Source organism: Erwinia sp. S38 (assembly GCF_016624545.1).
In the GTDB taxonomy this organism is placed as follows: Bacteria; Pseudomonadota; Gammaproteobacteria; order Enterobacterales; family Enterobacteriaceae; genus Erwinia; species Erwinia coffeiphila.
Genome location: NZ_JACVTS010000001.1, coordinates 288358 through 346028, shown reverse-complemented (window position 1 = coordinate 346028; position 57671 = coordinate 288358). Strand labels below are relative to the sequence as shown.

Below are 57671 nucleotides of genomic sequence, written 5' to 3'. Positions count from 1 at the left end.
AGCCTGATCTATGCCAGACACTGCTTCCAAATAGAGTTTGGGCATCAGGCGATAACGCAGAGTTAACGTCGCCAGTGAATCAAATATGCCAACACCGTATTTTACCTGTAGACCCGGCAGCACATAGCCGCTGACCTGCACCTGCTGGCTGTCGCCAACCCCTGCAGTATCCAGCGCCAGGTTGCTGACACCGAAGGTCTCGCCGATTTTACCCACAACTTGACCACTTTGTGCAACCCCCAATCCAACCAGAGCGGAAGTTAATGCGTCACTGTCGCTGCCGGTGGTCTGCAAACCCTGGCCGCGAAGCAGGTAGGACAGCGCTTCCTGCTGCGACATCGCCGGGTCGGAGAACACTTCCGCCTTCGGTTCATCGGCCAGTCCGGTGACGCGCACGCCTGCGGTCACGTCATCTTCGGTCGCTTCCGGGTTACGAATCGCTTCGATGTTGAGATACGGCTGATCCGGCGGACCGGCAAACTGCAGCTCGCCCTTACGCACAATCAGATCCTGGCCGTAGGCGTGGAAGCGCCCGGACGGAATGTTAATCTGGCCGTTCAGCCCCAGCCCGCGTTTATCCTGCACCAGCTTCAGATCGCCGTTCAGCTTCGCCTTAAGACCGAAGGCGCTGAGGCGTACATCATCACCAACGTGGATAATCAGGTTGCTGTTGATCGGAATTGAGGTGGATTTTGGCGCAATCGGCTGCAGGTTTTTATCCAGCAGCACTTCATCCGACGAGACGCCCACCGCGCTTTCCGGCACTTCCTGCACCGTAATACGCGCCCACGGGATATCCACCCGCCCATCAAGATTGAACAGCTCCGGCGTGGCTTCAAATACCAGATCCGGTGAAACATCCATCCGCACCATCGGCGGCACGGTCACCCGCACCCGATCGCCTTTGGCCGCGACGCGTGCCCGCCAGGCGTTGAGCTGGCTCCAGTCGGCGTTACCGTTAAGCGCAATCTGCCCCTGCGAGGTCTGAATCACCCCTTCCAGCGTTGAACTCATGCCGTTAAACAGCATGGAAAGGTTGGCGGTGGTGAGATCCACCGGCATAAAGCTGCCTTCCACATCCACATTCCGCAGGCCAAGCTGACCGAAGACCTGCGGTTTTTGCAGGTTGCCGCCGAGGCGCAGGTTGCTGTTCAGCACGCCGGCGACTTTTTCGCCCTGCATCAGCGCCGGATTAAGCATCGCCAGCGACAGATTGGTGATATTGACGTTGCCAGAAAGCGTACGCCGCCCCTGCGGATCGGCAATCTGCACGTTGCCGTCCAGCTGGCCGTTGTTAGCAATGCGGATCAGCCAGTCGACCTGCGCACGGCCATTTTTCAGCCCCGCGTTCAGGTTCAGCGTATCGAAAGCGATCGGCAGCGTATTGCCCTGCACGTCCTGCGCCACTTTCACGCCGTTGCCTTTCAGCGAGATGCGTCCGGTCGGCAGCGCGCCGTCGGCGGTCCAGCTGACGTCGGCATCCCCGCTGAATGAACCGTTAAGCTGCGTTTCTTCCGGCATAAACGGTTTGATCATCGCCAGATCAAAGCGGTTTAACACCACCCGCGCGCGGCCGGACGGACCGGCCTCCACCGTCTGCGGAACGCACAGCTCGGCGTTCGGGTTCTGCCAGCAGTGTGGCCCGATGCTGATGGTCTGCTTAGTATTGAGGTAGTCGAGGGCAATCGCACGGGTTAAGCGCCATTCACCGACCGGCGTGTCAAAGCGGGTATTGTTGAGCGTGCCCTGCCAGCGCTGCGTGGCGCGGTCAAAGCTACCGTTCAGCGCCAGCTGGCCGGACACCGGTTCGCCCTGCATGTTCAGCTTCAGCTGGTGCTGCTTCTCGCTGCCGCTGGCATCCAGCGTAAGCTTCGAGATCGACAGCGCATCCTGCTTCACCTGATCGACACGCAGATTCAGCTTGCCCTGGATCTGCTCGCCGGAGCTGACGTCGCCTTTCAGCAGCACCCGACCAATGCTGAGCGCCTGCCAGCGCAGTCCGCTGGCGGTCAGATCGGCCAGCAGCTGCGGCGTTTTCAGATCGCCGCGCGCGCGGATGGTGCCTTTCGCCACCCCGCCGAGGCCCGGCAACGCATTATCCAGATGCTGGGCGTCGATATCCGCATCCAGATTCAACTTCTCGCCCAGCGAGCCTTTCAGATTGACGTTGTTCCGCCCCAGAATCAGCTTGATGCCGGGAATATCCCACTGGTTGTAGCTGTTGCCGTACAGCGTGCCGTCGGCGCTGACCACGTTATTACGCACGTTGCCGCGCAGCTTCAGCTCCGGCACGCGCATCTGCCAGCTGCCGCCGTACAGGCTGCCGCGGGTGGTGATTTTACCGTCCAGCTTCGCCGGCCAGTCCGGGTACTGCTTCGCGGTGTTAATACCGGTCAGAGTCAGCTCGCTGTTCCAGCTGATCGCCTTGCTCCAGTCCACCAGCGCTTTCAGATCGGCGGTACCCTGCAACGCGGCCAGCCGCAGCTTTTCAATGACGAACTGCTCTACGTTGCCTTTACCGTCCAGTGTGACCGTGGCGGGCGGTACGCCCTGCCCCTGTAGCGCCGCCTTCAGCGACATGACGTAGTCGGTCGCTTTTCCTTTGAAGCTGAAGTTAAAGTTATCCGCTTCATACTGCGTTTCCCCCTCCAGCGGCCAGCGCAGCTGCGGGCTTTGCAGCGTCATATTTAGCGGCAGACCCGCTTCGGCCAGCCGGGTGTCGGCATCCAGCTGTGCCCGCACCGGACCGGACAGATTCAGCGCCAGGGTCAGCGTTTCACGCAGATCGCCACCGAGGGTCATTTTGATCTTTTCACCCTTCAGCGGATCGATATTCATGTCACCGTTCAGGGTAAAGTTCATCGGCCAGCTGCCGCTCAGGGTGGCTTCGCCCTGCGCGTTGAGCTGCCCCTGAACTGCGTCGACATCCAGCGTTTGCAGCGCCAGATGATTATTCTCAGTTTTGGCTTTCACCAGCAGGCGATTGACGGTGATATCGGTATCGCCGGTCAGGCGCAGCTGTTCACCCAGGATCTGCTGCACATTGACATCCAGCGGCAGCGTAAACTCCGGCAGATTCGGCAGCAGCGGCTGCTCGAACATCGCTTTCAGCGTTTCACCCAGCGGTTTTTCTTCCGGCTGCGGGTCCTGAATCTTCGGCTGAACCACTTCTTCGTTGGCGACTTTAGCCGCCTTAGGTAGCGCGATCAGTAACCCCTGAATATGGGTTGGCGTCAGCGTCATACCGCGCCCTTCCCAGTGCATGCCGCTGGTAAAGTCCGCCAGTGAAACCGCCGTGTCGTCAATCTTCACATTGATGTTATGCAGCGCCAGGCGGCTTAGCGTCAGCGGGTACGGCGTGCTGATTTCGCCGGTTGTGGACTCGTCCTCGACCGGTGGATTCTCAGCAGAGGCCAGCTGTTTGCTGTCCACCGCTACATAGACGTCCTTCAGTGACAGATCGTTGACGCAGAACGCACTCTGCTTCAGGCAGCCCAGACGCAGCGCCAGATGAAACTCTCCGGCGTTAACCGATACGCCGGGCATCTCGTATTTGACGCCCTTCAGCGTCAGATCGCGCCAGCCGCCGTTGACCTGCTGGATTTCCAGCCCCGGCACCCAGCGGGCAGCGGAGTTCAGCACCAGGTGCAATCCGCTGGTGGTGCCCAGCAGGAACGCAATGCCGCCCAGCAGCAGCACAATAAAAATAAGGATGCCAATCAGGCCTTTTTTCCACCACTTCATAGTTCAGGCCCCAGTCCAATGTAAAACTGAATATCGCGATCGTCCTGGTCACCGATTGGGCGGGCTATATCAACCTTGATTGGCCCCACCGGTGACTGCCAGCGCACGCCGAAGCCCGCACCGGTCTTAAAGTTGCTCTGTTTGATATCGTTAACGGCTTCACCGGAGTCGACAAACACCGCGCCCCACCATTTACCCGTTACGTTGTACTGGTATTCCAGCGAGCCGGTGGCCAGTTTGGAGGCACCGGTCAGCTTGCCGTCGTCATCGCGCGGCGAAATACCTTTGTACTTATAGCCGCGAATGCTGCGATCGCCCCCGGCGAAGAAGCGCAGATCGGGCGGTACTTTTTCAAAATCGTTGGTTTCAATCCAGCCGAGATTGCCGCGCACCACAAAGCGATGTTTATCCTCCAGCGTACGAATCCAGACGTTTTGCGCCTGAATAACCGCGAAGTCGACGTCCGATCCCCAGGTGGTATCGGAAACATCCAGCGAGTAGCGCTGTGAATCGCCCCAGGTCGGCATTAACCCACCGCGTGAGCGGGTGCGGTTAACGCTGACGCCCGGATAGAGCAGCATGGTGGTGTTGGTGACGCTACCCTGGGTAAAGTGATCGAGGCTCCAGCGCAGGTTAATCGCCCGCTGCCAGCCGCTGGAACTGTCCCAGTAGCGCGAGGCGGCCAGGGTGGTGGAATCGGCTTTAGTATCGTTAAGATCGGTACGTTTCAGACCGCCCTGCAGCAGGTAATACTGCTCCAGCGGGCTTTTCAGTAAAGGCACCTTGTAGCTGAAATCCAGCTGCTGCTCGGGTGCAGAAACATTGGCACTGGTAGAGAAGCTGTGGCCTCGGGAGTTAACCCACGGTTTTTTCCAGGTTGCTTTAACGCGCGGCCCCACGTCGGTCGAGTAGCCCACGCCGGTTTCGATGGTATTTTCCGTGCGCGGCGTTACAACGCCGTGCAGCGGTAAGATTTTATTTTCGCGGCTTTTATCAAACTCGGGTGCCACGACCACCGAGTTAAACCAGCCTGTCGCGGACAGGCGGCGATTCAGCTCGGCCAGATCGCGCGAGGTATAGTAATCACCCTGCTTAAAGGGCAGCAGGTTTTGCAGATACTCTTCACGAATCTGCGAGCCTTCAAAGGTCACCGGCCCGAAACGATAGCGCTGGCCGCTGTCGTAGTCGATGTCCCAGAAGGCTTCGCGCCGCTCAACCGATACGCCAAGCTGGCTTTTGCGGTATTCACCATCAAAGTAGCCTTTGCGCAGCGCCAGGCCGGAAAGAGAACTTTTAAATTTGTCGTACTGGCCGTGATTCAGCACGCTGCCAATCTTTGGCTTTCCATCACGTACCAGCTGCTGCACGTCGCTATCGGTGCGCGCACCGCCGCGTAAGATAATGGCTTCACCGGCGATTTTAACCGGCTCGCCAGGAGTCACCTTGGCCAGCAGTACCGGTCGGCCGCCCTTCGCCGGAGCGGGGCGCAGTTCGAAGTCGATCTGCGGCTCATAATATCCCAGCGCCTTCAGACCCTCTTTTACCGCCACGCTCACGCGCGAGCGAAAGCGCCCGTCGGAGGTCACTTCATCGTTAGTAATCGTGGATAAACGCGCCCTGACGTTCTTCTGTAATTCCCCGGATAATCCTGTCACCTGTAAACGCACGTTAGCCGCCTCTGCGGCAGGTGCGGCGATCAGCAAACAAGACATGCAATAGACATGAATTCGTGGCACGCGTACTCCCGTTTTTTTGCCAGCCCACCATCCACCGGGCTTAATCTGTAATTATTCAATAGACTTAATGGAGTTTAACGTGCTCTGTGTATCAAACAAGTTTCAACGCTGTATTTACGGAATGATTCCAGTTCGAATGGCTTTTTGCCGTGCATTTGTTAAAACGCTGCCCGCAAAGTTGCGCTCGCCACACCGCCGGAATTGTAAGCGCTCGTCAGCGCGGCTATAATCGCTGCACAGGCTTTTTCACAACCTGATAACCCTTCTGCCCCGGCGTGTTTTGCCGAACTGGCGCAGACATTTTTGGCACGGATAGCCCTGTACGCTCAATACGTAGAATGATGCAGAACCCCGCGCGCTGCCCAGGCCAAAAATGACAAGTGATTAACCCGGCCGCTCTTATTTGCGCAGTGACAAAACTGAATGCCATAAGAGATGAGCCATTGTATGGATAGTGTATGTTAGACAGCTTGCTTGTCATTTTACTGCTGATTGCCATCAGCTCATTCTTCTCCCTTTCAGAAATCTCTCTGGCAGCCGCCCGTAAAATCAAACTGAAAATCATGGCGGATGAAGGCAACATCAACGCCCAGCGCGTGCTGAAAATGCAGGAAACGCCGGGGATGTTCTTTACCGTGGTGCAGATTGGCCTGAACGCCGTGGCGATCCTCGGTGGTATTGTTGGCGATGCGGCCTTCTCTCCGGCTTTCCGCTCGTTGTTTGAACGGATGGTAGAGCCTGAACTGGCGGAGCGCCTCAGCTTTATTTGCTCCTTCACGCTGGTCACCAGCCTGTTTATTCTGTTTGCTGACCTGTTCCCGAAACGTCTGGGGATGATTGCGCCGGAAAGCGTGGCGCTGAGAATCATCAATCCGATGCGTTTCTGCCTGTTCCTGTTCCGCCCGCTGGTGTGGTTCTTTAACGGCGGTGCCAACATTATCTTCCGCCTGTTTAAGATCCCGCTGGTGCGTAAAGACGATATCACTTCGGATGATATTTACGCGGTGGTGGAAGCCGGTGCGCTGGCCGGTGTGCTGCGCAAGCAGGAGCACGAGCTGATTGAGAACGTGTTTGAGCTGGAATCCCGCACCGTGCCGTCGTCGATGACCTCGCGTGAAAACGTAGTCTGGTTCGATCTGCATGAGGATGAGGCCAGCCTCAAGGGGAAAATCGCACAGCATCCACACTCCAAATTCCTGGTGTGTAATGAGGATATCGACCATATCGTTGGCTATGTCGACTCCAAAGAGCTGCTGCTGCGCGTGCTGGGCAATCAGAGTATGACGCTGAACAGCGGCGTGCAGATCCGTTCGGCGCTGATTGTGCCGGATACGCTGACGCTGTCTGAGGCGCTGGAGAGCTTTAAAGCCGCGGGTGAAGACTTTGCGGTGATCATGAACGAATATGCGCTGGTGGTGGGGATCATTACGCTGAATGACGTGATGACCACGCTGATGGGCGATCTGGTCGGCCAGGGTATGGAAGAGCAGATTGTGGCCCGCGATGAGAATTCGTGGCTGGTTGAAGGCGGTACGCCGATTGATGACGTGATGCGCGTGTTGGATATCGATGAGTTCCCGCAGTCCGGTAACTACGAGACGATTGGCGGCTTTATGATGTTTATGCTGCGTAAGATCCCGAAGCGTACCGATTTTGTGAAGTTCCACGGCTATAAGTTTGAGGTGGTGGATATCGATAGCTACCGTATCGATCAGCTGCTGGTGACCCGTGTTGATGCCCGCCCGGCGGCACCGGTATTGCCGCGTGCACCGGAAGCGGGTGCCGAAGAGTAATCTTGTGGTTTAGCTGGGCGCTGCCAGTGCTGACTGGTGGGTGTCAGCCGGGTCTTCTGACTGAACGGTGCCCGCGCCGACTGGTTGGGGGCGGCTACGGGCGGTCCTCGCGCCGCTTCGCGGTTACCTTCACTTCGTTCGTCAGCCTGTCGGATCGGCTCAGACGGTCCATCCATGGCCCGACCGAGCCTTTCGCCAGCGTCCTGCTGGCGAATCCTGGCCTCCTCTCTGCGTTCAGCGCTGCGGATTGTCCGTAGCCGCCCCCAACCAGTCCGCTTTTAAGGGTTAGTGATGCCTGTTAGAGGCTACTGTTAGAAAAAACTGCTCTCTCAAATTTCTCAACAAAGAGACCTGCCAGGCGCGTCAAGAAAGCAACGATGATGCTGCAAGGGGGTCAGCCTCTGCGGCTACCGGGCAATCCGCAGCGCTGAGGTGCAGGCTGCGGGACCGGAGAGACACGCATGGACGCGTGGCTCAGGCGTGGCGCGGGCAGGACGCCCGCTCCACGCCGATCCGCAAGGCCCACAGCCGGAAACGAAGGCACCACGCAAAGCGTGGCGCGAGGACCGCCCGGTAGCCGCAGAGGCTGAACCCCGATCCCCGAAACCACCAGCCACCAGGCAACAAAAAAGCCGCTTTCTCAACAAGATAGCGGCTTCAAACTCTCGACAGACAAACATCACACCACAGGGCGCCTTCTCTTACATCAGTTAAACTCTGACTGGAGGCGCAAAACCTGGCGGTTCACTTCTGACATCACACTAAAATGCTGCTTATCCTTCACGCGCGGCAGCAAAATCTTACCTTTATCGAACTCAAACGCGCCAACATCCTTAATATACAACCGGCCACGAAACAGGGTCTTAACGTACTTAGCAACCTGAAGTGGGTTATAGCGTTGGAATATTTTCATTGTTGATTGTACTCCTGAATATTTAACGTACGCTCCGTCCGTAACCAAATCAGAGACGAATCCGTGAAGCGCAAAGTGATTAGACTATAGAACACTGATTGCTTTCTATGTCCTTAATTCCCAATTTTTTTACTACGTTTACACATCATTACAGAGCACTATCTCTCCCTGTCGACGAGATACAGTATAAACCTTCGATCTACGGGGTTTTGTGCAGTGTGTTGCAAAGATGTTATTTCTATGCGACAGCAGCATCATCCACACTTATTATTACATCTGAGTGAACAACTGGTCCGATCACATTACGCTGGAGCGATTATGAGAAAAGTTCGACATTTCCTTGCGCTGACCTGCCTGCTGCTGCCGTTTATGGCTGGGGCGCATAATCTGGCTGAGAACCAGCGCGTTCCTCCTGTCGGTATCGACGACAAAGGGGAGCTGGTGTATCAACAAGATAAGTTTAGCTATAAAAACTGGAATAGCGCGCAGCTAGTGGGAAAAGTGCGGGTGCTTCAACATATTGCCGGTCGTTCGTCCGCTAAAGAGCAAAATGCTGCGCTGGTTGAAGCGATCAAAGCTGCGAAATTACCGCACGATCGTTATCAGACCACCACCATTGTGAATACCGATGATGCGATTCCTGGCACCGGCATGTTTGTGCGCAGCAGCATCGAGAGCAATAAGAAGCAGTTCCCATGGTCGCAGTTTATTATCGACAGCAATGGCAGCGTGCTGAAGGCATGGCAGCTGCAGAGCGGTGGATCGGCGATTGCCGTGTTGGATAAAGAGGGTAAGGTCCGCTTCGTGAAGGACGGTGCACTGACGCAGGATGAGGTTAAACAGGTCATGGCGCTGCTGCAGGCGCTTTTAAAATAAAGAATACATCCCGGCCTGAAAGGGCAATGCCTCCTCAGGCCGGGCTAAAACCGTCAGACATTTATCGCTGCGCTGTAGCTGCTGTCAATATCCGGTAGCACCAGGAACGATTAGAAGATTGAGACGCGGAACCCCGGATTGAGGAAGGATTCACGCGGCGTGTAGTCCAGCGTTCTCCCCTGCCAGTCGTTGACGTGCGCGCCCGCCGCCAGGGCTACAGCATGCCCTGCACCGGTATCCCAGATGTTGGTCGGCCCGAAGCGCGGATAAAGCTGCGCTTTACCTTCCGCAACCAGGCAAAACTTCAATGATGAACCGATCGCCGTAGTCTGATGCTCGCCCATCTGATCGAGGTATTCTTTCAGCTCCAGATCGGATGCCGCGTGTGAACGGCTGATCACCACCAGCGGAGGATGGGCTTCACGAACCTGAATCTGAGCTTTCTGTCCGCCCTCTTCTTTCCACGCCTTACCGTTCGCTGCGGAGTACATCACGTCCAGCACCGGTGCATACACCACGCCCAGGACCGGTTTTCCCCCCTCAATCAGCGCAATATTGACGGTAAACTCACCGTTGCGCTTGATAAACTCTTTCGTTCCGTCCAGCGGGTCCACCAGCCAGTAGCTCTGCCAGCTCTGACGGGTCGGCCAGTCGGCCGGATCTTCTTCTGACAGCACCGGGATCTGCGGGGAAAGCGCCTGCAACCCGGCAACAATAATTTTATGCGCCGCAATGTCCGCCGCCGTTACCGGGGAATCATCAGATTTGCGTGTTACGTCTACTGGCGTGGGTGCATCATACACCTGCATAATTGCATCACCTGCTTCACGTGCCAGCTGGCAAATTTGTTCTAACACTTTCCACCTCCCGATCGGATTCATACAGGCCTGCTATCAACGCGCAAACGCTAAAGCACTCTACTGAGAATAGCAGTTCACTTCAGACAGGGTTAACAGCAGGTTAGCCATTTATTTCAAAAGCATAGCGTAGAACACCCCCACGATGACACCGTTTTGATTATTTTCTGCCATCGTGCCATTCGATCCTCACAGTTCGGGTTTTTGCGGAAAATCACGGCGAATTATCGGCTCTCGATCACATTTTTTTGCAGCATAACGACAAATTTTCATATTTTTCTGCGAAGGTTATCGAAATTCAGTCAGGCATCAGAAAGGGAGACAACATGTTTAAACCTGGCATTACGCTGCTCACACTGCTGGTCAGCGGCACACTACAGGCCGCCACGGTCGATTTTCGCATCCTGGAAACCACCGATCTGCACAGTAATATGATGGACTTCGATTACTACAAAGATCAGCCCACCGATAAATACGGCCTTGTGCGCACCGCCTCGCTGATCGCCGCAGCGCGCCAGCAGGTCACGAATAGCGTACTGGTCGATAACGGTGACGTGATCCAGGGCAGCCCGCTGGGGGATTATATGGCGGCGAAGGGGCTGAATAAGGGAGAGACTCATCCGGTTTATAAAGCGATGAACACCCTGAACTACAGCGTCGGCAATCTGGGTAACCATGAGTTTAATTACGGCCTCGACTATCTGCAAAAGGCGATCGCCGGTGCACGTTTCCCCTACATTAACGCCAATATTATTGACGTTGCCAGCGGGAAGCCGCTATTTACGCCTTTCCTGATTGAATCGGTGAAAGTGCGCGATCGCGCAGGTAAAGAGCATACTCTGAAGGTCGGCTATATCGGCTTTGTGCCGCCGCAGATTATGGTCTGGGACAAAAAGAACCTCAGCGGTAAGGTTACGGTGGATGACATCACCGCCACCGCGAAAAAATGGGTGCCGGAGATGCGCGCTCAGGGTGCCGATATCGTTGTGGCGATCCCGCACTCCGGCCTTTCCAGCGAGCCGTATCACGCACTGGCGGAAAACTCCGTTTACTACCTCAGCCAGGTGCCGGGCATTGATGCCATTATGTTTGGCCACGCTCACGCCGTATTCCCCAGCGCCGACTTCGCCGCCATTAAAGGCGCTGACATCAAGCAGGGGACGCTCAACGGCATTCCGGCAGTAATGCCCGGGATGTGGGGCGATCACCTCGGCGTGGTCGATCTGGTGCTGAATAACGAGAGTGGCAGCTGGAAGGTGATCGGTGCCAAAGCAGAAGCGCGGCCAGTTTATGACAAGGCAGCGAAAAAGTCGCTGGCGGCGGAAGATCCGGCGCTGGTGAAAGTGCTGGCCGACGATCATAACGGCACGCGTGAGTTTGTCAGCCAGCCAATTGGCAAATCCGCCGACGTGATGGCCAGCTACCTGTCGCTGGTGCAGGACGATCCGACCGTACAGATCGTTAATAATGCTCAGCGCGACTATACCGAGCGCTTTATCCAGGGCGATCCCGACCTGGCACGGTTGCCGGTGCTTTCCGCCGCCGCGCCCTTTAAGGCCGGAGGCCGTAAAAACGATCCGGCCAGCTATGTTGAAGTGGATAAAGGCCAGCTGACGTTCCGTAACGCCGCCGATCTCTATCTTTATCCCAACACGCTGGTGGTGATGAAGGTCAGCGGTGCTCAGGTAAAAGAGTGGCTGGAGTGTTCTGCCGGGCAGTTCAATCAGATTGATATTCATAACAGCAGCCCGCAGTCGCTGATTAACTGGGACTTCCGTACCTATAATTTCGATGTGATTGACGGTGTGAACTACCAGATCGATATCACCCAACCTGCACGCTATGACAGCGAATGCCAGCTGATCAATCCGGAAAGCTCACGTATTCGTGATTTAACCTTCAACGGAAAGCCCATCGATCCAGAAGCAACTTTCCTCGTTGCTACGAATAACTATCGCGCTTACGGTGGGAAATTTGCAGGCACGGGTGAAAAGCAGATAGCGTTTGCCTCACCGGATGAGAACCGTTCAGTGCTTGCCGCCTACATCAGCGCACAAACCAAAGCCGATGGCGAGGTGAAGCCGCAGGCAGACAATAACTGGCGACTGGCACCGATAGTCAGCAATACGCCGCTGGATATTCGTTTTGAGACCGCGACGGGGGAGAAAGCCGCTGAATTTATTCGCACTCACGCCCAGTATCCGCTCAAGCAGGTGGCAACGGATGAAACGGGCTTTGCGATTTATCAGCTGAAGCTGCAATAACGGGGAACAGCAGCAGGCGCGCCCCACAGGGCGCGCCTGAGGGATTACAGAATTTCCAGCAGTTCGACTTCAAATACCAGCGTGCTGTATGGCGGGATTGATGCGCCTGCACCGCGCTCGCCGTAGGCCAGGTTGTGAGGGATAACCAGCTCCCACTTAGAGCCAACCGGCATCAGGGTAAGCGCTTCGATCCAGCCTGGGATCACGCCGCTGACCGGGAACTCAGCCGGTTCACCGCGCTGTACAGAGCTGTCAAACACGCTGCCGTCAATCAGTTTACCGGTGTAGTGAACGCGTACGCGATCCTGACGGGATGGGATGGCACCTTCACCCTGAGTCAGCACGCTAAACTGCAGGCCGGTTTCGGTGCTGCTGACGCCGTCACGCTTCGCGTTCTCTTCCAGGAATTTCTGACCTTCCACTGCCAGCGCTTTCTGACGCTCCTGGCGCACAACTTCAGCACGCTCATGAACTTCACGCAGCGCGCGGTGAACAACATCAACAGGAACAGCCGGGGCATTCCCTTCCAGCGCATCACGCAGGCCCGCCAGTAGCGCCTCTGGTTGCAGACCCTGCAGACCAGATTCCTGCAGCTGCTGGCCAACCTGTAAACCGATACCGTAACTTGCTTGCGCTTCTACACTGTCAAAAGAAGGGGTTGTCATGGATTTTCCTTTCATCATTGATAAAACAGAAGCCGAAGCATAACAGCGCAGAGAACGTGCGTAAAATCCCATCTTCTACTGGTGACTTTTGATCGCGAAAGAGAAACAATAATGTCTTCAATTATTCAGAATGCTCAAATGGTTACCGCACAGCGTGTCTTTCCCGTTCCCAGAATAAAAACAGACCACGTTTGTCCAGATTGCGGAATTTTTTCACCCCAGGGGTAACCGGTTCAGCTACAGTGTACTCAGAGGTATAAATGGGCCAAATTGCCCGCCGGCGCAGGAAAAGCCAGCCACGTTTCTCTTTCGCATGGAAAAGCTGGATGGCCAGAGTCTTACTGATGGCGCGCAGCGTGCGCCGAAAGGAGGAAGCTATGCCAAATGCATCGAAAGTTTCACGCTCCCCTGCGTGGCTCAGCCATATCTGGCATCTGCCGGATAAGATGCACTGGATGGACCCGCTCCCCGCACTACACCGTCGCGGTATTATCGTTGCCGTCGTGGTGATCTTACTCGCTTTCCTGTGGCCTGCCCCTTCCCCGCAGCGAGCACCGGTTACGCCGCTGCAAAGCGGTTCTGAAGGGACTGAAGTGCCGTTACAGGCGAATATCGCCGACGACTTCCCGCAAAGCAGCAGCACGCAGGGTGATTCACGCGGGCAGTGGCGCAACTATACGATTGCGTCCGGCCAGACGCTGGCACAGCTGTTCCGCGATAATAATCTGCCGGTTAACGATGTCTTTGCGATGGCGCAGGTGGAAGGCAGTGATAAACCGCTCAGTACATTGAATGCGGGCCAGAGGGTGAAAATCCGGCTCAATGCAGCAGGCGTTGTTACGGGATTAACGCTGGAGTCAGCGGGAAGGGAAATTCTGTTTACTCGTCAGGCAGACGGTTCATTTATTCGCGCTCAGTAGCACGGGCAAAGTTGGGGAGGCGCAGCGTCATCAGCTTTCTGCAAAAACAAAAACGCCGGCACGAGGCCGGCGTTTTTAATTGCTAAAAGCGATTAAGCTTCAGCAACTACATTCACGATCAGTTTCGCGAATACTTCGCTGTGAACCTGGAAGTCCACTTCGTGCTCACCGGTGGTGCGCAGAACGCCGTTCGGCAGACGAACTTCGCTCTTAGCCACTTCAACGCCAGCTGCAGTTACAGCGTCAGCGATGTCGCGGGTACCGATGGAACCGAACAGTTTACCTTCGTCGCCTGCTTTAGACGCGATGGTAACGGTGCCCAGTGCGTTGATTTTCTCAGCGCGAGCGTTAGCAGCAGACAGAACGTCAGCCAGTTTGGCTTCCAGCTCTGCACGGCGTGCTTCGAAGAACTCAACGTTTTTCTTGGTAGCAGGAACAGCTTTGCCCTGTGGTACCAGGAAGTTACGAGCGTAGCCCGCTTTAACGTTTACCTGGTCGCCCAGGGTGCCCAGGTTTGCTACTTTATCAAGCAGAATAACTTGCATTACCTTATCCTCTTAAAGTCGTTAATAGACAGTTGCCGTTACTGATGACGATCGGTGTACGGCAGCAGGGACAGGTAACGCGCGCGCTTGATAGCACGAGCCAGCTGACGCTGGTATTTTGCACGAGTACCGGTGATACGGCTTGGTACGATCTTGCCGCTTTCAGTGATGTAGTTTTTCAGCGTTGCGATATCTTTATAATCGATCTCTTGAACGCCTTCCGCGGTGAAACGGCAGAACTTGCGACGACGGAAATAACGTGCCATTTGGCTAGTCTCCAGAATCTATCAATTCAATCTGCTCGGCATGCAGTACGAGTTTGTTCAGGCCGTTGCGCCCTTGATGGCTGCAAATAAATCCCTGAACCGTGACCTGCGTGCCGACCGTTATACTTTGAGTAATGGCCTGATGGGCTTTGCCGCTGATAATCACCGGCATACGGCACCAGGCTTGCCGGGTAAAACCGGCTTCCACCTGCTGTGAACGATGCTCAAGCACGAACTGGCAGTGTGGAATTCCTGACGGGCTGACTTTTCGCATCGGCGTCTTGCACACGGTGCCAGACAGCGTCAGACGGTTAGCCGTCATAGAAATTACTCTTCAGAATCCCCAGCATCTGCATCATCAGAGGTTTCGTTAGCAAAATCTTCACGACGCTCACGGCGCTCGTCTTTCGCTTTAACCATCGGAGATGCTTCAGTTACCGCGTGCTTAACGCGCATAACCATGCTGCGGATAACGGCGTCGTTGAAGCGGAAGTTAGTTTCCAGCTCATCGATCGCTTCCTGCGGAGCTTCAACGTTCAGCAGAACGTAGTGAGCTTTGTGCAGTTTGTTGATCGGGTAAGCCAGCTGACGACGGCCCCAGTCTTCCAGGCGGTGGATCGTACCTTCTGCACCAGTGATGGTGGCAGAGTAGCGCTCGATCATGCCAGGAACCTGTTCGCTCTGGTCAGGGTGAACCATAAATACGATTTCGTAATGACGCATCGAATTTGCTCCTTACGGATTATTCAGCCTCCTGTCGGGGTCAGCCGCGGCCCATGGAAGCAAGGAACGTTATAAGCCGTAACCAACGATTAGCAGGCTACAACTTGAGAATGCGGCTGAAAAATTGACGCGTAATCATACTGGCGAGGGGTGGGAAACACAAGGTAAAGATCGAGCGAGCGGAGAAAAAAGATGCGGCCGCAGCGTCGATGATAAATTCATGCTGAAAGGCACTGCGACAGCCGCCGCCGGGGCAGGATTCTGCTCATCTGCCGCAGGCATTTCAGGTGAAATCGTCTCCCTCTTGCGTGGAATGACGTAAACTCATGCCACTGCCATCAAAGAGAGCTGAAGATGCGTCCGATCATTGCGTTATCCGTCATCCTGCTGCTGAGCGCCTGCAGCGCGCTGAAAACCACACCCCAGCCACCGCCGCCGCCAGCGGACCACGCGCAGGAGATCGTCCGTGCCCAAAGCACCAATCTGATCCGACTGGGAACGGCCAGCGTCACGGTGCGCGGCTCCCCGGACGATGCCGAGCGGGCGCTGGCGGCAAAAGCTAACGCCAGCGGGGCCAGCTACTACCTGATCCAACTGGTGAGCGAAACGGTGGCTCCGGGCATGTGGTACGCTTCGGCGATCTTCTACGGGCCATCAACTCACGCCGCTGGCGCGCAGTAGCAGCCGCTGGCAAACCTCATCGGGGATTGCCGCGCCTCCACGTGAGTCCAGCTGCTGGCGGCACCACGCGTCCGCCAGCGGCGGCTCAAGATAGCGTAGTACCTGCTCCGCCGTCGCCAGTGAGAACAGCCGTTCAACCAGACCTCGCGCTCGCGCTTCATCCGGCTGGCGAAGTAATAATCTGAGCTGCCGCCACTGCTGGTCAAAATGTCGGTTAATGCCTTTCACTTCGGCAAACTGCGCATCCAGTCGCTCACCGATCGCTGGCTGCTTAAGTAAGACTCGCAGCACGTCCAGGCACATCACGTTACCTGAACCCTCCCAAATGCTGTTAACCGGCATCTCGCGGTACAGTCGGGGCAGTTCGCTGTCCTCGCAGTAGCCGATACCGCCAAGTACCTCCATCGATTCGGCCACAAACGGGATTCCGCGTTTACAGATAACGTATTTGGCAGCGGGGGTGAGCAGGCGGCTGTAGCCACGTTCGGCTTCATCTTTGGCATCAGACCAGGCACGAGCAAGACGCATCAGCAGCGCCGTTTGCCCTTCCAGTACCAGCGCCTGAGAGGCCAACACCTGGCGCATCAGCGGCTGGTCTACCAGCGTTTTCCCCTGCACCTGCCGCTGATGGGCATGGTACAGCGCCACTGAAAATGCACGACGCATCTGACCATGGCTACCCAGCGCGCAGTCAAAGCGCGTGTAACCGCCCATTTTCAGGATTTGCCGTACCCCTTCACCCTCGTCGCCAATCAGCCAGCCAAGCGCATCCCTGAACTCCACTTCACTACTGGCGTTGGAGCGGTTACCGAGCTTGTCTTTCAGGCGCTCGATCTGCACGCTGTTACGCGTACCGTCCGGCAGCAATCGCGGCAGGAAAAAGCAGGACAGGCCACCGGAGGTCCGCGCCAGCACCAGATGCGCATCGCTTTGCGGCACCGAGAAAAACCATTTATGCCCGACCAGCCGGTAGCATTCACCGGGGCCACGATGGCTGACGGGTTCAGCACGCGTGGTATTACTCAACACGTCGGTTCCGCCCTGCTTTTCAGTCATGCCCATGCCAATCAACAGGCCGCGCTTTTGTTCACCAGGCTGAAGATGGGAGTCGTAACGATCGGAGAGCAGCCCCGGCAGCCAGGCGTGAAAGTCGGCGGGCAAATGGCGCTGTAGCAGCGGAATGGCACCGAAGGTCATGGTAACCGGGCACAACGTTCCGGCCTCAACCTGGGCATGCAGGATGAAACGAGCGGCGCGTGCCACGAAGGCATTCTCTGGCGCATCGGGCTGCCACGGCAGATTGTGTACCCGGTTCGCACACAGCCCCTGCATCAGCAGATGCCATGCAGGATGGAAACGCACATCATCCAGCCTTTCCCCCGTGGCATCGTAGCGCAGCAGCTCCGGTGGATTACGGTTTGCCAGCCTTCCAAGCTCAAGCGATTCCGCGCTGCCCAGCTGTTGTCCGACGGAGGCCAGACGTTCAGCATCCCAGCCAGCGCCGTGGCGCAGCACGGCGTCGCGCAGCGGAATATCGGAAAGAAACAGATTGCTATTGCTGAGGGGGGCGGGTTGATTGAAAACAGTATGGGTTTTCCAGTCCATCACGGCATCCTGTTTAAAACGGGCCAGATGACAGGATAAAACGAGGGGCGAAGAATGCTGGGGCGCAGGTCACGCCCCGAACAATTTACTTAACGCTGCGCTGACGTACCGCTTCAAACAGGCAAATACCGGTCGCGACGGAAACGTTCAGTGAAGACACGCTGCCCGCCATCGGAATACTAATCAGTTCATCGCAGTGCTCGCGCGTCAGGCGGCGCATGCCCTCGCCTTCTGCACCCATCACCAGCGCCATCGGGCCGGTCATTTTGCTCTGATACAGGTCGTGGTCGGCCTCACCGGCGGTGCCGACGATCCACACGTTGGATTCCTGCAACTGGCGCATGGTGCGTGCCAGGTTGGTCACACGGATCAGCGGCACATGCTCAGCGGCACCGCTGGCCACTTTCTTCGCGGTCGCATTCAGGGCGGCGGAGCGATCTTTCGGTACGATAACCGCATGAACGCCCGCAGCGTCGGCGCTGCGCAGGCAGGCCCCCAGGTTATGCGGGTCGGTCACGCCGTCGAGGATCAGGAAGAACGGGCTTTCCAGGCTCTCCAGCAGATCGGGAAGATCGCCTTCCTGATACTGACGGCCCGGTTTAATGCGGGCAATAATGCCCTGATGCACGGCACCTTCAGACTTGCTGTCCAGCATCTGCTTGTTCGCCACCTGAATCACCACGCCCTGCGCTTCCAGCGCTTTCACCAGCGTTTGTAAGCGGCGATCGTCGCGCCCTTTTTGGATAAAGACTTCCTGGAAACGCTGGGGGTCGCTGTCCAGCAGCGCCTGTACGGCGTGGATACCAAAAACAATTTCACTCATGGTTCAGTTACTCAAAGGTCATCATTCAGTTAAAAGGGGCAAACGCGTCAACGCTCGCCCCCTGCTGCCGGTTATTCACACCGCTCAGTTAGTCGCGGTCGGATTTTTTCCCTGCGCGTTTCGCTTTGGTGGCGGCGGCGATTTTACGTGTTTTATCCGACGGCTTGCGTGGCTTTTTTTCATTTTTCGCCGGTTGGGCGTTTTTTGACTCGCCCGCTTTGCGGAAGTCGCTGTCCGGCTCGAAGTTTTTACTACCCGGACGCGGAGCACGGCGGCGGTTACCGCTGTTTTTGGCCACACCGCGTTTTTCGCGTTCACGCTCAGTTTTCCCTTCACCGCGCGGCTTACGCTGGCTGGAGATCAGTGCGAAATCAATCTTACGCTCGTCCATATGCACGGCATCGACGCGCACTTCCACCGAGTCGCCCAGGCGGTAGGTACGGCCACCGGACTCGCCGATCAGGCGCTGCCCGACGGCGTCAAAGCGGTAGTAGTCATTGTCCAGCGTCGACACGTGTACCAGGCCGTCGATAAACAGATCGTCAAGACGCACGAAGAAACCAAAGCCGGTCACGCTGGAAATCACTCCGCTGAAGGTTTCACCCACCTGATCCTGCATAAAGTCACACTTCAGCCAGTCGGCAACGTCGCGCGTCGCTTCGTCAGCACGGCGCTCGGTCATCGAACAGTGCTGGCCAAACTGTAGCATCTGCTGCAGATCGTAGTGGAAACCACCGGTTGGCGTGGTGTTCCCCTGCAGCGTGTTGTTCTCTTTCGCCAGCAGGTACTTAATGGCACGGTGCAGCAGCAGGTCCGGATAACGACGGATCGGCGAGGTAAAGTGCGCATACGAAGCCAGCGCCAGGCCGAAGTGGCCACGGTTCTCCGGATCGTACACCGCCTGCTTCATGGAACGCAGCAGCATGGTTTGCAGCATTTCGTGGTCAGGACGGCCCGCGATCTGGCTGAGCAGCTCGGCATAGTCCAGCGGCTGCGGCTTGTTGCCGCCCAGCAGCGTCAGGCCCAGCTCGTTCAGCACGGAACGGAAGCTTTTGATGCTGTCATCGCTTGGACGATCGTGATCTCGGAACAGCGCAGGCTCGTTATTCTTCTCCACGAAGCGCGCCGAAGCGATGTTGGCGAGGATCATGCACTCTTCGATCAGCTTGTGCGCGTCGTTGCGGGAGACCTGCTCAATACGATCGATACGGCGTTCAGCGTTGAAGATAAACTTCGCCTCTTCCGTTTCAAACGAGATACCGCCGCGCTGCTCACGGGATTTCTCCAGCGCCAGATACATGCGGTGCAGCTCTTCCAGGTCTTTCACCAGCGGCTGATACTGCTCGCGCAGATCCTGATCGCCCTGCAGAATGTTCCACACCTTGTTATAGGTCAGGCGGGCGAACGAGTTCATGACCGCTTCATAGTGCTTGTAGCCGGTCAGTTTACCGGTGGAGGATACGGTCATCTCACACACCATGCACAGGCGATCCACTTCCGGGTTCAGCGAGCACAGGCCGTTTGACAGCACTTCCGGCAGCATCGGTACAACCTGCGACGGGAAGTACACTGATGTACCACGGTTAATCGCTTCGGCATCCAGCGGCGTGCCGGGGCGCACGTAGTAGCTGACGTCCGCAATGGCAACCCACAGACGCCAGCCGCCACCGCGCTTACGCTCACAGAATACGGCGTCATCGAAGTCGCGGGCATCTTCACCATCAATGGTGACCAGCGGCAGATCGCGTAGATCCACACGGCCTTTTTTCGCCTCTTCCGGCACGTCTTCACTCAGGTGAGCGATCTGTTTCTCCAGTTCTGGCGGCCAGACGTGCGGAATATCATGGGTGCGCAGCGCCATTTCAACGGCCAGACTGGTGCCCATGTTATCGCCAAGCACCTCGACGATTTTACCAATGGCTTTCGTACGGCGGGTCGGGCGCTGCGTCAGCTCCACCACCACCACAAAGCCCATTTTTGCGCCCATCAGCTCTTCGGCCGGGATTAAAATATCGAAGCTCAGGCGGCTGTCGTCGGGAACGACAAAGCCGACGCCCGCATCGGTAAAGTAGCGGCCAACAATCTGTGCGCTGCGCGGTTCAACCACGCGCACCACGCGCACTTCGCGGCGGCCACGGCGATCGGCGCCCATGGCCTGAGCGAGAATGATATCGCCGTGCATGCACATCTTCATCTGCTCGGCAGAGAGATAAAGATCGTCTTTGCTGCCTTCAATACGCAGGAAGCCGAAACCATCACGATGGCCAATGACTTTGCCTTTTAACAGATCGAGGCGTTCCGGCAGTGCGTAGCACTGGCGGCGGGTGAAGACCAGCTGCCCGTCGCGCTCCATGGCGCGCAGGCGGCGGCGCAGCGCTTCGGTCTGCTCTTCACCGTTAATGGATAGCTCTACCGCCAGCTCTTCCCGGCTGGCAGGCTTTTCACGTTTGTCCAGGTGCGCGAGAATAAACTCACGGCTGGGGATCGGGTTTTCGTACTTTTCAGCTTCTCTTTCCTGAAAGGGATCTTTTGACATCGAGGTTCCTCCGTTGTCAGCTGCTGAGCGACACGCGGTCGGTCAGCAAAATTTTGTAAAGCGGATGGTTATCTTCCACCAGGTCAGCCAGGGTGTAATTGTCCAGTTCCCGCAGGAAGCTCTGGACAGCATCATGCAGCGCCTTTTTCAGGCGACAGGCAGAGGTGATATGGCAGAAATCGCTGTGGCAATTCACCAGCTGAAGCGGTTCCATATCACGGACTACCTGGCCTATCACTATCTCCTCAGCCGGTCTGCCCAGGCGAATACCGCCATTTTTACCGCGCATCGCCGCGATATAGCCGGCACGGCTAAGTTGATTGATAATTTTGACCATATGATTACGGGACACGCCGTAAGTGTCTGTCACTTCGGTGATGCTGGTCATCTGGCCCTCTGGCAGAGAGGCAAGGTAGATCAGCGCACGCAAGCCGTAATCGGTAAAACTGGTTAGCTGCACAGTAACCTCAAGGATAAAACCCGTATTGAAGCTGTAATCCGCTTAAGAATGGACTTTGTTAGCAATGATAATAAACCAGCCACCGCAAAGGGGCGATTTTATTTAAACAAGCGGCATTGGTGAAACGAACTGACGGGGACGGCAGGAAACCAGTGCAGGAAAGGATCTGGCCGGGCAATGCCCGGCCTGAAATACAATTATGCGTCAAACGGGTCGCGCAGAATCATCGTTTCACTACGGTCCGGACCGGTTGAAATAATATCAACCGGTACGCCGGTCACTTCTTCAACGCGCTTGATGTAATCAAGCGCTGCCTGCGGCAGACCATCGCGCGTTTTCACGCCAAAGGTCGTTTCGCTCCAGCCTGGCAGGGTTTCGTAGATTGGCTCGATACCTTCCCAGTTTTCTGCTGCCAGCGGAGTGGTGGTCACTTCGCTGCCGTCCGGCATACGGTATGCCACACAGATTTTCACTTCTTTCAGACCATCCAGCACGTCCAGTTTGGTCATGCAGAAGCCAGAGAGGGAGTTGATCTGCACGGCGCGACGCACGGCAACCGCATCCAGCCAGCCGGTACGACGACGACGACCGGTGGTAGCACCGAACTCGTTGCCTTTCTCGCACAGGAACTCACCGGTTTCGTCGAACAGTTCGGTTGGGAACGGACCTGCACCCACGCGAGTGGAGTAGGCTTTAACGATACCCAGAACGTAATCAACATAGCGCGGACCGATACCTGAACCCGTTGCCACGCCACCTGCAGTGGTGTTAGACGAGGTCACGTACGGATAAGTACCGTGGTCGATATCCAGCAGCGTACCCTGTGCGCCTTCGAACATGATCAGTTCGCCACGCTTACGCGCGCCGTCCAGCAGTTCAGACACGTCAACCACCATACCGGTCAGAATATCGGCAATTGCCAGGGTATCCGCCAGCACTTTATCGTAGTCAACCGCATCGGCTTTGTAGAAGTTAACCAGCTGGAAGTTATGGTATTCCATTACTTCTTTCAGCTTGGCCGCGAAGGTTTCTTTGTTGAACAGGTCACCAACGCGCAGGCCACGACGAGCCACTTTATCTTCGTAAGCCGGGCCGATACCGCGACCGGTCGTACCGATCGCTTTCGCGCCGCGTGCTTTTTCGCGCGCAACGTCCAGCGCCACGTGATACTCAAGGATCAGCGGGCAGGCTTCAGAAATGAACAGACGTTCGCGTACCGGGAAGCCGCGATCTTCCAGACCTTTCATCTCTTTCATCAGCGCAGCCGGAGACAGTACAACACCGTTGCCGATGATGCTGGTCACGTTTTCACGCAGGATGCCAGATGGAATTAAGTGGAGGACGGTTTTTTCACCGTTGATGACTAGCGTATGGCCAGCGTTATGGCCGCCCTGATAGCGCACTACGTATTTAGCACGTTCTGTCAGGAGGTCAACAATCTTACCTTTACCTTCGTCACCCCATTGGGTGCCCAGTACGACGACGTTCTTACCCATTTCTCAAAATCACCGATTGCTTAAAAATGGATTCTACCATCGTCATTTTAGTCTTTCAGCTGTTTTAGCATACGATTGCGTACTTTTTTGCCGACAATCGCCATAACTGGCTCGATATCACAAACCAGGGTGGATTTAGCCACCGTTACGTACGCTAATCATGTAGTAGATCACAGCACCTGCCACAACCAGCCCGCCGCCGACCCTGCGCAATAATGCATCCGGGAGCTGCGCCATCGACAAAATCATTCGTCGCCAGATACGTGGCCACAGCATTGGCCCTAAGCCTTCAAAAACCAACACCAGGCCCACCGCCATCCACACAATTGCATTCATCTTCGTCGATCTCGTTACTGTTTTGCCAGCCCAGCCGGACAGATTCCGGCCATAAAAAAAGGCCGGAAATTCCGGCCTTTTGCAGTTATAACAGATTATCAGCGCGTCGTGGTAGACGGATTCTTCATAAAGCGGAAGAAGTCACTGTCCGGGCTGAGTACCATCACGTCCTGATTGCTCTTGAAGCTGTTCTCATAGGCACGCAGGCTGCGCATAAACGCATAGAAGTCGGGGTCCTGACTAAACGCATCAGCAAACAGTTTCGCCGCTTCTGCATCCCCTTCACCGCGGGTGATACGCGCCTGACGTTCTGCCTGAGCACCAATGAAGGCAACTTCATAATCCGCCTGCGCGGTCACTTTTGCTGCTTCTTCATCACCCTGCGCACGCTGGCTACGGGCAACGGATTCACGTTCTGCACGCATACGGGCAAAGATCGCGTCAGACACTTCAGTTGGCAGGTTGATCTGCTTGATGCGTACATCCACCACCTGAATACCTAACGCAGCCATGCTGTTCGGGTTGATCGACGGTTCTTTGCTATTGGTCTCGCTCTCAACACGCTTGGCGACGGAAGCAATCGCATCGTCCGCTGCCGGCGTGGCCACTTCATCGTCCGTACCCGCGCTACCGGTGTTCAGCGCATCGCGAACGTCGGTAGTCAGGCGACCACGTGAATCGGTGACAATATCTTTTACATCCAGGCGACCAATCTCAGAACGCAGACGGTCACTGAACTTACGTTTCAGCAGAACTTCAGCCTGAGAGACATCACCACCGCCGGTGGCGAGGTAGTAGCGGCTAAAATCGCTGATGCGCCATTTGATATAGGAGTCAACGATCAGATCTTTCTTCTCTTTGGTCACGAAGCGGTCGGCCTGGTTATCCATGGTCTGGATACGGGCATCAAGCGGCTTCATGGATTCCAGGAATGGGATCTTAAAGTGCAGGCCTGGTTCATAGACCAGCGGCTTGTTCTCATCATCACGCAGAACTTTACCAAAGCGCATCACAATGCCGCGCTGGCCTTCCTGTACAACAAACAGTGACGCGTACAGCACCACCAGCACAACAATCAATAGTACGATTAATGGCTTACGCATCGATTACTCTCTCCCTTCGCGCTGGGTATCGTTACGCTGGGAGTTTACCCGGCGCTGATCCATGATGTCGTCCGGGCTGAACGACGTACTGCTGCTGGCGCGTTCACTACCGGTGCTGGCAGGAGGCATACGCAGCAGATTGGTGCTGTCTCCGCTGCTTGCCGCTGCGCTGCCAGTCTGGCCACGCATCAGCTGATCCAGTGGCAGAACCATCAGGCTGTTGCCTTTATCGTTCACCAGCACTTTACGGGTATGGCCCAGTACACGTTCCATGGTTTCGATATACAGACGTTCACGGGTAATCTGCGGTGCAGCTTTATACTCCGGCAGAATACGTGCGAAGCTGTCCACTTCACCCTGCGCTTCCAGCGTCACGCGCGCTTTATAAGCACGGGCTCGCTCCAGCGTTTCCTGGGCTTTACCGCGCGCTACCGGGATTTCTCCGTTGGCATAGGCTTCCGCCTCACGCACTTTTTGCTCGCGGTTTTCTCGAGCGGCAATCGCATCGTCAAATGCGGCCTTCACTTCTTCCGGCGGACGCGCGGTCTGGAAGTTAACGTCCAGCAGCGTAATTCCCATATCGTAAGGGCGAATGGTTTCTTCCAGTTCGCGCTGGGTATCGCTACGCACGACAGTACGGCCTTCGGTCAGAATGCGGTCCATCGTTGAGCGACCAATCACGCCGCGCAGGGCGCTGTCGGTTGCCTGACGCAGACTGTCATCCGCGCTGGTCACCGAGAACAGATAGCGTTCAGGGTTGGTGACGCGGTACTGCACGTTCATTTCAACGCGCACAACGTTTTCATCGGAGGTCAGCATCGTCCCGGAGGCAGAAAGCTCGCGCACCGCCTCAACGTTAACTGCGCGGACCTGATCGATAAAGGTTGGCTTCCAGTTCAGGCCAGGTTCAACCAGATGGCTGAATTTACCAAAACGAGTTACCACACCACGTTCGGCTTCTTTGATGGTATAGAAGCCGCTACCGGCCCAAATGACCACTACAGCCGCTGCCGCGATGCTGACCAGACGCCCGGTGTTACCGGAGCGACGCTGATCGTTACCATTGCCGCCATCGCCACCTTTTTTGCCACCGCCCAGACCACCAAGCTTATTGCTCAGTTTACGGAAGATATCATCCAAATCAGGAGGACCTTTATCACGTCCTCCCTTATTTCCCCCAGAGTTGCCGCCTTGATTATTGCTGCTTCCCCACGGGTCGCGGTCCTGTCCGTTATTTCCGGGCTGATTCCACGCCATGTTTATGCTCCATTAATTGTGTGTGCGGTGGTATCCCAAGCCGGGATACGCGTGTCAGGCAAAATCAGTCAAACAATGTAATTCACCAGCTCCGGCTCCAGCTTGCACAGACGTCGCCAGTCAACGATCGGCATGCGTATGTGTAAACCTACGCTCCCATCATCCTCATTCCACTCTTTTTCTATCGCCTGAAGCTGATAAAAACGACTGCGCAGCCGCCCCGCTTCCGGCGGCAAACACAAATCATACTGCGCGATTTCACCGGCCAGACGCTCAGTCAGAGCCTGGAACAGTAGCGGGATCCCCTCGCCGGTTTGTGCGGACAGCCAGACGCGGATCGGCAGGTTTTCTTCATCACGATCGATACGCGGGACGAAATCCTCCAGCATATCAATCTTGTTCATAATCAGCAGGCTGGGGATCTCATCAGACTCGATCTCTTCCAGCACGACGTTTACCGCTTCAATGTTTTCATCAAGACGGACATCGGCAGCATCAATAATATGCAGCAGCAGCGTCGCCTGACGCGTTTCCTGCAGCGTGGCTTTAAACGCCGCAACCAGGTCATGGGGAAGATGGCGGATAAAGCCTACTGTATCCGCCAGCACAACCTCGCCAACGTCAGCAACATTCACCCGGCGTAACGTCGGATCGAGCGTCGCAAACAGCTGATCGGCTGCGTAAACATCGGCAGACGTCAAACGGTTAAACAGGGTGGACTTACCGGCGTTGGTATAGCCCACCAGCGAAACGGTCGGCACATCGGCTTTGCTGCGCGACTGCCTGCCCTGTTCGCGCTGCTTCTCAACACGCTCAAGACGGGAAAGTATCAGCGTAATGCGATTTCTTAATAGCCGACGGTCAGTTTCGAGCTGGGTTTCACCCGGGCCACGCAAACCGATACCGCCTTTCTGGCGCTCAAGGTGCGTCCAGCCGCGTACAAGACGAGTCGCAAGATGACGCAGCTGCGCCAGTTCTACCTGTAATTTACCTTCGTGAGTTCGGGCTCGCTGCGCAAAGATATCCAGAATGAGTCCGGTACGATCAATCACGCGGCATTCACAGAGCGCTTCAAGGTTGCGTTCCTGCGCCGGGCTGAGCGAGTGGTCAAAAAGCACCACGGAAGCCCCGCTCTCTTTAACCGCTTCGGCAATTTCTACAGCTTTTCCTTCACCGACAAAGTATTTAGGGTGCGGTGCTTTACGGCTACCGGTAACGACACGGAGCGCTTCAACGCCAGCGGAAGAAACCAGAGTTTCAAACTCCTGTAGATCTTCCATATCTTTGTCTTGCGAAAAATAGATGTGTACCAGTACGGCCTGCTCACCGGCATCATAACGGTCAAACAAACTTAAACCTCTCAGAACCTGGTTGAACCTGCTACCCGATGGCCATACTGCATCAAAATCAGCTTAAACATGGCGCGCCAGCTCAATTAACGGCATTTTTACGCAATATCATCCCGCCTGGGCGAGATGAGAAAATCAGGATAAAACGTTATGCCAGGACGGGGAACAACTCCCCGTCATGGATAGACAGCGGCGCTATTTATTCTGCGTCATCATTGTCTTGCTGAGGCTGAGAAGATGCCCCCTGGTTACTTCCGCCATGATGATAGTTGTTGCTACCGCCACCCGCATTATTGCTGTGATGGGAAACGGGACGGGACGGAACAACGGTTGAGATCGCGTGCTTATACACCATCTGGCTAACCGTATTTTTCAAAAGAATGACAAACTGATCAAACGACTCAATCTGACCCTGAAGTTTGATGCCATTCACCAAATAAATCGAAACCGGAACACGTTCACGACGCAGTGCGTTCAAGAACGGATCTTGCAATGATTGCCCCTTAGCCATTCTATCTTTTCCTTATATGCTTGTTGTTTGTAACTTAAGAACCTTGCGATTCGAAATACGACGTAAAAAATTTGCGCACGATAACGCACCAATTGTACACAATCACCCAGGCTTCGCACTAAGAACGTGTAACACTCTGGAATACGCTTCTTCGGGCTGTTCACTGTCAAGCCAGTGGACATCTTTCCAACCGCGTAGCCAGGTTATCTGACGTTTAGCTAACTGCCGGGTTGCGCAAATTCCCCGATAAACCATTTCATCGTAATCAATTTCACCGGACAAAAATGACCACATCTGGCGATAACCAACACAACGAATGGAAGGCATATCCGTATGCAAATCACCTCGTGCAAAGAGCGCCCGAGCCTCCGCTTCAAATCCTGACGCCAGCATCTGTTGAAAACGCAGCTCTATTCTCTGATGGATCAGTTCACGACTCGCTGGCGCGATAGCAAACTGGTGAACATCATACGGCAGCGCGTCTCCAGACGTTTTTGTCAGTTCCGTTAAAGTTTTACCCGAAATAAAAAAAACTTCCAGTGCTCGCGAAAGTCTCTGGGGATCATTCGGATGAATACGACGTCCTGCAACGGGATCAACATCACATAACTGGCGATGAAGTGCTTCCCAGCCCTTCTCACTCGCCATTTGCTCTATACGCTGACGCACTTCAGGATCAGCCGCGGGCAGTGGGGATAATCCTTCCAGCAACGCCTTGTAATAAAGCATGGTGCCACCAACAAGCAACGGAATATTCCCGCGTTGGGTAATCTCCGCCATTTCAGCCAGCGCATCGCGACGAAACTCTGCCGCTGAATAACTTTCAGCGGGATCGCGAATGTCCAGCAAACGATGAGGCGCCAATGCCAGCTCTTCCGCAGAAGGCTTGGCGGTGCCGATATCCATTCCGCGATAAATCAGTGCGGAATCTACGCTAATCAGCTCTACCGGCAGCGCCTGACGCAGGGCTATTGCCAGCGCGGTCTTGCCGGAGGCCGTAGGCCCCATCAAAAATATTGCCTTAGGCAGGCCAGCCGTGGATTGTTCACTCATACTTCAGGGCGTTCATCGCCGTATTAATATCAATAATTTGCACTAATCCAGAAGGTGGCGATTTCACTAACTGCGGGCAAAGTCGTTCAACGTCGGCCAGCAGGGCAATCGCCTGCGAGTGATTCCAGTGCTGATGTTCAGAAACCGATTGACGCGCTAACCACTGCGCAATCTGACTGGCTGAAACATCCTGCTGCCGGGCCAAGTAGCCTAACAGTTCTGGAATCAAGTTTTGTAAATTTTGTTGGCGTAATGGTAAAGGCACCGCGCGCAGCATCACATGCTGGCCTTCCGCAAGCAGTTCAATACCCAGCTGATTTAGCAATGTGGCCGAATGGCCCATCGCCTCTCGCTCGGCTTTATCGAGCTTGAGTCGTACCGGGATCAACAGCGGCTGCGGTTTAAGTCCTTCCGTACCCGGTTCCAGCTGCGCCTGCTTCAGCCAGCGTTCGGCAACGGCGAGGGCGACCAGCGATAAGCGTTCTGAACTTTCAACCAGCGCGTAATGCTGCTGTAACACCGTTAGCACGCGGCCAAAGCTGTGCGCATGGCCGCTAAGCGGTGTTTCAGGTAGCGGTTGCGGAGTCCTTTTTTCCGGCACGGGCAAAGCAGGTTCGTTGCATCGCGCTGGCGGCGTATTCATCAGCTGTTGATAAGCGGCACCCTCACGTTTCTGATAAACCGGCTCCTGCCGCCGGTGCGGGAACATTGCGCCTGCCAGGCCACCGGATGCGCGTTCTGAGGAACCTCCGCCAGAAACGCTGCGCATATTATCTGTTGAAGAGGGTGACGGGCCGACAGATGAACGAGGAACCTCTGTTGCAGCGTGGTCCAGACGGAATCCCGCTGCTGGGCCCGCACCCGCACCCGCACCCGCACCCGCACCCGCACCCGCAGAATAGTCTGCATCCGATGGTGCAGGCGTGGAGAAATGATTTCCACCCGCCGCCTGGCGATTTTCAGGCTGCCAGCGATCGGCAGGCGTACCGGGTTCAAGATCCGCCAGCGTTTCCTGGCCGGTTTCCTGCAACACGCTCACCACGCCCTGATAAATAAAATCATGCACCAGACGCGACTGGTGGAAACGCACCTCATGCTTTGCCGGGTGAACGTTGACATCGACCTGATGCGGATCGATTTCAAGATACAGCACGTAGGCGGGCTGATGCTGATCGCCCAGCTTATCCTGATAGGCCTGACGAATAGCGTGATTAATCAGCCGATCGCGCATCATGCGACCGTTAACATAGCAATACTGTAGCTCGCTCAGCACCTTAGACCCGGCGGGATCGGCAACCCAGCCGCGCAGCGCCAGTTCACCATGCTGCCACTCAATCGCCAGCGCGTGGCTGATGAACGCGGTGCCGCAAATTGCACCCAGCCGCCGCTCGCGCTGCGTATCATCACTGACGCCACGGTACTGCCTCACCAGCTTGCCATTGTGGCTGAGGCTAATCGCCACATCGAAACGCGCCAGCGCAATGCGGCGCACCACTTCATCGATATGGGTAAACTCGGTCTTTTCGGTGCGCATAAATTTGCGGCGGGCGGGCGTGTTATAAAACAGGTCGAGCACTTCCAGGGTCGTTCCGACCGGATGCGCCGCAGGCTTCACGGTCACCGCCTGATCGCGGCCTTCCGCATAGGCCTGCCAGGCTTCGCTCTGGTCCTCGGTGCGCGAGGTGAGCGTCAGCCGGGAAACCGAGCTAATACTGGCCAGCGCCTCACCGCGAAATCCGAGACTGATAATTGCCTCAAGATCGTCAAGCGTGGTGATTTTACTGGTCGCGTGGCGGGCCAGGGCCATCGCCAGTTCGTCTTTGCCGATGCCGCAACCATTATCACGGATGCGAATCAGCTTTGCCCCGCCCTTTTCGATATCGATATCAATCCGTGTAGCCCCCGCATCCAGGCTGTTTTCCACCAGCTCTTTCACCACGGAGGCCGGGCGCTCTACCACTTCGCCAGCGGCAATCTGGTTAGCAAGCTGCGGTGGTAGCACCTGAATGGGCATAACTGTCCTCAATTACGATGTAGGAATGGTCAAGGTCTGACCCAGCATCACGTTTTGCGTCTTCATCTTGTTCGCCTGCTGAATCGCCCGCGGGCTAACGCCATACTTCGCAGCAATCGCCGTAAGAGAATCTCCCCGCACCACTTTATGTCGCTGCGGCTTAGCGGCTTTAACCGTGCTGGCGATCTGCTTTACGCTCCCCGCAGGCACTTTCAGCCGCTGGCCAACCCACACAACATCTTTCTTCAGGGTGTTCAGGGAACGCAGCGTCGCCATGCTGACGCCATAATGCGCCGCAATCCCGGAGAGCGTTTCACCGCGTTTTACCACGTGGCGCTGCGTCGCGCCGGTGTACTGCGTTCCTGCCGGTGCCGGGTTAGCTTCTACTTCAACCGCCGCTGCGGACTGCAACGGTCGGTTTTCCTCCTTTGGGACCGATTGTAGCGGGTGCGCCAGGAAGTAGTTGCGCAAGCCTTTATAAATCGACTCGGCAATCTTCTGCTGGTAAGCGCTACTGCCAAGCAGTCGCTCCTCCGAAGGGTTGCTGATAAAGCCGGTTTCCACCAGCAGGGATGGAATATCCGGCGAGCGCAGAACGCCCAGGCTGGCATGTTCCGGACGACGTTTATGCAGCGCACCCACGCGCTGCAGCTGAGCAATCACTTTTACCGCAACATCGTACCCTACCCGCTGCGAGTGGCCGAATTGCAGATCCAGCACCGCCTGGCTCAGGTAGGGGTCAGCCTGACTGTTAGCCAGCAAATCGCCCGCACCGCCCAGCAGCTCAGACTGTTTCTCATGCTGTTCCAGCCAGCCGGCCATTTCACTATTAGCGCGACGGTTAGAGAGTACCCATACCGAGGCTCCCGAAGCGCTGCGGTTAGGAGCTGCATCCGCGTGTATGGAGACCAGCAGGTTGGCATTTTGCTTACGCGCCACGTCTGAACGGCCCATCACGGAGATAAAGTAATCGCCATCTCGGGTCATTACGCCTTTAAACATCGGGTCGTCATTCAGCAGCGCCTTGAGCTTGCGGGCAATGGCGATGGTCACGTTCTTCTCTTTCAGCCCGCCGCCGCCGATGGCCCCCGGGTCCTGACCGCCGTGCCCGGCGTCGATCGCCACAATGACCGTATCACTGCTGCTGGCCGCAGTGCTGCGCGGGCGGGCGGTTTGCGTACCGCTGGTGACGGCCGTGACCGGATTAGCGTTAAACGGATTTTTCTCTGGCTGGCTGCTGGTCGGGCGAGAAGCCGTACTGCCGCTCACCGTAGCGCGAGAAGCGTTACTGCTGCTGACCGGTGCCGGGCGGCTGGCTACCTTCGCCGGGCGCGTGCCGCTGATAGTAAACACCACGTCGTAGCTGCTACCGTTTTTCTGGGTCACCGCCCGTGTTTTACCCGGCTGGGTCAGTTCGAACACCAGACGGATGCTTTGGCTGTCCTTCGCCTCGCTGGAGCGAATGCGTTTGACAATATTTTCGCCGCTGAAGGTCAGCGGCAGCCCACCAACAACGCCGCTCTGGCGAATATCCAGCACCACGCGCTCGGGATTATGCAGCGGGAAGAACGCGTAAATCGGCTGCCCGGCAAAGCTCAGCGTCACTTTGGCTTCGTTGCTGCCGTTGGAAACTTTAATGTCTGAAAGGCTTGCCGCCACGGAGGCAAACGAACAGAAAAACAGGGCAAGCAATAACCAGGATTTAATCTGCCGCATCATCCCTCACCCTGCTGTGATACAAACTGCTGCAGCATGGACTCACCGGCAGGGGAACGTGCACGCAGTTCAGCGTGGCGCGCATGCCCTTCATAGCTCAGATGCAGTTCCATATCGGGTTCCGGCAGCACGCCGGTTCCCTGCTGTGGCCACTCCACCAGACAAATACTGTCATTGGTGAAGTAATCGCGGATGCCCATAAACTCCAGCTCTTCCGGATCGGCCAGGCGATAGAGATCAAAATGATACACGCGGCGATCGACCAGCTCGTAGGGTTCTACCAGCGTATAAGTTGGACTTTTCACATTCCCCTGATGCCCTAAAGCCTGTAAAAATCCGCGACTGAACGTCGTTTTTCCCGCGCCCAGGTCGCCGTACAGATAAAGAGTTGCCGCGCCGTCACAGACGCGGGCCAGTCGGGCACCCAATGCGAGGGTTGCTGCCTCATCGGGCAACGCGATTACACAGGTCATCATTCTTTTTTATTCGACATCTCAGGATTGACAAACAGATACAGCACGGAAAAAAGATCGGTCGCTAACATGCCGCGTGTACCATAGCGTGCGGCCACCGCGTCGGCTGCCGCTCCGTGCGCAACGCATCCTGCGCAGGCTGCATCGTAGAGCGAGGATTTTTGCCCCGCCAGGCTACCGATGATGCCAGATAACACATCTCCCATACCACCGCTGGCCATACCGGCGTTACCTACATCGGCAATCGCCAGTTTATCGCTCTCTTCCGCGACCAGCGTTCCGGCACCTTTCAGTACCACCACTCCGCCATAGCGCTTTACCAGCCGCCGCACCGCAAGTAAGCGGTCGCTTTCAATTTCACTCACTTTCACGTTCAGCAGACGTGCTGCCTCACCGGGATGCGGCGTAATAATCCGATTTTGACGTTTATCGGGGCTGATTGCCAGCAGGTTAAGCGCATCGGCATCCCAAAGCATCGGTTTATGAGAGTTTTCTACTTTTTTCAGGGCTTTTTTGCCCCAGGCTCCCTGACCCATACCCGGTCCGATAACAATGAAATCGGCCCATTCCAGCCCGTCATCCAGCGCGGATGCCGTTAACTCTTGTACCATCAGCTCGGGTCGTGCCGTCAGCAGTGGGGCAACGTTATCAATGTGAGTAAGTACTCGCACAAGACCAGACCCCGCGCGTAAAGCGGCTTCAGCCGCCATCCGTATCGCGCCTGCGGTGCCGTGATCGCCGCCAATCAGCAGCAGGCGGCCATGATCGCCCTTGTGGGAAGTGGCTCGTCGCGGTGTAAGCCAATGCGAAAGATAACCGGCATCAAAGCGGGCAATCGGGGGCTGCTGCGTTATCAGCCAGGGGTCGAGACCGAGACTGTGATAATCAAGCTGCCCGACATGGTCACGTGCTTTTCCGGTCAGCAAACCCGGTTTAAGGGCGATAAACGTCAGGTTAAATGTCGCTTCGATTGCTACACCTGGCGTAGTGCCGTTAGCAGCCACTAACCCAGACGGCACATCAACGGAAAAAATCGGGGCCGGATAGCGATTTGCCTGCTCAATCAGACGATCGTAAGGAGCGGCCGGAGCCCGATTCATTCCGGTGCCCAGCAGCGCATCGACAATCACATCCAGATCGCCCGGCCAGTCAATCGCCGGATCGTGAACCACACCTCCGGCGGCAAGCCAGGCAGCACGCGCCTGCTGCGCTTCATCCGGCAGAGCATGGCGACCTTCCACGGCGATCAGCGTGACCGCCAGTCCGGCAGCTTTCGCCAGGCGTGCGATGACAAAACCGTCCCCGCCATTGTTGCCATGCCCGCAGAGAATCAGCCAGTGTTGGGAATCCGGCCACAGGGTCGTTATTCGGTCAAACGCCGCTTCCCCCGCCCGCTGCATCAGTTCAAAGAGGGAAATGCCCAGCGCATCAGCGCCTTCCCGCTCCAGCTGAGCTATCGCCTCCACAGGCCAGACAGAATAGGGTAAACTAAGGTTGTCTTTCTGCTGGTTCAGGTTCTTCATGTCGCATCCTCTCGATTTCCATCAACTCGCCCTGGATATTAAACAGTGGGGGCTGTCCCTCGGCTTTCAGCAGGTCGGTATCTGCGATACCGATTTAACGCTGGAGGAACCGCGCCTGCAGGCCTGGCTGGATAAACAATATCACGGAGAGATGGACTGGATGGCGCGTCACGGCATGATGCGCGCCCGTCCCCATGAACTGCTGCCAGGCACGCTACGGGTGATCAGCGTGCGTATGAACTATCTTCCGGCCAAAGCATCGTTTGCCAGCACGCTGAGAAATCCCCGCCTGGGCTATGTTAGCCGCTATGCACTGGGTCGTGATTACCACAAAGTATTGCGTAACCGTCTAAAAAAGTTAGGCGATTTGATCCGCGAACGCTGCGAAGAAGCGCAATTTCGTCCTTTTGTTGATTCAGCACCGGTGCTGGAACGCCCGCTTGCAGCAAAAGCAGGGCTCGGCTGGACTGGTAAACATTCTCTGATCCTCAATCGGGAAGCCGGATCGTGGTTTTTTCTCGGTGAACTACTGATCGATCTTCCCCTTCCCGTCGACAGCCCGGTGGAAGAAAACTGCGGACGCTGCGTGGCCTGCATCACGACTTGCCCAACCGGGGCGATTGTAGAACCTTACAAGGTGGATGCCCGGCGCTGCATTTCGTATCTGACCATTGAACTGGAAGGGGCGATTCCGGAAGAGTTTCGGCCGTTGATCGGTAACCGCATCTACGGCTGCGATGACTGCCAGCTAATCTGTCCATGGAACCGCTACGGCCAGTTGACTGATGAAGATGATTTTAGTCCTCGAGCCGTGTTGCATGCGCCGCCGCTTATCGATCTGTTCGCCTGGGACGAAGCAAAATTCCTGCGGGTAACAGAGGGATCGGCGATCCGACGTATCGGGCACCTGCGCTGGTTGCGTAACGTGGCCGTAGCATTGGGCAATGCGCCCTGGGAAGCATCACACCTTCAGGCTTTAGAAGCCAGACTGGGGGAAAATGAAATGCTGGATGAGCATATCCGCTGGGCTATCGCCTGCCAGCTGGCAAAACGCGATGAAAATGCTGTTGAGGTCCAGAGCAGCCAGCAGCGACGCCTGGTGCGAGCGATAGAAAAAGGATTACCCCGTGATGCTTAAATGCACAATTGGGTCAATTTTTACCGCAGCAGATTTTTCCACACGCTGTGAATAAAAATAAAAAAGCTTTGTCATTCAATCTTCACAGAAATGACAAGCGATCCAGATAACATTTTGAAATATTCACAAATAGATAAAAAACAATGAGTTGTGAAAAAGGCATAGGAATTTGCCGATCGGGCAATTGCAGGCAGCAGAAAACTATCCTGTGGATAACTCTGTTCAAAACAATTTTCGTTTAGCAATAAAAAACAAACATCCTTCAGCAAAAGGCTGTGGATAATTTGATGATTATGATGAGATGAAAAATTATTGGAGCGGGAAACGAGACTCGAACTCGCGACCCCGACCTTGGCAAGGTCGTGCTCTACCAACTGAGCTATTCCCGCTTAGGAGTGGTGCTGCTTTACTGAACTAAAAGTTGTAACTTACTGATTTTTCTAGTTTTCCCCCTCTATTCCCGAGGAGAGGTCGCTATTATGGACCTGTTTGGTAGCGCTGGCAAGAGCCGCGTCAAAAAAAATTCACATGGTTCTCATTTTTTCGCTCAGCACGACGTTATCTCCCTGAAAACCACTGCCTTATCAGCCCCCCCTCCTTCCTGAGTGGATTTAATCCGTCGTTTTCGGCAGGTTTTCCCAAGAAACGCGATAACAAGATCGGCGATTTGATGGTGAATCTCCTCTCTGCTTCGGTTTCCTCCATCCTTACAGAGAATGTCCTGCCCTTCACCCGCCAGGATTGCCATCGCGCCCGGTTTACAGCGCTGCATTTCAGCCTATTTTTCGCAGGATACCTAATGGAAAACGCTAAAGCCTTAAAGGGAACCGCTCTGACAGAACATAATTATCCTTAAATAAATTAAGTTAATTTTTCTTGCAACGCTGGTGCTAATTTTTTGGCAGAACAGGGAGAACTAAAGTAAATCGACTGGAATTTAGAAAGGCGATAGGAAGAAAACTTGGAGCGGGAAACGAGACTCGAACTCGCGACCCCGACCTTGGCAAGGTCGTGCTCTACCAACTGAGCTATTCCCGCTTAGGAGTGGTGCTGCTATCAAACAGTAGGTAATTGTTTGATATTTAAATCTTTTACTTCATTCCCGAATCAGGAATGGGCGCCATTATGGACCAGATGATGCAGCCTGACAAGCCCCCTTTCCCGCTTTTTCATCTTAATCAGACCGACTGCTATAAATTTCTCCAAAAAGCATGTTTAACAAGCAGAATTCAGCACGCTCGAGCGAATAACAGCCCTATGTACATAGGAAACGTTTGCAGTATCATTAATTGAGAACGATTACCATTTACACTTACAAAGGATGTTGTTTTATGCCTCTACCTCGTTTCACTCGCAATATTCTGGCGACCAGTCTGCTACTCGCCACCAGTGGCACATTCGCTGCCGACACTGTTTCCACCAGCATCCCCGTTACCGATAGCATCAATACTCAGACGCTGAATAAGAATCCGCAGAATGTCGTGGTTTACGATCTGGCCATGCTGGATATTCTTGATGTGCTGGGAGTAAAGGTTTCCGGCCTGCCGTTACCTAAGGAAAAAGGCAGTTATCCGGCCTATCTCAGTAAGTACGAGTCAGACAGCTACTACAACGTTGGCAATCCGTTTAAGCCCGGTTTCGAGGTGCTAAAACAGCATAAGCCCGACCTGATTATCGGCGGCAGCCGCGCATTTGAGTCAACCGATAAATTACGCGCTGTCGCACCCACGCTGGATCTGACCGTAGATAATGCTCATCTGCTGAGCAGTCTTGAAGATCGCACACGTACCTTAGGCAAGCTGTTTGATAAACAGCCGCAGGCAGAGCAGGCACTGGCCTCATTTAACAAGGATATTCAAAAAACGCGCCCGCTGGCGGAAAAAGCCGGCACCGCGATGACCGTCCTGGTGACGGGCGATAAGCTGATGGCCTATGGCTATGGCGACCACTACGGCTTTATCTTCGATCTGCTGGGCTTTAAAGAAGCGACCCAGGTCGAGGGCAAAGGCCGTTTCGGTGAGATCGTTGATGCTGCCCGCATCAAAAAAGCAGACCCGGAGTGGATCTTCGTGATCGACCGCAACAGCGCCATCGGTCAGGGACCAGCGAATGCGGAAAAACTGCTGGGCGATCCGCAGGTGCGTGCAACCAGAGCGGCAAAAGACGACCATATTGTCTATCTGGACGCCAAAGCAATCTATTCAGCAGGTGGGTTAACCGCCTATGACCAGCAGGTTAAGCGCATTTATGGCGTACTGAGCAACAGCCAGTAATACCTCAGGGGCGGTGGAGACATCGCCCTGATTTTTCTCCGGGCTTTGCAAGAAACACGACGGTTTTTAAATTCGCTGGCGCAGAAATCTGTCGGATATCAGGGAGAATTTCAGGCATAAAAAAAGACCCGTTAGGGTCTTTTTTTACTATTCCACCGCTTGCACGGCAGAACAAAATTTGGAGCGGGAAACGAGACTCGAACTCGCGACCCCGACCTTGGCAAGGTCGTGCTCTACCAACTGAGCTATTCCCGCTTAGTCGTAGCGATGTAATTTCTTCACCGGTACGGGGAGCGCATTATACGGAGATTTCCCCCCTGCGCAATCCCATCATCGTAAAAATACGGATTTTTCCTTCCAACTGCTGATAAAGCCAGCAAAAAGGTGAATTTATCAGCAAACCAGGTGAAGAATGTGGCTGGCAGCCGTGAAAAAGAATGTTCAACGCCCCGCCCGCCACCGTTATCATCATAGCTGGATAAAGTGCTCGCGGTAGTAGGACAGCTCGGCTACGGATTCACGGATATCATCCATCGCCTGATGCGAACCCTGCTTTTTAAAGCCCGGCAGGATTTCAGGCTTCCAGCGACGCGCCAGCTCTTTCAGTGTGCTGACGTCCAGGTAGCGATAGTGGAAGTAGGCTTCCAGTTCAGGCATGTACTTAAACAGGAAGCGGCGATCCTGACCGATACTGTTGCCGCAAATCGGTGAGCTGTTCGCAGGCACCCACTCTTTGAGGAATTCGATGGTGGCCAGTTCGGCCGCACGATCGTCATGCTGGCTGGCCTTCACGCGTTCAACCAGTCCGCTGTTGGTGTGCGTACGCACGTTCCAGTCATCCATCAGCGCCAGCTGGGCGTCGGACTGATGTACGGCAAATACCGGTCCTTCAGCGAGAATATTCAGATTGGCATCGGTAACCAGCGTCGCGATCTCGATAATACGATCCCGTTCCGGGTCCAGGCCTGTCATTTCAAGATCAATCCAAATCAGGTTATTAGCATTCGCGGTCATAGTGCATCTCACTGTGGTCAAAGCGGCATTGTCGTTAATTAGCGTGTATGATAGCCGTTTTGCCCCTCAAGGGCGAAACATGCCTGATTTGTGTGAGGAACAGTGAGTAAAAACAAACTATCCAAAGGTCAACAACGTCGCGTAAGTGCTAACCACGATCGCCGCCTGAAGCAGCGTGCCGATAAGCCCGAACCGGATGACAGCCTGTTCGGCGAGGCGCGTGATGGCGTCGCGATCAGCCGGTTTGGTATGCACGTAGACGTAGAAGATGCGGATGGTTCAGTTCACCGCTGCAACATTCGCCGCACCATCCGTTCTCTGGTTACCGGCGATCGCGTGCTGTGGCGACCGGGTGCTGAAGGTGGCGCAACGGTCAAAGGCATTGTTGAAGCCGTACACGAGCGGACGTCGGTCCTCACCCGCCCGGATTTCTACGATGGCGTCAAACCGATCGCCGCCAATATCAATCAGATCGTTATTGTTTCTGCGATTCTGCCCGAGCTGTCGCTGAATATCATCGATCGCTATCTGGTCGCCAGCGAAACGCTGGACGTTGAACCGCTGCTGGTGCTGAACAAAACCGATTTGCTGGATGAAGAAGGCCGTAAATTCGTCGATGAGCAGATGGATATCTATCGCCATATTGGCTACCGGGTGCTGATGGTTTCCAGCCATGAAAAACAGGGACTTGCCGAGCTGGAAGAAGCACTGACCGGGCGCGTCAGCATCTTTGCCGGCCAGTCCGGCGTCGGCAAATCGAGCCTGCTTAACGCCCTCCTCGGCCTGGACCTCAGCAGCAATGAGATCCTCACCAACGACGTTTCCGACGTCTCCGGCCTTGGCCAGCACACCACCACCGCTGCTCGTCTTTATCACTTCCCACACGGCGGCGACGTGATTGACTCCCCCGGCGTTCGTGAATTCGGTTTATGGCATCTGGAACCGGAACAAATTACCCAGGGATTTGTCGAATTCCGTAAGTATCTGGGCGGCTGTAAATTCCGCGACTGCAAGCATGATACCGATCCGGGATGTGCCATCCGTGAAGCGGTAGATAACGGCGAGATCGACGAGTCGCGCTTCGTTAACTATCACCACATTCTGGAAAGCATGTCTGAAGTTCAGGCGAAAACCCGTCGAAGCTTCAACGCTGACAAAGATTGACCGTCTTTCCTTTAAGATGCTGATGGATGCAGACCGCCAGAATACGCTGCGCCATATTGCTGACTGAACGCGCCCGGACAGGCATTAGCCTTAACCGACGGGCGCTGTTACAATCCGCCCCCATTAATTTTTCGCTGTCTGATTAAGCCAGGAGGCTCACGTGTTGGATCGTATTAAACTCGGCCTGAATAATTTATTGCCTAAAAAGGCCCTGACTGAACTTGCCGGCTGGGGTGCCAGCAAACGCGGCGGATGGCTGACCAAAGCGGTCATCGACGTCTTTGTATGGTTCTACAAAGTCGATATGAAAGAGGCGCAGAAGCCGGATACCGCCAGCTATCGTACCTTTAACGACTTTTTTGTCCGTCCGCTGCGCGATGACGCACGGCCGCTGATTGCCGATCCAAACCTGCTGGTGCTGCCTGCTGATGGCGCTATCAGCCAGCTGGGCCACATTGACGGTGACCAAATCTTCCAGGCCAAAGGCCACACCTACTCACTGGAAGGCCTGCTGGCAGGCAATGAAAAGATGACGGAGATGTTCCGCAACGGTGAGTTTGTAACGACCTACCTTGCGCCACGCGACTATCACCGCGTGCATATGCCGTGTAACGGTATCCTGCGTGAAATGATCTACGTTCCCGGCGACCTCTACTCGGTGAATCCGCTCACAGCACAGAACATCCCGAATCTGTTTGCCCGTAATGAGAGAGTCATCTGCCTGTTCGATACTGAATTTGGCCCGATGGCGCAAATTCTGGTGGGTGCCACCATCGTTGGCAGCATCGAAACCGTCTGGGCGGGCACCGTTACGCCACCGCGTGAAGGCGTGATCAAGCGCTGGAGCTTCCCGGGTGCGGATGCCGAGGGTTCCGTTGTACTCCTGAAAGGCCAGGAAATGGGCCGTTTCAAACTGGGCTCTACGGTGATTAACCTGTTTGCCGAAGGTAAAGTAAAACTGGCTGAAAGCCTGGCTGCGGAAAGTAAAGTCCGCCTGGGCGAGACGCTGGCCATCGCACTGCAAAAAGACAGTGCAGAAGACGTTCTCCATCATCCATAGCGGATTGCCATGTCACGCCTGATTCTCTCTCTTTTGTTAGGCTGGAGTCTTCTCCAGCCGCTCTATGCCGCCAGCGCACCGGATGCCGCGCAAATCAAACAGGAACTTGAACAGGCGAAGTCAGACAAAACGACTGCGAATCAGGCGGAAATTGTCGATGCCCTGCAGTCAACCCTGAACTGGTTGGACGAGCAAAAGTCCTCGCTGGATAAAACGCAGGAATATCAGCAGATCATCGATGATTTCCCCAAGCTTTCTCGTGATTTACGCCAGCAGATCGCCAGCCTGACCGACAGCAATAAACAGCTGCGCAGCAATATGAGCGCGGCCGATCTCGATCAGGAGATCCTGCAGGTCAGCAGTCAGCTGCTGGAAGAAGGTCGCCTGTCGCAACAGGAGCAGGATCGCGCCCGTGAAATCAGCGACTCTCTGTCCCAGCTGCCGCTGCAGCAAACCGACGCCCGCCGCAGCCTGAGCGAGGTGGAGCGCCGCCTGCAGGGTCAGCCGACGGCAACCACGCCGCTGGCGCAGGCACAGCTGTCAGCACGCCAGGCGGAATCGGCGGCACAGAAAGCACGTGTTGATGAACTGGAACTGGCGCAGCTCTCCGCGAACAACCGCCAGGAACTGGCGAGAATGCGGGCGGAAGTCCACCAGCTCAAAGCCAGCCAGCTGGATGCCTATCTGCAGGATCTGCGCAATCAGCTTAACGGCCTGCGCCAGCGCGAAGCCGAAATGGCGCTGGCCCGCACCGAACAGCTGGCAGAAAACAGCGGTGATATGCCCGAGGGCATCGCCGAACAGTTCCGCGTTAACCGCGAGCTGTCCGCAGCACTGAATCAACAGGCGCAGCGGATGGACCTGGTGGCGTCGCAGCAGCGTACCGCCGCCAACCAGACGATTCAGGTCCGTCAGGCACTGAGCACGCTGCGCGAGCAGTCGCAGTGGCTGGGCATGTCCAACGTTCTCGGCGAAGCGCTGCGGGCACAGGTTTCGCGCCTGCCCGATATGCCAAAGCCGCAGCAGCTGGACAACGAAATGGCGCAGCTGCGCGTGCAGCGGCTGCACTACGAAGATCTGCTGGAGCGCCAGCAAACACTGAAGCAGCTGCGTCAGGATGACAACAGTAATCTGACCAGCGAACAGCGCCGTATTCTGGATGCGCAGCTAAAAACCCAGCGCGAGCTGCTGACCTCACTGCTTTCCGGCTGCGATAACCTGATCCTCGGCGTGACCAAGCTGAAGGTTGGCAACAGCCAGCTGGTTGATGCGCTGAATGAAGTCAAAGAAGCCACCCACCGCTACCTGTTCTGGACCGCCGACGTCAGCCCAATCAGTATCAGCTATCCGCTTGAACTGGCGCGCGATCTGCAGCGTCTGCTCTCGCTGGATACCCTTGGGCAGCTGGGCGGCGCGCTCGTAATGATGGTCACCAGCCGCGAAACGGTGATGCCGATTCTTGGCGCTATTCTGCTGGTCGGTTTCAGCATCAGCTCGCGCCGTCACTTCCGTAACTTCCTTGAGCGCGCCTCCAGCAAGGTTGGCAAAGTCACCCTCGACCACTTCAGCCTGACACTGCGCACCGTGTTCTGGTCCATTCTGGTGGCCCTGCCGCTGCCGGTACTATGGGCCGCGCTGGGTTATGGCCTACAGCACGCCTGGCCTTATCCGATCGCGGTCGCCGTGGGTGATGGCGTTACCGCCAGCGTGCCGCTGCTGTGGGCCTTTATGATCAGCGCGACCTTTGCCCGCCCGCAGGGACTGTTTATTATCCACTTCCGCTGGCCGCAAACCCGCGTAGCACGCGCAATGCGTTTCTATACGCTCTGTATTGGCCTGGTCGTGCCGCTGATGATGGTGCTTATCGCCTTTGATAACCTTGAAGACCGCGAATTCTCCGCTACGCTGGGCCGCCTGTGCTTTATTCTGATTTGCGGTGCGCTGAGCCTGGTCACCGTCAGCCTTAAACGCGCCGGGATACCGCTGCACCTGGATAAAGAGGGTAACGGCGAGAATTTCATTAATAACATCCTGTGGAATGCGATGATTGCCATGCCGCTGATTGCCGCCCTGGCGTCCTGCATTGGTTATCTGGCAACGGCTCAGGCGCTGCTGGCAAGGCTGGAAACCTCGGTGGCAATCTGGTTCCTGCTGCTGGTGATCTACCATATCATTCGCCGCTGGATGCTGATTCAACGGCGCCGTATCGCCTTCGATCGTGCCCGCCACCGCCGCGCCGAGATCCTTGCCCAGCGCGCGCGCGGTGAAGAAGAAACCGCCGCGCAGCAGACCGCCGCCGACAGCATCGATGTGGAAGAACCGGTCATCGATCTTGATGCTATCAGCGCTCAGTCGCTGCGGCTGGTACGCTCGATTCTGACGCTGATAGCACTGGTGTCGGTGATTGTGCTCTGGTCAGAGATTCATTCCGCATTTGGCTTCCTGGAAAATATCCGCCTGTGGGACGTCAATACCACGATTCAGGGCGTGGAAAGCCTGCAGCCGATAACGCTCGGTTCGGTTCTGATTGCCGTGCTGGTGCTGATTATTACCACCCAGCTGGTGCGCAATATGCCCGCTCTGCTGGAGCTGGCGCTGTTGCAGCACCTGGATCTCACACCGGGTACCGGGTACGCCATTACTACCGTTACCAAGTATCTGTTGATCCTGATCGGTGGGCTGACCGGATTTTCGATGATCGGCGTTGACTGGTCGAAACTTCAGTGGCTGGTCGCCGCGCTGGGTGTGGGACTGGGCTTCGGCCTGCAGGAGATTTTCGCCAACTTTATCTCCGGCCTGATTATCCTGTTTGAGAAACCGATTCGTATCGGCGATACCGTGACCATTCGCGATCTGACCGGCAGCATCACCCGTATTAATACCCGTGCAACCACCATTACCGACTGGGATCGCAAAGAGATCATTGTGCCGAACAAGGCGTTTATCACCGAGCAGTTTGTGAACTGGTCGCTCTCCGACTCGGTGACGCGCGTGGTGCTGACTATCCCGGCGTCGGCGGAAGCCAATAGCGAAGAGGTCACCAACGTGCTGCTACAGGCGGCTCATCGCTGTAGCTACGTGCTGGAAACGCCACAGCCGGAAGCCTTCCTGGTTGATTTGCAGCAGGGTATTCAGCTGTTTGAGCTGCGTATTCACGCCGCAGAAATGGGGCACCGTATGCCGTTGCGCCATGAGCTGCATCAGCTGATCCTGCGCGGCTATCAGGAACACGGGCTGGAGATGCCGTTCCCACCGTTCCAGGTGCGAATGGAAACGATTGGTCGTAAAACGCCGGCCAGCAACGGCGCGCCGGTAGCCAGAACCTATAAATCGGGTGGTTTATAAGCCGCAACCGCGTCAGGCGTCAGGCGTCAGGCGTCAGGCGTCAGGCGTCAGGCGTCAGCAGGCCGTAAATTAGCCGCACTTCAGATTTTTCAGATAACACTATTGAGTGAGACAGATCCCGGGACGGGATCTGTCGCTGAGAAGGGTTTGCTGCTTTATCAGCAGCGATCTACCGTAAAGGCAATCACGTCGCTCAGCTGCTCCGCCTTTAACGCCAGCATGATTATACGGTCAACGCCCAGCGCCACGCCGGAGCACTCCGGCAGGCCGTGCGCCAGCGCATCCAGCAGGTTGTTATCGATCGGCTGTTCCGGCAAACCGGCAGCCGCGCGCTTTTTATTATCCTGAATAAAACGCTGACGCTGTTCGCGGCTGTCGGTCAGCTCGCGGAAACCGTTCGCCAGCTCAATTCCCTTAAAGTAAACCTCGAAGCGTTCCGCCACGCGGTGATCTTCCGTGCTGATCTCCGCCAGCGAAGCCTGGGTCGCCGGGAAGTGATACACGAAGGCCGGGCGGTCTTTACCAATCTCCGGCTCTACACCGAGCATAAACAGCAGCTGCAGCAGCGTATCGCGATCTTCTTCGCGGTTTGCCAGATCGCCCGCCCCAAGTTTTTCAGCCACTTCACGCAGCTGGACCTTATCGGCAGAAAGCGGATCGATCTCCAGATGGCGGATAAACGCCTGCTGGTAGGAGAGCGTTTCCGCCGGCGCGCATTCCAGGACCTGCTGGAGCAGATCGTCCACCTCATTCATCAGGCGGTACATATCATAATGCGGGCGATACCACTCCAGCATGGTGAATTCGGGGTTATGGTGGCGCCCCATTTCCTCATTGCGGAAGCTGCGGCACAGCTGATAAATCGGTCCGCTGCCCGCGGCCAGCAGCCGCTTCATATGATATTCCGGGCTGGTCATCAGATAGAGATCGATGCCTGCCGATGCGCCCGGTCCCACAAAACGGGTCTGGAACGGGAACAGGTGGACGTCGGTGACCGTGGCCTGGCTCATCGCCGGGGTTTCCACTTCCAGTACGCCACGATCGGCAAAGAAACGCCGGATTTCAGCCATGATCGCCGCTCGTTTTAATAAATTAGCGATGGATGCACTCGGCTGCCAGCTGGCCGTTTCGCTCATCTTTTCTACTCCAAAGTCAGTCATGGCAAGAAGTCTACCTGTACGTGGCGTCGCACACAATTCTACGTGAAATAAAACCGTTTCTTACGGCAAATCACCCTTTGTACGCTTTTTCTACACTACCCGCCCAAATACCCGAACACATCAAGTTAGCGCATTTTTAGCCAAAGTATACTGGGCACAGACTGGCGAAAGAACTTCGCCAACACTATGAAAAAAAACAAAAAGTTAAGCAGGGAGGAACATGTGCAAATCCTGACTGTCGACATGGTCATTGTCGGTGCGGGGGGGGCCGGACTGCGCGCCGCCATTGCTGCCGCAGAAGCTAACCCGAGGCTGAAGATAGCGCTGATCTCTAAGGTCTATCCGATGCGAAGCCACACCGTTGCCGCCGAAGGGGGTGCCGCCGCCGTCACCACTTCACAGGACAGCTTTAACTCTCACTTTCACGATACGGTTGCCGGCGGCGACTGGCTCTGTGAGCAGCCGGTCGTAGATTACTTTGTGGAACACTGTCCGCAGGAGATGGCCCAGCTTGAGCGCTGGGGATGTCCGTGGAGCCGTCAGCCGGATGGCTCCATTAGCGTACGCCGGTTTGGCGGCATGAAAAACGAGCGCACCTGGTTTGCCGCCGACAAAACCGGCTTCCATATGCTGCATACCTTGTTCCAGACGTCGCTGCAGTATCCGCAAATTCAGCGGCTGGATGAGTATTTTGTCCTCGACCTGCTGGTCGACGACGGCGTTGCCAGCGGCCTGGTCGCGCTGAGTATGATGGAAGGTACGCTGGTTGAGGTGCGCGCGCGCTCGGTCATCCTCGCTACCGGCGGCGCTGGGCGTGTTTATCGCTACAACACTAACGGCGGTATCGTCACCGGTGACGGCATGGCGATGGCCTTCCGACACGGCGTGCCGCTGCGCGATATGGAGTTTGTGCAATATCACCCAACCGGCCTCCCCGGCTCCGGTATCCTGATGACCGAAGGCTGCCGCGGCGAAGGCGGAATTCTGGTGAATAAAGATGGCTATCGCTATCTGCAGGATTACGGCATGGGCCCTGAAACCCCCATCGGTCAGCCGAAAAACAAATATATGGAGCTGGGACCGCGGGATAAGGTTTCTCAGGCGTTCTGGCACGAGTGGCGCAAAGGCAATACCATCGCCACCGCACGCGGTGACGTGGTGCATCTGGATTTACGCCATCTCGGCGCGAAAAAGCTGCATGAGCGGTTGCCGTTTATCTGTGAACTCAGTAAAGCGTACGTCGGCGTCGATCCGGTCAGTGCGCCGATTCCGGTGCGCCCCACCGCTCACTACACCATGGGCGGCATCGAAACTAACTCACAGTGCGAAACCCGAATCCAGGGGCTTTTCGCCATCGGTGAATGCTCTTCCGTCGGCCTGCACGGCGCTAACCGGTTGGGTTCAAACTCGCTGGCAGAACTGGTGGTGTTTGGGCGCCTCGCGGGTGAGCAAGCAGCACAGCGCTGCGCTCAGCCGCATTCCATCTCCGATAACGCCATCAGTGCCCAGAGCAGCGACATCGAACGCCGTTTGCACGCGCTAACCCATCAGTCCGGCGGTGAAAATCTGTCGGCGCTGCGTGATGAAATGGGCATGGCGATGGAAGAAGGCTGCGGTATCTATCGCACCCCGGAATTGATGCAGAAGACGATTGATAAGCTGGCCGAGCTTAAACAGCGGGTCGAAAACGTGGCGATTACCGACAGTTCCAGCGTATTCAATACACAGCTGCTGTACACCATTGAGCTGAAGCACGGTCTGGACGTTGCGGAATGCATGGCCCACTCGGCATTTGAGCGCAAAGAGTCTCGCGGTGCGCACCAGCGGCTGGATGAAGGCTGCACCACGCGCAATGATGATAAATATCTGCAGCACAGCCTGACCTTCTTTAATCCACAGGCTGCACCTACCGTCGCCTGGGACCCGGTCACCATTACCCATCTGCCACCGGCACAGCGCGTGTACGGTGCCGCATCGGAGGATAACAGCCAGAAGGAGCCCGTAAATGAGTGATAACGCCCTGCGTAAAATCGATATTCTGCGCTACAACCCGGAAAGCGATCGGCTGCCGCGCCATGAAATATTCAACGTGCCCTGGGATGAGCAAACGTCGCTGCTGGATGCACTGGGCTATATCAAGGACAACCTCGCCTTCGATCTGTCCTACCGCTGGTCCTGCCGAATGGCCATCTGCGGTTCCTGCGGAATGATGGTCAACGGCGTGCCGAAGCTCGCCTGTAAAATTTTCCTGCGCGACTATCCGCAGGGAATGAAAGTTGAGCCGCTGGCTAATTTCCCCATAGAGCGCGACCTGATTGTGGATATGACCCATTTCATCGAAAGCCTGGAAGCCATCAAGCCGTGGATTATCGGCAACGCTGATGATGCCGCTCAGGGTCCGGGGCGCCAGACGCCTGCGCAGATGGCGAAGTACCATCAGTTTTCCGGCTGTATTAACTGTGGTTTATGTTATGCCGCCTGCCCGCAGTTCGGGCTTAACCCGGAATTTATCGGCCCTGCGGCTATCACCCTCGCCCATCGTTACAACCTGGACAGCCGGGATCGCGGCAAAGCACTGCGCATGCCGCAGCTAAATGGAGAAAACGGCGTCTGGAGCTGTACCTTCGTCGGCTACTGCTCCGAAGTTTGTCCAAAACACGTCGATCCGGCGGCAGCGATTCAGCAGGGGAAAATAGAGAGCAGTCGGGACTTCATGATCGCCACGCTGAAACCTCATTAAGGGAGACCGATATGACGACAAAACGCAATCCTTACTGCCGCCCGGTGGAGTCCGGCTGGTGGCGCTCACTGCCCTTCTACCGCTTCTATATGCTGCGGGAAAGCACGGCGATACCGGCGTTGTGGTTTAGCCTGGAGCTGATTTTCGGCGTATTTGCCCTTAAGCACGGTGCGGAAAGCTGGGCGGGCTATGTGGCGTTTTTACAGCATCCCGTCACGCTATTGCTTAACGTGCTGGCGCTGATCGCCGCACTGCTGCACAGCAAAACCTGGTTCGATCTGGCCCCCAAGGCGTCGATCATTATCGTTAAAGGGGAGAAGCTGCCGCCGGAGCCGCTGATTAAAGGGTTATGGATCATCATGGTCGTCCTCAGTCTTGCGGTACTGGCCGCTGCGCTGTGGGCGTAAGGAGCATAAATGAAAGCATTACCGCAACGTTCTGACGAACCGATCTTCTGGGGGCTGTTTGGCGCAGGAGGTATGTGGACGGCGATGTTCAGCCCGGTGCTGATCCTGCTGATCGGCCTGCTGCTGCCTGTAGGCTGGTCGCCGGAAGAAGCATTCAGCTACACGCGAATTATGGCCTTCGCGGCCTCTTTCCCCGGCCGAATCATCCTGTTACTGGCGATTGTCCTGCCGCTGTGGTGCAGCATGCATCGCCTCCATCACGGGCTGCACGACCTGAAGCTGCATATTCCCGGCAGTAAATGGCTGTGCTACGGGCTGGCAGCGATATTGAGCGTAGTGGCATTAATTGGCGTGATTACGCTGTAGCGCCAGCAGCTGAGGCTGAGGCTGAGGCTGAGAGAGAATATCGACCTGCGGAGGCAGGTTTTGAAAGGATTGTCAGGCCAGCGCCCTGCACCGGCCTGACAAACTGATTACTGAGTACTTTTTTGAATTGCCTTACCGCCCGCCTCAACGTCTTCACCCACGCCACGCGTGGTGTTACAGGCTGTCAAAACGGAAGAGAGAACCAGAACAGAAAGAATGGCTAAAATACTTTTCTTCATGGCAATTTCCTTTTAATCATTAATAAAGAACAGCGCTTTAAGCATAGCCGTAATTTATTCAATTGCCCTGAGGGCGCTGATAAAAAGGAAAAGCGTGCGGATAAGGGTCCGATGAACCGAACCCTTACTGATTCAGGCTTACTTTACGCGTGAAACGTATTCGCCAGAACGGGTATCAACTTTAATCACTTCGCCAATCTGTACGAACAGAGGCACTTTCACTACCGCGCCGGTGCTCAGCGTAGCTGGCTTGCCGCCGGTACCTGCGGTATCACCCTTCAGGCCAGGATCGGTATCGGTGATTTCCAGCTCAACAAAGTTTGGTGGCTGAACGGCGATTGGACGACCGTTCCACAGAGTCACGATGCACTCCGCGTTATCCAGCAGCCATTTTGCCGCTTCACCTACGGTCTTCTCTTCAACAGGGTGCTGTTCGAAGGTTTCCGGGTGCATGAAGTGGAAGAACTCACCGTCGTTGTACAGGTAGTTCAGGTTGGTATCTACTACGTCAGCGCCTTCAGCGGAGTCGGTAGACTTGAAGGTTTTCTCTACGCGAGTACCGGTCAGCAGGCGACGCATTTTTACGCGCGCGAATGCCTGGCCTTTACCTGGTTTAACAAACTCGCTGGCTTCGACGGCATAAGGCTCGCCTTCGAACATGATTTTAAGACCGGGACGGAAATCGTTGCTAGAATAAGTCGCCATAAAGGCCCTCTACAATTTTATTACTGGTACTAAGCCAAAAAAATGGCACACATTGTAACCCTAAATACCCCTGCACGAGAAGATTGGTTGCATCAACTTGCCGATGTAATCACCGATCCCGATGAATTACTGCAACTTTTAGCGTTGCAGAATGACCCTGAACTCGCTTCAGGCCATGGCGCACGCCGGCTTTTCGCACTCAGGGTGCCAAGAGCGTTTGCTGCGCGCATGCGCAAGGGCGATCCGCAGGACCCCCTGCTGCTACAGGTGATCACCTCGCAGCAGGAGTTTGTTGATGCGCCAGGTTACAGTACCGATCCGCTGGATGAGCAGAGCAGCGTGGTGCCGGGTCTGTTACATAAATATCGAAATCGTGCGCTGTTGCTGGTCAAAGGCGGCTGTGCCGTCAACTGCCGGTACTGCTTCCGCCGCCATTTCCCCTACGAAGATAATCAGGGTAATAAGCGCAACTGGCAGCAGGCGCTCGAGTATATCCGACAGCAGCCAGAACTGGATGAGATTATTTTCTCCGGCGGCGATCCTTTGATGGCGAAAGATCACGAACTGGACTGGTTAATCGGCGAACTGGAAAGCATTCCGCATATTAAGCGTCTGCGCATTCACAGCCGTCTGCCGGTAGTCATCCCACGGCGCATTACCGAAGCGCTTTGTCAGCGCCTGGCGCAATCGCGTTTGCAAACGCTGCTGGTGAGCCATATTAACCACGCGCAGGAAATTGACGATGACCTGCGTCACGGTATGCGCATGCTGAAGCGGGCAGGAGTCACGCTGCTGAATCAAAGCGTGCTGCTACGCGGTGTGAACGATAATGCCCCTGCACTGGCAGCACTGAGTAATGCGCTGTTTGATACTGGCATCCTGCCGTACTACCTGCACGTGCTGGATAAAGTTCAGGGCGCAGCACATTTCTATGTTGATGACGACCGGGCACGCGCTATCGTGCGTGAACTGCTGGGAATGGTGTCGGGCTATCTGGTGCCGACGCTGGCGCGAGAAATTGGTGGCGAACCGAGTAAAACTCCGCTCGATTTACAGCTGCGGCAGCAGTAACTATCGCGGCAGAAGCAACGATCCTGTCCCCTGTCTGACAGGGGACAACCGTCGGCGCAGAGATCTTCCGTTAACAAAAAGGGTGGCCATCATGGCCACCCTCTTTCACTATCAATTCAGATCGCAATGTATCAATGCGCTCACGGGCACTTATACACCTGGCCGCTCATCTTGCTGTCGAGAGGTGCGAAGCTTGACCAGATATTCTGCGTTGGGCTGGTTGCACCGTAAATCACGTTACCGCCCATTTCAGCCGCACGGTTGCGCAGGTCGTTTGCCGCACCGCGCAGCGAGCTGCCTTCTCCACCCGAGCCGGAGAACCAGTTACTTTGTGAGCCGGTAACGTTACCCAGAAGCTGGCAGCTGCTGGCTGGCTGCTGGTCGGTAAAAGTCACACGCTCACCCGCAGAACTCAGAGTATTAGAAGAGCTACAGCCCGCCAGCAGCAGTGCCGCAACGGAGAGTCCCAACAAGTTAATCCGCATTATAATCCCCATTTATTATCATCAGAGTCAGGCAGACGTAAGGTGAGCCTTAGGCATCCTTTACCTGCGAAAACAGCATCATTCAGGCTACGATGTGCGCACCTACTTATACCCTTTTCAGCAGTAAAAAAAAACAGTCATGAGGTACCACTGCGTGGTGGATACCGGCGAGGGTTGTCAGGCCTGCATGCATTAAAACGTCACACAAGGGTTACTACCTGTATATTCTTCGTTAAAAGATGCGAGAAAAAGGGGCGTTATAAGACCATAAACGCGCAACGTCAGTCAGAATAGGATGCCATTAAAAAACGCTAAGTTAGAACAAAAAAAATCAATCAATAAAAATCCAAAAACCTCACAAAAAAGCCTGATTAAAAAAACCTTTAATGAGAAACATAAAATCAACAACACCATAAAAATAACATTTAACAGTTACACAACAGATATATTTCATGAGAACACAGAAAAAAACTCAATTTAAAAACAGAAAAAAAAACCAAATACTCGCATCGCTGCGACATTAAAAACCATTCAAGGAAATTTAATTTTTAATAGATGACCTCCATACGAAATCCGTATAACATTTATCGCGTTATGAAGTAAAGACCATAACAACGAAGGATTGAATAAACAATCTGCGGCTTCAGTGGTACGTTTATTCTTATAAATCTATCCGGTAAAGGAATATACTAATGAAAAAGATGACAATTCTTGTTTCTGTTGTCGCGGCGATGGCAACCGTCAACGTAGCGAACGCGACAAACTCAACGGCAACCATGAATATTACGGGTAAAATTGTTCCCCCGACGTGTAATATCAGCTTCAATGGTGGAACCTCATCATCACTGAGCATGGGTAAAATCAACCCAGGTCTACTTTCAGAAGATCACTTCAGTGCGCTACCTGAATTGAAAGCCAGCCTGTCGATTAGCTGCCCGGCAGCCACCGGAGTTGGCTTTAAAGCAAGAGATGTCGCAGAAGGTGCGCAAAGCGTTAAAATTACGGGTTTGGATGTGAAAGAGTTGTTTAGCTTTGGCAATACAGAGAGCGGTACCCCTATTGGCGGCTATACTGTCTCAATGGAAAGCGGAACGATTGATGACTCAAGAATCGCCCACTTCCTGAGCTCATTTTCCGGACAGGCCTGGGATGACATGAATTCCGGAGCCGCCCTCGATCCCAGCAGCATCTTTATGTATAGCTGGTCCACCACAACCTTAGTCCCACAGATGGGGCGTCAGCATCAAATTAATCTGAAAATCCAGCCTTTCATTAATGCAACGAAGGAATTAGGTACCAGCGACGCTATCGAACTGAATGGCCAGGCGACCTACGATCTTGTCTACCTGTAATTTCGCCTTTTTTTAATACCAATGCGGGGAACCCACGGGTTCCCTTATTTATTACAACCAGAGGCGCTATGAAATTAAGAATTTACATTAAGACTATCTTTTATTTAATGATTTTCTCCACACCACTTCCTTTAATGGCAATTATGCAGCCTGAATCATCAATGCTATTTATTAAAGAATCGGAAGGCGGCGGAAGCATAAACGTTAATAACCAGGAAGATCGTGAAGCATTGCTCTACGTGAAAATCCTGAATTTACCTGACGATCCTCAGCCAAAACTTTTCGCTACTCAACCAGTTATGCGCGTAGGAGCACATAAAACACAACGTGTACGCTTTATTCTTGTTAGCAAGCAACCTCTGCAGCAAGAACACTTGAAGCGGGTGGTATTTGAAGGAATCAATCCTAAAAAAGAGGGCAATGAGAACACCATCGATTTGAATATCCGCCATAATATCCCGGTCATTATTCATCCTAAGAGCCTACCCATTATTCCCGCCCCGTGGAAAGAGCTTGTCTGGTCATTACAAGGGAACACGTTAACCGTTAACAATCCAGGGAAATACGTCGTCAGGCTGGCACAGAGAATCACGCTATTACCTTCAAAGAATACGGCTCTGCTGGAAAAGGCCTACATCCTGCCGGGACAGTCTTTAAAAGTGCAGGTGAAAACGCCCGAAATCCTGGCCTCAACACAAAAAGTCAGCATTGAAACCCTGTCAAAATATGGTTATGAGACCGGGATGGTAGAAATGGATATCACTCACTAAGAGTGACGAGGAAAGGGATTTTGGCAGCACGAAACGCCCAGGATGGCATGATTAAAAAATCTGGACTTTTGACCAGTACCTTACTCTTTGCGATTGTTTTCAATTACGCCAAACCGGCTGAAGCCAGCAGCCAGAAAGAGGGCGCTGAAGGAAACTGGGACATGGTGGCACTTAAACGTCGCGGAATCATCGCTGAGAACATGGAAAACCTTGATGAATTAACTGCCATACCAAAAGGTATGAATCTGGTTGATATCACTCTGAACGGTAAGTTTATTGGATCGTTTCAGGTTCAGGCTAATGACAGGGGGACGGTATGCTTTACTCCTGAGATGTTTGAATCCCTCGGGTTAATCCCACCCAAAGCGAGTAACGTAGCAGAATGCTACGACTGGATTGGTGAACAGCCCGACGCCAGCCTCGCCTGGCAGCCTGAGACACAGACGCTGAGTATTGTGGTGCCGCCGCATTGGCTACAACAAAACGATCTGACGGCAGAATCCGGTGGCATAGCTGCACACGTTAATTATAACTCTTTCACCAACGTGAATACGTTCAAAAATGGCACTGAGCGCTACAGTTGGTTATCGCTTTACAGCGGCATCAATGTGTCCAACTGGCTACTGCGCAGCCAGCAAAATATTCAGGACGACCATGGAAAAATGACTGCGGCGGTTAACTCAACCTATCTGGAGCATTTTTTCGGCAGCCTGAATCGCATCGTACAGGTAGGTGAGGTGACGGCACAAAACACGCTTTTTTCCATCGGCTTACTGAAAGGCGTGCAGTTATTTCCTGATGGCATGCGCTCGGAACAGGCTGACGCCAGCGGAGTCGAGATTGACGGTATCGCAAACACGCCTCAGGCCCGCGTCGAAGTTCGACAATATGATCGGTTGATTTACAGCACCTTAGTACCTGCCGGGCCGTTTCATCTGACTAATATCCCCGTGCAAAATGTTAATGCAGAACTTCATGTCACGGTGGTTGAAACCCAGGGTGAAACCCACCAGTTTGTTGTTCCCGTTACGCAGCTTGCGTCAGCTTCACAACCGGCACCGCAGGGGTACAGCGTGGCGATGGGGAAACTGAAAAACTATTCTGGCAGCGGCAATGTTCCGGCAATACTGACGATGAACCATAACTGGCGCCTGCTAAGTCGCTGGTCATTACGTTCCGGGGTACTGTTTAGCGACAACTATCAGTCCGTGGCCGCTTCCGTAAGCGGTAGCCCTGAATCAATAACGGGGCAGTCATTCCACCTGCAGGCAATGCTGGTGCAGAATCGCTATCAGCATAATCAAAGCGTCCAGCTGCGTGCTTACAGCAATCACAATCTGGGCAATAATCTGTCACTGACTTTGGGTGTAAAGAAAAATACCGCAGGCTTTTTAACGTTAGTAGAAGCCGCAAGCCGCACCAGAAGCCGTAAGGATAACTATTACAGCAAAGATAATCTGGAAGTAAGCGTGGACCTTGGCTGGACGACAGACTGGCTTGGAACGCTGTCGCTCACCCACAGTCGGTCAACAACGTATTCCGATGAAAGGGCCTGGCGTTATTACATGATCAACTGGAATCGACGTTTCAGCCACGGGCTACTGCTGACAGCCAGTGCCGCTCACGGCAGCGGAGGCACAAGGAAAAATAACAGCGTGAACATTAATTTTAGCTGGCCGCTGGGTGAGAAGCGTTTCCGCCATTACTATCGCAGCTACGATCGGCGACGCCTGCTAGGCAGCAGCGTCAACATGCCGTTGAACAGCCTGAGTGAATTGCAGCTTGCCGTAGAAGAAGAACATAGCGAACGTAACCGATCTGTACAGGCTTCACTTTCCAACGACCTACGCTATACCAACGTGAACTTTAATATGCTTGTGGATAACAAGCATTATCGAAACTACAGCGTTAGCACTAGCGGCAGCGTGGTCGCCCACAAAGGGGGCATCACCTTCAGTAACAATCCCGTCCAGAGCACCTACGGCCTGATCAAACTCAGTAATCCGATTGCAGGTATCCCCGTTAACACTCCGGGGGGAACCACCTGGACAGATTGGCGCGGGATGGCAGTGATCCCCTCACTGGCAGCCTGGCACGATAACACCATTGATATTGATGTCGATCGGCTTCCGAAAAATGCGGATGTCTCTAACGGGCACCGCACCCTTCGCCCCGCATATGGTTCGGTCAAAACCGTTAATGTCGCTATGCTGACAGGCACGCGGTTGTTAATGACGATATCATTAGCCGACGGCCGGCTGTTGCCAAAAGGCAGTACCGTCTGGGACGATCGGAAAATAGTCGCTGAGGCAGTCGATGATGGTGTGGTGTTTATAGAGAATGCAGCAAACGAAGGTCAGTTACATATCAACGTGAGTCACTCGACCGAGCAGTGTGACGTTCAGTACCGGTTGCCGCCCGACGACGACCCGGAGAGCCTGTATCAGCAGCTCGCGCTTGTCTGCAAATAACGCACCACATAGCGTACAAAGTAAAACGCCCGGCAAGGCGAAAACCTTACCGGGCGCGGCTACTCTCCCGCACTCAGGCGGTTAAGTGGCGGAGGAATTACATCATTCCGCCCATACCACCCATACCGCCCATGCCGCCAGCACCGCCTAAATCAGGCGCGTCGCCTTTTGGCAGGTCGGTCACCATGCACTCGGTGGTGATCATCAGGCCAGCAACAGATGCCGCGTACTGCAGAGCAGAACGGGTTACTTTGGTTGGGTCCAGGATACCGAAGTCGATCATGTCGCCGTATTCTTCAGTCTGTGCGTTGTAACCGTAATTACCTTCGCCTGCTTTCACCGCGTTGGTGACAACAGATGGCTCTTCACCGGCGTTGGAAACGATCTGACGCAGTGGAGCTTCCATTGCGCGCAGCGCAACTTTGATACCCACGTTCTGGTCTTCGTTCTGGCCACGCAGTTCCAGCAGCTTAGAAGCCACACGAACCAGCGCCACACCACCACCAGCAACCACGCCTTCTTCAACCGCAGCACGGGTAGCGTGCAGGGCATCTTCAACGCGTGCTTTCTTCTCTTTCATTTCAACTTCAGTTGCTGCGCCCACTTTCAGAACGGCAACGCCGCCTGCCAGTTTCGCTACGCGCTCCTGCAGTTTTTCACGATCGTAGTCTGAAGTGGCTTCTTCGATCTGCTGACGGATCTGAGCAACACGGCCAGAGATCGCCGCTTCGTCACCGGTACCATCGATGATGGTGCTGGTGTCTTTGTTGATCACAACGCGCTTAGCCTGACCCAGATCTTCCAGGGTGGCTTTTTCCAGTTCCATACCGATCTCTTCAGAGATCACGGTACCACCGGTCAGCACAGCGATATCCTGCAGCATCGCTTTACGACGGTCGCCGAAGCCAGGTGCTTTAACCGCAGCCACTTTCACGATGCCGCGCATGGTGTTAACAACCAGCGTTGCCAGCGCTTCGCCTTCAACATCTTCAGCAACGATCAGCAGTGGTTTACCGGCTTTCGCTACAGCTTCCAGTACTGGCAGCAGTTCACGGATGTTAGAGATTTTTTTGTCAGCCAGCAGGATGAATGGAGATTCCAGCTCAACTGCGCCGGTTTCTGGCTTGTTGATGAAGTACGGGGACAGGTAGCCACGGTCGAACTGCATACCTTCAACCACATCCAGCTCGTCCTGCAGGCCGGTGCCTTCTTCAACGGTGATAACGCCTTCTTTGCCCACTTTTTCCATCGCCTGAGCAATCAGTTCGCCCACGGTTTCATCGGAGTTAGCAGAGATGGTACCAACCTGAGCGATAGCTTTAGAGTCGGAGCAAGGTACGGACAGTTTTTTCAGCTCTTCAACGGCTGCAACAACGGCTTTATCGATGCCGCGCTTCAGATCCATTGGGTTCATGCCAGCGGCAACGGCTTTCAGGCCTTCGTTAACGATAGACTGAGCCAGTACGGTCGCAGTGGTGGTACCGTCACCCGCTGCATCGTTAGCTTTAGAAGCCACTTCTTTCACCATCTGAGCACCCATGTTCTCGAACTTGTCTTCCAGTTCGATCTCACGCGCTACAGACACGCCATCTTTGGTGATGGTCGGTGCACCAAAAGATTTATCCAGAACCACGTTACGGCCTTTCGGGCCCAGGGTAACTTTTACTGCATCT

General features: G+C 55.0%; 48 protein-coding genes and 3 tRNA genes (2 of these 51 only partly in view). 18 read left to right on the top strand and 33 right to left on the bottom strand.

Annotated features, from left to right (window positions below; translation table 11 throughout):
* Together IBT46_RS01500 and IBT46_RS01495 are read right to left on the bottom strand one after the other, a co-directional pair.
* Positions 1–3744, bottom strand: partial view of a translocation/assembly module TamB domain-containing protein gene (locus IBT46_RS01500; RefSeq protein ID WP_200543386.1) — the 5' portion only. 30 nt of this gene lie to the left of the window's left edge; 3744 of the gene's 3774 nt are visible here — the first part of the coding sequence; the start codon lies at positions 3742–3744; the stop codon falls past the left edge of the window.
* A complete protein-coding gene (locus tag IBT46_RS01495; RefSeq protein WP_200543384.1) occupies positions 3741–5456 on the bottom strand; it encodes an autotransporter assembly complex family protein in 1716 nt (571 codons plus the stop codon). Before IBT46_RS01495 ends, IBT46_RS01500 begins: the two co-directional genes overlap by 4 nt.
* 482 nt (positions 5457–5938) lie before the next feature.
* Here IBT46_RS01495 and IBT46_RS01490 point away from each other — a divergent pair, with 482 nt between their 5' ends.
* The gene (locus IBT46_RS01490; protein WP_200543382.1) at positions 5939–7273 is read left to right on the top strand and encodes a hemolysin family protein; all 1335 of its coding nucleotides are present in this window, start codon (positions 5939–5941) and stop codon (positions 7271–7273) included.
* Between the two features lie 706 nt (positions 7274–7979).
* On the opposite strand, the gene IBT46_RS01485 is transcribed toward IBT46_RS01490, so the two are convergent.
* On the bottom strand, positions 7980–8186 hold the full coding sequence (locus IBT46_RS01485) for a DUF1107 domain-containing protein (protein WP_105592072.1): 207 nt from the start codon (positions 8184–8186) through the stop codon (positions 7980–7982).
* Positions 8187–8504: 318 nt separating this feature from the next.
* On the opposite strand from IBT46_RS01485, the gene IBT46_RS01480 reads away from it, so the two are divergent.
* On the top strand, positions 8505–9062 hold the full coding sequence (locus IBT46_RS01480) for a YtfJ family protein (protein ID WP_200543380.1): 558 nt from the start codon (positions 8505–8507) through the stop codon (positions 9060–9062).
* Between the two features lie 110 nt (positions 9063–9172).
* On the opposite strand, the gene cysQ is transcribed toward IBT46_RS01480, so the two are convergent.
* Positions 9173–9919, bottom strand: coding sequence for a 3'(2'),5'-bisphosphate nucleotidase CysQ (cysQ, locus tag IBT46_RS01475; RefSeq protein ID WP_200543378.1), 747 nt, complete (start codon positions 9917–9919; stop codon positions 9173–9175).
* Between the two features lie 326 nt (positions 9920–10245).
* On the opposite strand from cysQ, the gene IBT46_RS01470 reads away from it, so the two are divergent.
* Positions 10246–12183, top strand: a complete 1938-nt coding sequence (locus IBT46_RS01470) for a bifunctional 2',3'-cyclic-nucleotide 2'-phosphodiesterase/3'-nucleotidase (RefSeq protein WP_200543375.1) — start codon at positions 10246–10248, stop codon at positions 12181–12183.
* Between the two features lie 44 nt (positions 12184–12227).
* Here IBT46_RS01470 and fklB read toward each other — a convergent pair whose 3' ends face one another.
* On the bottom strand, positions 12228–12848 hold the full coding sequence (gene fklB, locus IBT46_RS01465; protein WP_105592075.1) for an FKBP-type peptidyl-prolyl cis-trans isomerase: 621 nt from the start codon (positions 12846–12848) through the stop codon (positions 12228–12230).
* Positions 12849–13225: 377 nt separating this feature from the next.
* On the opposite strand from fklB, the gene IBT46_RS01460 reads away from it, so the two are divergent.
* On the top strand, positions 13226–13768 hold the full coding sequence (locus tag IBT46_RS01460; RefSeq protein WP_234479893.1) for an OapA family protein: 543 nt from the start codon (positions 13226–13228) through the stop codon (positions 13766–13768).
* A 92-nt stretch (positions 13769–13860) separates the two neighbouring features.
* Here IBT46_RS01460 and rplI read toward each other — a convergent pair whose 3' ends face one another.
* Genes rplI through rpsF form a run of 4 tightly spaced genes read right to left on the bottom strand, consistent with a single transcriptional unit; the run spans position 13861 to position 15302 of the window.
* Complete coding sequence (gene rplI, locus IBT46_RS01455; RefSeq protein WP_105592076.1) at positions 13861–14313, bottom strand: 50S ribosomal protein L9; 453 nt, start codon at positions 14311–14313, stop codon at positions 13861–13863.
* 38 nt (positions 14314–14351) lie between these two features.
* Positions 14352–14579 carry a 30S ribosomal protein S18 gene (gene rpsR, locus IBT46_RS01450; RefSeq protein ID WP_000135199.1) on the bottom strand — a complete coding sequence of 76 codons (228 nt, stop codon included), beginning with the start codon at positions 14577–14579 and terminating at the stop codon, positions 14352–14354.
* Positions 14580–14583: 4 nt separating this feature from the next.
* A complete protein-coding gene (gene priB / locus IBT46_RS01445) occupies positions 14584–14901 on the bottom strand; it encodes a primosomal replication protein N (RefSeq protein WP_123331634.1) in 318 nt (105 codons plus the stop codon).
* 5 nt (positions 14902–14906) lie between these two features.
* Positions 14907–15302, bottom strand: coding sequence for a 30S ribosomal protein S6 (gene rpsF / locus IBT46_RS01440; protein ID WP_004160104.1), 396 nt, complete (start codon positions 15300–15302; stop codon positions 14907–14909).
* Between the two features lie 354 nt (positions 15303–15656).
* Between rpsF and bsmA the strand changes: the two genes are divergently transcribed.
* Positions 15657–15983 carry a biofilm peroxide resistance protein BsmA gene (gene bsmA / locus IBT46_RS01435; RefSeq protein WP_200543371.1) on the top strand — a complete coding sequence of 109 codons (327 nt, stop codon included), beginning with the start codon at positions 15657–15659 and terminating at the stop codon, positions 15981–15983.
* Here the strand turns inward: bsmA and IBT46_RS01430 are convergent.
* From IBT46_RS01430 to nnr, 15 genes are all read right to left on the bottom strand, one after another.
* Complete coding sequence (locus tag IBT46_RS01430; protein WP_200543369.1) at positions 15957–17588, bottom strand: isovaleryl-CoA dehydrogenase; 1632 nt, start codon at positions 17586–17588, stop codon at positions 15957–15959. The two genes, bsmA and IBT46_RS01430, sit on opposite strands and share 27 nt — an antisense overlap.
* A gap of 85 nt (positions 17589–17673) precedes the next feature.
* Positions 17674–18411, bottom strand: coding sequence for a 23S rRNA (guanosine(2251)-2'-O)-methyltransferase RlmB (gene rlmB, locus IBT46_RS01425; RefSeq protein ID WP_105592080.1), 738 nt, complete (start codon positions 18409–18411; stop codon positions 17674–17676).
* A gap of 88 nt (positions 18412–18499) precedes the next feature.
* Positions 18500–20947 (bottom strand): ribonuclease R, encoded by a 2448-nt coding sequence (rnr, locus tag IBT46_RS01420; protein WP_200543367.1) that lies wholly within the window; start codon positions 20945–20947, stop codon positions 18500–18502.
* Positions 20948–20963: 16 nt separating this feature from the next.
* On the bottom strand, positions 20964–21407 hold the full coding sequence (nsrR, locus tag IBT46_RS01415; RefSeq protein WP_105592082.1) for a nitric oxide-sensing transcriptional repressor NsrR: 444 nt from the start codon (positions 21405–21407) through the stop codon (positions 20964–20966).
* Positions 21408–21604: 197 nt separating this feature from the next.
* Complete coding sequence (locus tag IBT46_RS01410; protein WP_200543365.1) at positions 21605–22903, bottom strand: adenylosuccinate synthase; 1299 nt, start codon at positions 22901–22903, stop codon at positions 21605–21607.
* Positions 22904–23038: 135 nt separating this feature from the next.
* Complete coding sequence (locus tag IBT46_RS01405; protein ID WP_105592084.1) at positions 23039–23239, bottom strand: DUF2065 domain-containing protein; 201 nt, start codon at positions 23237–23239, stop codon at positions 23039–23041.
* 98 nt (positions 23240–23337) lie between these two features.
* Positions 23338–24342, bottom strand: coding sequence for a protease modulator HflC (hflC, locus tag IBT46_RS01400; RefSeq protein WP_200543363.1), 1005 nt, complete (start codon positions 24340–24342; stop codon positions 23338–23340).
* A gap of 3 nt (positions 24343–24345) precedes the next feature.
* Positions 24346–25599 (bottom strand): FtsH protease activity modulator HflK, encoded by a 1254-nt coding sequence (gene hflK / locus IBT46_RS01395; RefSeq protein WP_200543361.1) that lies wholly within the window; start codon positions 25597–25599, stop codon positions 24346–24348.
* A 68-nt stretch (positions 25600–25667) separates the two neighbouring features.
* Entirely contained in the window at positions 25668–26948 is a 1281-nt protein-coding gene (hflX, locus tag IBT46_RS01390; RefSeq protein WP_200543359.1) for a ribosome rescue GTPase HflX, read from the bottom strand.
* 199 nt (positions 26949–27147) lie between these two features.
* The gene (gene hfq, locus IBT46_RS01385) at positions 27148–27459 is read right to left on the bottom strand and encodes an RNA chaperone Hfq (RefSeq protein WP_105592088.1); all 312 of its coding nucleotides are present in this window, start codon (positions 27457–27459) and stop codon (positions 27148–27150) included.
* A 102-nt stretch (positions 27460–27561) separates the two neighbouring features.
* Positions 27562–28512 carry a tRNA (adenosine(37)-N6)-dimethylallyltransferase MiaA gene (miaA, locus tag IBT46_RS01380; RefSeq protein ID WP_200543351.1) on the bottom strand — a complete coding sequence of 317 codons (951 nt, stop codon included), beginning with the start codon at positions 28510–28512 and terminating at the stop codon, positions 27562–27564.
* The gene (gene mutL, locus IBT46_RS01375; protein ID WP_200543349.1) at positions 28505–30526 is read right to left on the bottom strand and encodes a DNA mismatch repair endonuclease MutL; all 2022 of its coding nucleotides are present in this window, start codon (positions 30524–30526) and stop codon (positions 28505–28507) included. The genes miaA and mutL overlap by 8 nt, the downstream gene beginning before the upstream one ends.
* A gap of 12 nt (positions 30527–30538) precedes the next feature.
* Entirely contained in the window at positions 30539–32245 is a 1707-nt protein-coding gene (gene amiB, locus IBT46_RS01370) for an N-acetylmuramoyl-L-alanine amidase AmiB (RefSeq protein ID WP_370569366.1), read from the bottom strand.
* The gene (gene tsaE / locus IBT46_RS01365; RefSeq protein WP_200543347.1) at positions 32242–32718 is read right to left on the bottom strand and encodes a tRNA (adenosine(37)-N6)-threonylcarbamoyltransferase complex ATPase subunit type 1 TsaE; all 477 of its coding nucleotides are present in this window, start codon (positions 32716–32718) and stop codon (positions 32242–32244) included. The genes amiB and tsaE overlap by 4 nt, the downstream gene beginning before the upstream one ends.
* Positions 32715–34238, bottom strand: coding sequence for a bifunctional ADP-dependent NAD(P)H-hydrate dehydratase/NAD(P)H-hydrate epimerase (gene nnr / locus IBT46_RS01360; RefSeq protein WP_200543345.1), 1524 nt, complete (start codon positions 34236–34238; stop codon positions 32715–32717). Before nnr ends, tsaE begins: the two co-directional genes overlap by 4 nt.
* Between nnr and queG the strand changes: the two genes are divergently transcribed.
* Positions 34237–35376 (top strand): tRNA epoxyqueuosine(34) reductase QueG, encoded by a 1140-nt coding sequence (gene queG, locus IBT46_RS01355; RefSeq protein ID WP_200543343.1) that lies wholly within the window; start codon positions 34237–34239, stop codon positions 35374–35376. The genes nnr and queG overlap by 2 nt on opposite strands.
* 313 nt (positions 35377–35689) lie before the next feature.
* Here the strand turns inward: queG and IBT46_RS01350 are convergent.
* A tRNA-Gly gene (locus IBT46_RS01350) sits at positions 35690–35765 on the bottom strand.
* Between the two features lie 573 nt (positions 35766–36338).
* Positions 36339–36414 (bottom strand) — tRNA-Gly (locus IBT46_RS01345).
* Positions 36415–36707: 293 nt separating this feature from the next.
* Between IBT46_RS01345 and IBT46_RS01340 the strand changes: the two genes are divergently transcribed.
* Positions 36708–37649, top strand: a complete 942-nt coding sequence (locus IBT46_RS01340) for a siderophore ABC transporter substrate-binding protein (RefSeq protein WP_200543341.1) — start codon at positions 36708–36710, stop codon at positions 37647–37649.
* A 179-nt stretch (positions 37650–37828) separates the two neighbouring features.
* On the opposite strand, the gene IBT46_RS01335 is transcribed toward IBT46_RS01340, so the two are convergent.
* Together IBT46_RS01335 and orn are read right to left on the bottom strand one after the other, a co-directional pair.
* Positions 37829–37904: transfer RNA gene (locus tag IBT46_RS01335), tRNA-Gly, on the bottom strand.
* Between the two features lie 213 nt (positions 37905–38117).
* On the bottom strand, positions 38118–38663 hold the full coding sequence (gene orn, locus IBT46_RS01330) for an oligoribonuclease (RefSeq protein WP_105592095.1): 546 nt from the start codon (positions 38661–38663) through the stop codon (positions 38118–38120).
* Between the two features lie 102 nt (positions 38664–38765).
* On the opposite strand from orn, the gene rsgA reads away from it, so the two are divergent.
* The 3 genes from rsgA (at position 38766) to mscM (ending at position 44232) form a co-directional block, all read left to right on the top strand.
* Complete coding sequence (gene rsgA / locus IBT46_RS01325; RefSeq protein WP_105592096.1) at positions 38766–39827, top strand: small ribosomal subunit biogenesis GTPase RsgA; 1062 nt, start codon at positions 38766–38768, stop codon at positions 39825–39827.
* Positions 39828–39987: 160 nt separating this feature from the next.
* On the top strand, positions 39988–40887 hold the full coding sequence (gene asd, locus IBT46_RS01320; RefSeq protein WP_105592097.1) for an archaetidylserine decarboxylase: 900 nt from the start codon (positions 39988–39990) through the stop codon (positions 40885–40887).
* A gap of 9 nt (positions 40888–40896) precedes the next feature.
* On the top strand, positions 40897–44232 hold the full coding sequence (mscM, locus tag IBT46_RS01315) for a miniconductance mechanosensitive channel MscM (protein ID WP_200543339.1): 3336 nt from the start codon (positions 40897–40899) through the stop codon (positions 44230–44232).
* A 158-nt stretch (positions 44233–44390) separates the two neighbouring features.
* Here the strand turns inward: mscM and epmA are convergent, their stop codons facing one another.
* Positions 44391–45368 carry an elongation factor P--(R)-beta-lysine ligase gene (epmA, locus tag IBT46_RS01310; RefSeq protein ID WP_200543597.1) on the bottom strand — a complete coding sequence of 326 codons (978 nt, stop codon included), beginning with the start codon at positions 45366–45368 and terminating at the stop codon, positions 44391–44393.
* A 267-nt stretch (positions 45369–45635) separates the two neighbouring features.
* Here epmA and frdA point away from each other — a divergent pair, with 267 nt between their 5' ends.
* The 4 genes from frdA to frdD are packed head-to-tail and all read left to right on the top strand — an operon-like array spanning position 45636 to position 48905.
* Positions 45636–47405, top strand: a complete 1770-nt coding sequence (gene frdA / locus IBT46_RS01305) for a fumarate reductase (quinol) flavoprotein subunit (protein WP_234479913.1) — start codon at positions 45636–45638, stop codon at positions 47403–47405.
* The gene (locus tag IBT46_RS01300) at positions 47398–48132 is read left to right on the top strand and encodes a succinate dehydrogenase/fumarate reductase iron-sulfur subunit (protein ID WP_200543335.1); all 735 of its coding nucleotides are present in this window, start codon (positions 47398–47400) and stop codon (positions 48130–48132) included. Before frdA ends, IBT46_RS01300 begins: the two co-directional genes overlap by 8 nt.
* Positions 48133–48143: 11 nt before the next feature.
* Positions 48144–48539, top strand: coding sequence for a fumarate reductase subunit FrdC (frdC, locus tag IBT46_RS01295; protein WP_200543333.1), 396 nt, complete (start codon positions 48144–48146; stop codon positions 48537–48539).
* Positions 48540–48548: 9 nt separating this feature from the next.
* The gene (gene frdD, locus IBT46_RS01290; protein ID WP_200543331.1) at positions 48549–48905 is read left to right on the top strand and encodes a fumarate reductase subunit FrdD; all 357 of its coding nucleotides are present in this window, start codon (positions 48549–48551) and stop codon (positions 48903–48905) included.
* A gap of 107 nt (positions 48906–49012) precedes the next feature.
* Here frdD and IBT46_RS01285 read toward each other — a convergent pair whose 3' ends face one another.
* Both IBT46_RS01285 and efp read right to left on the bottom strand, forming a co-directional pair.
* Positions 49013–49144, bottom strand: a complete 132-nt coding sequence (locus tag IBT46_RS01285; RefSeq protein WP_105592104.1) for an entericidin A/B family lipoprotein — start codon at positions 49142–49144, stop codon at positions 49013–49015.
* Between the two features lie 138 nt (positions 49145–49282).
* Complete coding sequence (gene efp, locus IBT46_RS01280; protein WP_105592105.1) at positions 49283–49849, bottom strand: elongation factor P; 567 nt, start codon at positions 49847–49849, stop codon at positions 49283–49285.
* 42 nt (positions 49850–49891) lie between these two features.
* Between efp and epmB the strand changes: the two genes are divergently transcribed.
* A complete protein-coding gene (gene epmB, locus IBT46_RS01275) occupies positions 49892–50920 on the top strand; it encodes an EF-P beta-lysylation protein EpmB (protein ID WP_200543329.1) in 1029 nt (342 codons plus the stop codon).
* 140 nt (positions 50921–51060) lie between these two features.
* Here the strand turns inward: epmB and IBT46_RS01270 are convergent, their stop codons facing one another.
* On the bottom strand, positions 51061–51405 hold the full coding sequence (locus IBT46_RS01270) for a DUF4156 domain-containing protein (RefSeq protein ID WP_105592107.1): 345 nt from the start codon (positions 51403–51405) through the stop codon (positions 51061–51063).
* A gap of 692 nt (positions 51406–52097) precedes the next feature.
* Between IBT46_RS01270 and IBT46_RS01265 the strand changes: the two genes are divergently transcribed.
* From IBT46_RS01265 to IBT46_RS01255, 3 genes are all read left to right on the top strand, one after another.
* A complete protein-coding gene (locus IBT46_RS01265) occupies positions 52098–52757 on the top strand; it encodes a hypothetical protein (RefSeq protein WP_200543327.1) in 660 nt (219 codons plus the stop codon).
* A 68-nt stretch (positions 52758–52825) separates the two neighbouring features.
* Positions 52826–53527, top strand: a complete 702-nt coding sequence (locus IBT46_RS01260; RefSeq protein ID WP_200543325.1) for a fimbria/pilus chaperone family protein — start codon at positions 52826–52828, stop codon at positions 53525–53527.
* Positions 53528–53574: 47 nt separating this feature from the next.
* On the top strand, positions 53575–55998 hold the full coding sequence (locus IBT46_RS01255; RefSeq protein ID WP_200543323.1) for a fimbria/pilus outer membrane usher protein: 2424 nt from the start codon (positions 53575–53577) through the stop codon (positions 55996–55998).
* A 97-nt stretch (positions 55999–56095) separates the two neighbouring features.
* On the opposite strand, the gene groL is transcribed toward IBT46_RS01255, so the two are convergent.
* A protein-coding gene (gene groL / locus IBT46_RS01250; RefSeq protein ID WP_105592112.1) for a chaperonin GroEL crosses the window boundary here: on the bottom strand, positions 56096–57671 show its 3' portion. The gene runs 71 nt beyond the window's last position; 1576 of the gene's 1647 nt are visible here — the last part of the coding sequence; its start codon lies beyond the right edge, outside the window; its stop codon occupies positions 56096–56098.

Bases quoted from the DNA above. Each gene is read 5' to 3' on its own strand.
- miaA (WP_200543351.1), bottom strand. From the start codon at position 28,512: ATGAGTGAACAATCCACGGCTGGCCTGCCTAAGGCAATATTTTTGATG.
- IBT46_RS01410 (WP_200543365.1), bottom strand. From the start codon at position 22,903: ATGGGTAAGAACGTCGTCGTACTGGGCACCCAATGGGGTGACGAAGGT.
- queG (WP_200543343.1), top strand. From the start codon at position 34,237: ATGTCGCATCCTCTCGATTTCCATCAACTCGCCCTGGATATTAAACAG.
- hflC (WP_200543363.1), bottom strand. From the start codon at position 24,342: ATGCGTAAGCCATTAATCGTACTATTGATTGTTGTGCTGGTGGTGCTG.
- IBT46_RS01340 (WP_200543341.1), top strand. From the start codon at position 36,708: ATGCCTCTACCTCGTTTCACTCGCAATATTCTGGCGACCAGTCTGCTA.
- mutL (WP_200543349.1), bottom strand. From the start codon at position 30,526: ATGCCCATTCAGGTGCTACCACCGCAGCTTGCTAACCAGATTGCCGCT.
- IBT46_RS01270 (WP_105592107.1), bottom strand. From the start codon at position 51,405: ATGCGGATTAACTTGTTGGGACTCTCCGTTGCGGCACTGCTGCTGGCG.
- priB (WP_123331634.1), bottom strand. From the start codon at position 14,901: ATGACGGCTAACCGTCTGACGCTGTCTGGCACCGTGTGCAAGACGCCG.
- rpsR (WP_000135199.1), bottom strand. From the start codon at position 14,579: ATGGCACGTTATTTCCGTCGTCGCAAGTTCTGCCGTTTCACCGCGGAA.
- amiB (WP_370569366.1), bottom strand. From the start codon at position 32,245: ATGATGCGGCAGATTAAATCCTGGTTATTGCTTGCCCTGTTTTTCTGT.
- nnr (WP_200543345.1), bottom strand. From the start codon at position 34,238: ATGAAGAACCTGAACCAGCAGAAAGACAACCTTAGTTTACCCTATTCT.
- frdC (WP_200543333.1), top strand. From the start codon at position 48,144: ATGACGACAAAACGCAATCCTTACTGCCGCCCGGTGGAGTCCGGCTGG.
- IBT46_RS01260 (WP_200543325.1), top strand. From the start codon at position 52,826: ATGAAATTAAGAATTTACATTAAGACTATCTTTTATTTAATGATTTTC.
- IBT46_RS01480 (WP_200543380.1), top strand. From the start codon at position 8,505: ATGAGAAAAGTTCGACATTTCCTTGCGCTGACCTGCCTGCTGCTGCCG.
- mscM (WP_200543339.1), top strand. From the start codon at position 40,897: ATGTCACGCCTGATTCTCTCTCTTTTGTTAGGCTGGAGTCTTCTCCAG.
- IBT46_RS01490 (WP_200543382.1), top strand. From the start codon at position 5,939: ATGTTAGACAGCTTGCTTGTCATTTTACTGCTGATTGCCATCAGCTCA.
- IBT46_RS01460 (WP_234479893.1), top strand. From the start codon at position 13,226: ATGCCAAATGCATCGAAAGTTTCACGCTCCCCTGCGTGGCTCAGCCAT.
- IBT46_RS01470 (WP_200543375.1), top strand. From the start codon at position 10,246: ATGTTTAAACCTGGCATTACGCTGCTCACACTGCTGGTCAGCGGCACA.
- fklB (WP_105592075.1), bottom strand. From the start codon at position 12,848: ATGACAACCCCTTCTTTTGACAGTGTAGAAGCGCAAGCAAGTTACGGT.
- orn (WP_105592095.1), bottom strand. From the start codon at position 38,663: ATGACCGCGAATGCTAATAACCTGATTTGGATTGATCTTGAAATGACA.
- efp (WP_105592105.1), bottom strand. From the start codon at position 49,849: ATGGCGACTTATTCTAGCAACGATTTCCGTCCCGGTCTTAAAATCATG.
- epmA (WP_200543597.1), bottom strand. From the start codon at position 45,368: ATGAGCGAAACGGCCAGCTGGCAGCCGAGTGCATCCATCGCTAATTTA.
- IBT46_RS01300 (WP_200543335.1), top strand. From the start codon at position 47,398: ATGAGTGATAACGCCCTGCGTAAAATCGATATTCTGCGCTACAACCCG.
- IBT46_RS01485 (WP_105592072.1), bottom strand. From the start codon at position 8,186: ATGAAAATATTCCAACGCTATAACCCACTTCAGGTTGCTAAGTACGTT.
- IBT46_RS01430 (WP_200543369.1), bottom strand. From the start codon at position 17,588: ATGGACTGGAAAACCCATACTGTTTTCAATCAACCCGCCCCCCTCAGC.
- hflK (WP_200543361.1), bottom strand. From the start codon at position 25,599: ATGGCGTGGAATCAGCCCGGAAATAACGGACAGGACCGCGACCCGTGG.
- bsmA (WP_200543371.1), top strand. From the start codon at position 15,657: ATGCGTCCGATCATTGCGTTATCCGTCATCCTGCTGCTGAGCGCCTGC.
- IBT46_RS01255 (WP_200543323.1), top strand. From the start codon at position 53,575: ATGATTAAAAAATCTGGACTTTTGACCAGTACCTTACTCTTTGCGATT.
- rlmB (WP_105592080.1), bottom strand. From the start codon at position 18,411: ATGAGTGAAATTGTTTTTGGTATCCACGCCGTACAGGCGCTGCTGGAC.
- epmB (WP_200543329.1), top strand. From the start codon at position 49,892: ATGGCACACATTGTAACCCTAAATACCCCTGCACGAGAAGATTGGTTG.
- IBT46_RS01285 (WP_105592104.1), bottom strand. From the start codon at position 49,144: ATGAAGAAAAGTATTTTAGCCATTCTTTCTGTTCTGGTTCTCTCTTCC.
- IBT46_RS01265 (WP_200543327.1), top strand. From the start codon at position 52,098: ATGAAAAAGATGACAATTCTTGTTTCTGTTGTCGCGGCGATGGCAACC.
- IBT46_RS01495 (WP_200543384.1), bottom strand. From the start codon at position 5,456: ATGTCTTGTTTGCTGATCGCCGCACCTGCCGCAGAGGCGGCTAACGTG.
- rplI (WP_105592076.1), bottom strand. From the start codon at position 14,313: ATGCAAGTTATTCTGCTTGATAAAGTAGCAAACCTGGGCACCCTGGGC.
- tsaE (WP_200543347.1), bottom strand. From the start codon at position 32,718: ATGATGACCTGTGTAATCGCGTTGCCCGATGAGGCAGCAACCCTCGCA.
- hfq (WP_105592088.1), bottom strand. From the start codon at position 27,459: ATGGCTAAGGGGCAATCATTGCAAGATCCGTTCTTGAACGCACTGCGT.
- rnr (WP_200543367.1), bottom strand. From the start codon at position 20,947: ATGTCAAAAGATCCCTTTCAGGAAAGAGAAGCTGAAAAGTACGAAAAC.
- frdD (WP_200543331.1), top strand. From the start codon at position 48,549: ATGAAAGCATTACCGCAACGTTCTGACGAACCGATCTTCTGGGGGCTG.
- frdA (WP_234479913.1), top strand. From the start codon at position 45,636: ATGGTCATTGTCGGTGCGGGGGGGGCCGGACTGCGCGCCGCCATTGCT.
- IBT46_RS01405 (WP_105592084.1), bottom strand. From the start codon at position 23,239: ATGAATGCAATTGTGTGGATGGCGGTGGGCCTGGTGTTGGTTTTTGAA.
- rpsF (WP_004160104.1), bottom strand. From the start codon at position 15,302: ATGCGTCATTACGAAATCGTATTTATGGTTCACCCTGACCAGAGCGAA.